Origin of the sequence: Bacillus sp. JNUCC-21 (assembly GCF_041222765.1) — a bacterium.
GTDB classification, from domain to species: domain Bacteria; phylum Bacillota; class Bacilli; order Bacillales; family Bacillaceae; genus Bacillus; species Bacillus velezensis.
Genome location: NZ_CP166019.1, coordinates 2,218,389 through 2,269,490 on the forward strand (window position 1 = coordinate 2,218,389; position 51,102 = coordinate 2,269,490).

88 protein-coding genes and 2 pseudogenes (2 of these 90 running past the window's edge) are annotated in these 51,102 nt (G+C 35.3%); 6 read left to right on the forward strand and 84 right to left on the reverse strand.

All coding sequences use genetic code 11. The features are described 5' to 3' along the window. The 23 genes and pseudogenes from JNUCC21_RS10905 to dcm form a co-directional block, all read right to left on the reverse strand. Positions 1 to 328: pseudogene (locus JNUCC21_RS10905) on the reverse strand (ribonucleotide reductase N-terminal alpha domain-containing protein); its annotated part reaches 392 nt to the left of the window's first position; the annotation flags it as partial. Then, positions 291 to 686, reverse strand: a complete 396-nt coding sequence (nrdI, locus tag JNUCC21_RS10910; RefSeq protein ID WP_145979853.1) for a class Ib ribonucleoside-diphosphate reductase assembly flavoprotein NrdI — start codon at positions 684 to 686, stop codon at positions 291 to 293. The pseudogene JNUCC21_RS10905 and the gene nrdI, both read right to left, overlap by 38 nt. Beyond that, the gene (locus JNUCC21_RS10915; RefSeq protein WP_096034949.1) at positions 683 to 1,033 is read right to left on the reverse strand and encodes a hypothetical protein; all 351 of its coding nucleotides are present in this window, start codon (positions 1,031 to 1,033) and stop codon (positions 683 to 685) included. Before JNUCC21_RS10915 ends, nrdI begins: the two co-directional genes overlap by 4 nt. 18 nt (positions 1,034 to 1,051) lie before the next feature. Continuing rightward, positions 1,052 to 1,201, reverse strand: coding sequence for a hypothetical protein (locus JNUCC21_RS10920; RefSeq protein WP_154066726.1), 150 nt, complete (start codon positions 1,199 to 1,201; stop codon positions 1,052 to 1,054). A 238-nt stretch (positions 1,202 to 1,439) separates the two neighbouring features. Further along, positions 1,440 to 1,568 (reverse strand): annotated as a pseudogene (locus JNUCC21_RS10925) (hypothetical protein); the annotation flags it as partial. A 31-nt stretch (positions 1,569 to 1,599) separates the two neighbouring features. Next, positions 1,600 to 2,067 (reverse strand): hypothetical protein, encoded by a 468-nt coding sequence (locus tag JNUCC21_RS10930; protein WP_160228872.1) that lies wholly within the window; start codon positions 2,065 to 2,067, stop codon positions 1,600 to 1,602. 14 nt (positions 2,068 to 2,081) lie between these two features. Then, complete coding sequence (locus JNUCC21_RS10935; protein WP_160229009.1) at positions 2,082 to 2,294, reverse strand: DUF1653 domain-containing protein; 213 nt, start codon at positions 2,292 to 2,294, stop codon at positions 2,082 to 2,084. Positions 2,295 to 2,308: 14 nt separating this feature from the next. Then, complete coding sequence (locus tag JNUCC21_RS10940) at positions 2,309 to 2,500, reverse strand: hypothetical protein (protein WP_160228874.1); 192 nt, start codon at positions 2,498 to 2,500, stop codon at positions 2,309 to 2,311. 20 nt (positions 2,501 to 2,520) lie between these two features. After that, positions 2,521 to 2,751 (reverse strand): hypothetical protein, encoded by a 231-nt coding sequence (locus JNUCC21_RS10945; RefSeq protein ID WP_160228876.1) that lies wholly within the window; start codon positions 2,749 to 2,751, stop codon positions 2,521 to 2,523. A 301-nt stretch (positions 2,752 to 3,052) separates the two neighbouring features. Continuing rightward, positions 3,053 to 3,406: a hypothetical protein gene (locus JNUCC21_RS10950; protein ID WP_163113688.1), complete on the reverse strand. Its 354-nt coding sequence runs from the start codon at positions 3,404 to 3,406 to the stop codon at positions 3,053 to 3,055. 49 nt (positions 3,407 to 3,455) lie between these two features. Continuing rightward, positions 3,456 to 3,773, reverse strand: coding sequence for a hypothetical protein (locus tag JNUCC21_RS10955; protein WP_241768837.1), 318 nt, complete (start codon positions 3,771 to 3,773; stop codon positions 3,456 to 3,458). Positions 3,774 to 3,790: 17 nt separating this feature from the next. Next, positions 3,791 to 4,138 carry a hypothetical protein gene (locus tag JNUCC21_RS10960; protein ID WP_369878116.1) on the reverse strand — a complete coding sequence of 116 codons (348 nt, stop codon included), beginning with the start codon at positions 4,136 to 4,138 and terminating at the stop codon, positions 3,791 to 3,793. Positions 4,139 to 4,152: 14 nt separating this feature from the next. Further along, the gene (locus JNUCC21_RS10965; RefSeq protein ID WP_369878823.1) at positions 4,153 to 4,500 is read right to left on the reverse strand and encodes a hypothetical protein; all 348 of its coding nucleotides are present in this window, start codon (positions 4,498 to 4,500) and stop codon (positions 4,153 to 4,155) included. A 72-nt stretch (positions 4,501 to 4,572) separates the two neighbouring features. Next, entirely contained in the window at positions 4,573 to 4,893 is a 321-nt protein-coding gene (locus tag JNUCC21_RS10970) for a hypothetical protein (RefSeq protein WP_369878117.1), read from the reverse strand. Next, on the reverse strand, positions 4,890 to 5,015 hold the full coding sequence (locus JNUCC21_RS10975; RefSeq protein WP_265971791.1) for a hypothetical protein: 126 nt from the start codon (positions 5,013 to 5,015) through the stop codon (positions 4,890 to 4,892). Before JNUCC21_RS10975 ends, JNUCC21_RS10970 begins: the two co-directional genes overlap by 4 nt. 16 nt (positions 5,016 to 5,031) lie before the next feature. Next, positions 5,032 to 5,211 carry a hypothetical protein gene (locus JNUCC21_RS10980; protein WP_038458576.1) on the reverse strand — a complete coding sequence of 60 codons (180 nt, stop codon included), beginning with the start codon at positions 5,209 to 5,211 and terminating at the stop codon, positions 5,032 to 5,034. 29 nt (positions 5,212 to 5,240) lie between these two features. Beyond that, on the reverse strand, positions 5,241 to 5,711 hold the full coding sequence (locus tag JNUCC21_RS10985; RefSeq protein WP_369878118.1) for a hypothetical protein: 471 nt from the start codon (positions 5,709 to 5,711) through the stop codon (positions 5,241 to 5,243). Positions 5,712 to 5,743: 32 nt separating this feature from the next. Then, on the reverse strand, positions 5,744 to 5,920 hold the full coding sequence (locus tag JNUCC21_RS10990) for a hypothetical protein (protein WP_160228885.1): 177 nt from the start codon (positions 5,918 to 5,920) through the stop codon (positions 5,744 to 5,746). Positions 5,921 to 5,946: 26 nt separating this feature from the next. Continuing rightward, positions 5,947 to 6,174: a hypothetical protein gene (locus JNUCC21_RS10995; RefSeq protein WP_226565902.1), complete on the reverse strand. Its 228-nt coding sequence runs from the start codon at positions 6,172 to 6,174 to the stop codon at positions 5,947 to 5,949. A gap of 793 nt (positions 6,175 to 6,967) precedes the next feature. Further along, entirely contained in the window at positions 6,968 to 7,726 is a 759-nt protein-coding gene (locus tag JNUCC21_RS11000; RefSeq protein ID WP_163113694.1) for a hypothetical protein, read from the reverse strand. A 187-nt stretch (positions 7,727 to 7,913) separates the two neighbouring features. After that, positions 7,914 to 8,111 (reverse strand): hypothetical protein, encoded by a 198-nt coding sequence (locus JNUCC21_RS11005; protein WP_020954086.1) that lies wholly within the window; start codon positions 8,109 to 8,111, stop codon positions 7,914 to 7,916. Positions 8,112 to 8,390: 279 nt separating this feature from the next. Beyond that, on the reverse strand, positions 8,391 to 8,606 hold the full coding sequence (locus JNUCC21_RS11010) for a hypothetical protein (protein WP_369878119.1): 216 nt from the start codon (positions 8,604 to 8,606) through the stop codon (positions 8,391 to 8,393). A gap of 49 nt (positions 8,607 to 8,655) precedes the next feature. Further along, positions 8,656 to 10,167, reverse strand: coding sequence for a DNA (cytosine-5-)-methyltransferase (gene dcm / locus JNUCC21_RS11015; RefSeq protein ID WP_258565239.1), 1,512 nt, complete (start codon positions 10,165 to 10,167; stop codon positions 8,656 to 8,658). A 140-nt stretch (positions 10,168 to 10,307) separates the two neighbouring features. Between dcm and JNUCC21_RS11020 the strand changes: the two genes are divergently transcribed. Next, entirely contained in the window at positions 10,308 to 10,655 is a 348-nt protein-coding gene (locus tag JNUCC21_RS11020) for a hypothetical protein (protein WP_072589229.1), read from the forward strand. A 62-nt stretch (positions 10,656 to 10,717) separates the two neighbouring features. On the opposite strand, the gene JNUCC21_RS11025 is transcribed toward JNUCC21_RS11020, so the two are convergent. From JNUCC21_RS11025 to JNUCC21_RS11115, 19 genes are all read right to left on the reverse strand, one after another. Further along, complete coding sequence (locus tag JNUCC21_RS11025; protein WP_072589230.1) at positions 10,718 to 11,236, reverse strand: 5'-3'-deoxyribonucleotidase; 519 nt, start codon at positions 11,234 to 11,236, stop codon at positions 10,718 to 10,720. Between the two features lie 8 nt (positions 11,237 to 11,244). Further along, entirely contained in the window at positions 11,245 to 11,742 is a 498-nt protein-coding gene (locus JNUCC21_RS11030) for an AAA family ATPase (RefSeq protein WP_072589231.1), read from the reverse strand. Further along, on the reverse strand, positions 11,739 to 11,897 hold the full coding sequence (locus JNUCC21_RS11035) for a hypothetical protein (RefSeq protein WP_165882056.1): 159 nt from the start codon (positions 11,895 to 11,897) through the stop codon (positions 11,739 to 11,741). The genes JNUCC21_RS11030 and JNUCC21_RS11035 overlap by 4 nt, the downstream gene beginning before the upstream one ends. Before the next feature lie 4 nt (positions 11,898 to 11,901). After that, positions 11,902 to 12,105 carry a YorP family protein gene (locus JNUCC21_RS11040; protein WP_014417936.1) on the reverse strand — a complete coding sequence of 68 codons (204 nt, stop codon included), beginning with the start codon at positions 12,103 to 12,105 and terminating at the stop codon, positions 11,902 to 11,904. A gap of 11 nt (positions 12,106 to 12,116) precedes the next feature. Beyond that, positions 12,117 to 12,824 (reverse strand): 3D domain-containing protein, encoded by a 708-nt coding sequence (locus tag JNUCC21_RS11045; protein WP_369878120.1) that lies wholly within the window; start codon positions 12,822 to 12,824, stop codon positions 12,117 to 12,119. A 26-nt stretch (positions 12,825 to 12,850) separates the two neighbouring features. Further along, on the reverse strand, positions 12,851 to 16,780 hold the full coding sequence (locus JNUCC21_RS11050) for a PHP domain-containing protein (RefSeq protein WP_369878121.1): 3,930 nt from the start codon (positions 16,778 to 16,780) through the stop codon (positions 12,851 to 12,853). A gap of 12 nt (positions 16,781 to 16,792) precedes the next feature. Beyond that, positions 16,793 to 18,523, reverse strand: coding sequence for a single-stranded-DNA-specific exonuclease RecJ (gene recJ, locus JNUCC21_RS11055; protein WP_317461282.1), 1,731 nt, complete (start codon positions 18,521 to 18,523; stop codon positions 16,793 to 16,795). Beyond that, on the reverse strand, positions 18,523 to 19,659 hold the full coding sequence (locus JNUCC21_RS11060) for a hypothetical protein (protein ID WP_369878122.1): 1,137 nt from the start codon (positions 19,657 to 19,659) through the stop codon (positions 18,523 to 18,525). The genes recJ and JNUCC21_RS11060 overlap by 1 nt, the downstream gene beginning before the upstream one ends. Before the next feature lie 15 nt (positions 19,660 to 19,674). Beyond that, on the reverse strand, positions 19,675 to 21,192 hold the full coding sequence (locus JNUCC21_RS11065; RefSeq protein WP_285703418.1) for a replicative DNA helicase: 1,518 nt from the start codon (positions 21,190 to 21,192) through the stop codon (positions 19,675 to 19,677). A 14-nt stretch (positions 21,193 to 21,206) separates the two neighbouring features. Then, the gene (locus JNUCC21_RS11070) at positions 21,207 to 21,677 is read right to left on the reverse strand and encodes a hypothetical protein (protein WP_369878123.1); all 471 of its coding nucleotides are present in this window, start codon (positions 21,675 to 21,677) and stop codon (positions 21,207 to 21,209) included. Positions 21,678 to 21,717: 40 nt separating this feature from the next. After that, a complete protein-coding gene (locus JNUCC21_RS11075) occupies positions 21,718 to 22,689 on the reverse strand; it encodes an ATP-binding protein (protein WP_160228902.1) in 972 nt (323 codons plus the stop codon). A gap of 88 nt (positions 22,690 to 22,777) precedes the next feature. After that, the gene (locus tag JNUCC21_RS11080; protein ID WP_160228904.1) at positions 22,778 to 23,692 is read right to left on the reverse strand and encodes a hypothetical protein; all 915 of its coding nucleotides are present in this window, start codon (positions 23,690 to 23,692) and stop codon (positions 22,778 to 22,780) included. A gap of 28 nt (positions 23,693 to 23,720) precedes the next feature. Then, a complete protein-coding gene (locus tag JNUCC21_RS11085) occupies positions 23,721 to 24,095 on the reverse strand; it encodes a hypothetical protein (RefSeq protein ID WP_160228906.1) in 375 nt (124 codons plus the stop codon). 132 nt (positions 24,096 to 24,227) lie between these two features. After that, positions 24,228 to 24,899 carry a hypothetical protein gene (locus JNUCC21_RS11090; RefSeq protein ID WP_160228908.1) on the reverse strand — a complete coding sequence of 224 codons (672 nt, stop codon included), beginning with the start codon at positions 24,897 to 24,899 and terminating at the stop codon, positions 24,228 to 24,230. Between the two features lie 61 nt (positions 24,900 to 24,960). Beyond that, positions 24,961 to 25,347, reverse strand: a complete 387-nt coding sequence (locus JNUCC21_RS11095; protein ID WP_160228910.1) for a hypothetical protein — start codon at positions 25,345 to 25,347, stop codon at positions 24,961 to 24,963. A 38-nt stretch (positions 25,348 to 25,385) separates the two neighbouring features. Then, positions 25,386 to 27,128, reverse strand: a complete 1,743-nt coding sequence (locus JNUCC21_RS11100; protein WP_163113706.1) for a right-handed parallel beta-helix repeat-containing protein — start codon at positions 27,126 to 27,128, stop codon at positions 25,386 to 25,388. Beyond that, entirely contained in the window at positions 27,125 to 27,949 is an 825-nt protein-coding gene (locus JNUCC21_RS11105) for a poly-gamma-glutamate hydrolase family protein (protein ID WP_163113707.1), read from the reverse strand. Before JNUCC21_RS11105 ends, JNUCC21_RS11100 begins: the two co-directional genes overlap by 4 nt. A 96-nt stretch (positions 27,950 to 28,045) precedes the next feature. Continuing rightward, complete coding sequence (locus JNUCC21_RS11110; protein ID WP_163113779.1) at positions 28,046 to 28,444, reverse strand: hypothetical protein; 399 nt, start codon at positions 28,442 to 28,444, stop codon at positions 28,046 to 28,048. Between the two features lie 66 nt (positions 28,445 to 28,510). Further along, positions 28,511 to 28,732 (reverse strand): hypothetical protein, encoded by a 222-nt coding sequence (locus JNUCC21_RS11115; protein WP_038458636.1) that lies wholly within the window; start codon positions 28,730 to 28,732, stop codon positions 28,511 to 28,513. A gap of 70 nt (positions 28,733 to 28,802) precedes the next feature. Here JNUCC21_RS11115 and JNUCC21_RS11120 point away from each other — a divergent pair, with 70 nt between their 5' ends. Continuing rightward, complete coding sequence (locus JNUCC21_RS11120; RefSeq protein WP_038458639.1) at positions 28,803 to 29,477, forward strand: SOS response-associated peptidase; 675 nt, start codon at positions 28,803 to 28,805, stop codon at positions 29,475 to 29,477. A 69-nt stretch (positions 29,478 to 29,546) separates the two neighbouring features. Continuing rightward, complete coding sequence (locus JNUCC21_RS11125) at positions 29,547 to 30,359, forward strand: RNA ligase family protein (protein WP_038458642.1); 813 nt, start codon at positions 29,547 to 29,549, stop codon at positions 30,357 to 30,359. Positions 30,360 to 30,424: 65 nt separating this feature from the next. Here JNUCC21_RS11125 and JNUCC21_RS11130 read toward each other — a convergent pair whose 3' ends face one another. The 5 genes from JNUCC21_RS11130 to JNUCC21_RS11150 all read right to left on the reverse strand — a co-directional run bounded on the left by JNUCC21_RS11130 (position 30,425) and on the right by JNUCC21_RS11150 (position 33,427). Next, the gene (locus JNUCC21_RS11130; protein ID WP_163113708.1) at positions 30,425 to 30,838 is read right to left on the reverse strand and encodes a hypothetical protein; all 414 of its coding nucleotides are present in this window, start codon (positions 30,836 to 30,838) and stop codon (positions 30,425 to 30,427) included. 162 nt (positions 30,839 to 31,000) lie between these two features. Continuing rightward, complete coding sequence (locus JNUCC21_RS11135; RefSeq protein ID WP_038458645.1) at positions 31,001 to 31,837, reverse strand: hypothetical protein; 837 nt, start codon at positions 31,835 to 31,837, stop codon at positions 31,001 to 31,003. Between the two features lie 333 nt (positions 31,838 to 32,170). Further along, positions 32,171 to 32,533, reverse strand: a complete 363-nt coding sequence (locus JNUCC21_RS11140) for a hypothetical protein (protein WP_038458648.1) — start codon at positions 32,531 to 32,533, stop codon at positions 32,171 to 32,173. 36 nt (positions 32,534 to 32,569) lie between these two features. Continuing rightward, a complete protein-coding gene (locus JNUCC21_RS11145) occupies positions 32,570 to 32,971 on the reverse strand; it encodes a hypothetical protein (protein ID WP_038458650.1) in 402 nt (133 codons plus the stop codon). A 291-nt stretch (positions 32,972 to 33,262) separates the two neighbouring features. Beyond that, positions 33,263 to 33,427, reverse strand: a complete 165-nt coding sequence (locus tag JNUCC21_RS11150) for a hypothetical protein (protein WP_369878124.1) — start codon at positions 33,425 to 33,427, stop codon at positions 33,263 to 33,265. A 115-nt stretch (positions 33,428 to 33,542) separates the two neighbouring features. On the opposite strand from JNUCC21_RS11150, the gene JNUCC21_RS11155 reads away from it, so the two are divergent. Then, the gene (locus JNUCC21_RS11155) at positions 33,543 to 33,917 is read left to right on the forward strand and encodes a YoqO family protein (protein ID WP_369878125.1); all 375 of its coding nucleotides are present in this window, start codon (positions 33,543 to 33,545) and stop codon (positions 33,915 to 33,917) included. A gap of 13 nt (positions 33,918 to 33,930) precedes the next feature. On the opposite strand, the gene JNUCC21_RS11160 is transcribed toward JNUCC21_RS11155, so the two are convergent. The 21 genes from JNUCC21_RS11160 to JNUCC21_RS11260 form a co-directional block, all read right to left on the reverse strand. Then, positions 33,931 to 34,146, reverse strand: a complete 216-nt coding sequence (locus tag JNUCC21_RS11160) for a hypothetical protein (RefSeq protein ID WP_369878126.1) — start codon at positions 34,144 to 34,146, stop codon at positions 33,931 to 33,933. Positions 34,147 to 34,331: 185 nt separating this feature from the next. Then, the gene (locus JNUCC21_RS11165) at positions 34,332 to 34,622 is read right to left on the reverse strand and encodes a hypothetical protein (RefSeq protein WP_326157623.1); all 291 of its coding nucleotides are present in this window, start codon (positions 34,620 to 34,622) and stop codon (positions 34,332 to 34,334) included. 11 nt (positions 34,623 to 34,633) lie between these two features. Then, positions 34,634 to 34,879: a hypothetical protein gene (locus JNUCC21_RS11170; RefSeq protein WP_369878127.1), complete on the reverse strand. Its 246-nt coding sequence runs from the start codon at positions 34,877 to 34,879 to the stop codon at positions 34,634 to 34,636. 15 nt (positions 34,880 to 34,894) lie between these two features. Continuing rightward, a complete protein-coding gene (locus JNUCC21_RS11175; protein WP_369878128.1) occupies positions 34,895 to 35,521 on the reverse strand; it encodes an SLOG family protein in 627 nt (208 codons plus the stop codon). 76 nt (positions 35,522 to 35,597) lie between these two features. Then, a complete protein-coding gene (locus JNUCC21_RS11180; protein ID WP_102422186.1) occupies positions 35,598 to 35,786 on the reverse strand; it encodes a hypothetical protein in 189 nt (62 codons plus the stop codon). Positions 35,787 to 35,816: 30 nt separating this feature from the next. Then, the gene (locus JNUCC21_RS11185) at positions 35,817 to 36,011 is read right to left on the reverse strand and encodes a hypothetical protein (protein WP_369878129.1); all 195 of its coding nucleotides are present in this window, start codon (positions 36,009 to 36,011) and stop codon (positions 35,817 to 35,819) included. Positions 36,012 to 36,053: 42 nt separating this feature from the next. Continuing rightward, positions 36,054 to 36,338 (reverse strand): hypothetical protein, encoded by a 285-nt coding sequence (locus JNUCC21_RS11190; RefSeq protein WP_072589254.1) that lies wholly within the window; start codon positions 36,336 to 36,338, stop codon positions 36,054 to 36,056. A gap of 385 nt (positions 36,339 to 36,723) precedes the next feature. Beyond that, positions 36,724 to 37,458: a hypothetical protein gene (locus tag JNUCC21_RS11195; protein WP_163113713.1), complete on the reverse strand. Its 735-nt coding sequence runs from the start codon at positions 37,456 to 37,458 to the stop codon at positions 36,724 to 36,726. Positions 37,459 to 37,470: 12 nt separating this feature from the next. Beyond that, complete coding sequence (locus JNUCC21_RS11200; protein WP_072589257.1) at positions 37,471 to 37,680, reverse strand: hypothetical protein; 210 nt, start codon at positions 37,678 to 37,680, stop codon at positions 37,471 to 37,473. Between the two features lie 45 nt (positions 37,681 to 37,725). Continuing rightward, complete coding sequence (locus JNUCC21_RS11205; RefSeq protein WP_077722294.1) at positions 37,726 to 37,932, reverse strand: hypothetical protein; 207 nt, start codon at positions 37,930 to 37,932, stop codon at positions 37,726 to 37,728. Continuing rightward, positions 37,929 to 38,138 carry a hypothetical protein gene (locus tag JNUCC21_RS11210; protein WP_369878130.1) on the reverse strand — a complete coding sequence of 70 codons (210 nt, stop codon included), beginning with the start codon at positions 38,136 to 38,138 and terminating at the stop codon, positions 37,929 to 37,931. Before JNUCC21_RS11210 ends, JNUCC21_RS11205 begins: the two co-directional genes overlap by 4 nt. After that, the gene (locus JNUCC21_RS11215; RefSeq protein ID WP_369878131.1) at positions 38,138 to 38,341 is read right to left on the reverse strand and encodes a hypothetical protein; all 204 of its coding nucleotides are present in this window, start codon (positions 38,339 to 38,341) and stop codon (positions 38,138 to 38,140) included. Before JNUCC21_RS11215 ends, JNUCC21_RS11210 begins: the two co-directional genes overlap by 1 nt. Beyond that, positions 38,338 to 38,760, reverse strand: coding sequence for a YopX family protein (locus tag JNUCC21_RS11220; protein ID WP_369878132.1), 423 nt, complete (start codon positions 38,758 to 38,760; stop codon positions 38,338 to 38,340). The genes JNUCC21_RS11215 and JNUCC21_RS11220 overlap by 4 nt, the downstream gene beginning before the upstream one ends. Before the next feature lie 4 nt (positions 38,761 to 38,764). After that, on the reverse strand, positions 38,765 to 38,980 hold the full coding sequence (locus JNUCC21_RS11225) for a hypothetical protein (protein WP_369878133.1): 216 nt from the start codon (positions 38,978 to 38,980) through the stop codon (positions 38,765 to 38,767). Next, complete coding sequence (locus JNUCC21_RS11230) at positions 38,977 to 39,288, reverse strand: hypothetical protein (protein ID WP_369878134.1); 312 nt, start codon at positions 39,286 to 39,288, stop codon at positions 38,977 to 38,979. The genes JNUCC21_RS11225 and JNUCC21_RS11230 overlap by 4 nt, the downstream gene beginning before the upstream one ends. Then, positions 39,285 to 39,467, reverse strand: a complete 183-nt coding sequence (locus JNUCC21_RS11235) for a hypothetical protein (protein ID WP_369878135.1) — start codon at positions 39,465 to 39,467, stop codon at positions 39,285 to 39,287. Before JNUCC21_RS11235 ends, JNUCC21_RS11230 begins: the two co-directional genes overlap by 4 nt. Next, positions 39,455 to 39,667, reverse strand: coding sequence for a hypothetical protein (locus JNUCC21_RS11240; protein WP_369878136.1), 213 nt, complete (start codon positions 39,665 to 39,667; stop codon positions 39,455 to 39,457). Before JNUCC21_RS11240 ends, JNUCC21_RS11235 begins: the two co-directional genes overlap by 13 nt. After that, on the reverse strand, positions 39,664 to 40,140 hold the full coding sequence (locus tag JNUCC21_RS11245) for a hypothetical protein (protein ID WP_369878138.1): 477 nt from the start codon (positions 40,138 to 40,140) through the stop codon (positions 39,664 to 39,666). The genes JNUCC21_RS11240 and JNUCC21_RS11245 overlap by 4 nt, the downstream gene beginning before the upstream one ends. A gap of 33 nt (positions 40,141 to 40,173) precedes the next feature. Continuing rightward, positions 40,174 to 40,398 (reverse strand): hypothetical protein, encoded by a 225-nt coding sequence (locus JNUCC21_RS11250; RefSeq protein WP_259429520.1) that lies wholly within the window; start codon positions 40,396 to 40,398, stop codon positions 40,174 to 40,176. 109 nt (positions 40,399 to 40,507) lie between these two features. Next, a complete protein-coding gene (locus tag JNUCC21_RS11255; protein ID WP_020954128.1) occupies positions 40,508 to 40,753 on the reverse strand; it encodes a hypothetical protein in 246 nt (81 codons plus the stop codon). Between the two features lie 74 nt (positions 40,754 to 40,827). Next, on the reverse strand, positions 40,828 to 41,127 hold the full coding sequence (locus tag JNUCC21_RS11260) for a hypothetical protein (RefSeq protein WP_047474287.1): 300 nt from the start codon (positions 41,125 to 41,127) through the stop codon (positions 40,828 to 40,830). Positions 41,128 to 41,292: 165 nt separating this feature from the next. Here JNUCC21_RS11260 and JNUCC21_RS11265 point away from each other — a divergent pair, with 165 nt between their 5' ends. Beyond that, the gene (locus JNUCC21_RS11265) at positions 41,293 to 41,514 is read left to right on the forward strand and encodes a helix-turn-helix transcriptional regulator (RefSeq protein ID WP_021493552.1); all 222 of its coding nucleotides are present in this window, start codon (positions 41,293 to 41,295) and stop codon (positions 41,512 to 41,514) included. Between the two features lie 220 nt (positions 41,515 to 41,734). Here the strand turns inward: JNUCC21_RS11265 and JNUCC21_RS11270 are convergent, their stop codons facing one another. The 13 genes from JNUCC21_RS11270 to JNUCC21_RS11330 all read right to left on the reverse strand — a co-directional run bounded on the left by JNUCC21_RS11270 (position 41,735) and on the right by JNUCC21_RS11330 (position 50,019). After that, a complete protein-coding gene (locus tag JNUCC21_RS11270; protein WP_369878139.1) occupies positions 41,735 to 42,718 on the reverse strand; it encodes an integrase in 984 nt (327 codons plus the stop codon). Positions 42,719 to 42,738: 20 nt separating this feature from the next. After that, complete coding sequence (locus JNUCC21_RS11275; RefSeq protein ID WP_369878141.1) at positions 42,739 to 44,088, reverse strand: DNA sulfur modification protein DndB; 1,350 nt, start codon at positions 44,086 to 44,088, stop codon at positions 42,739 to 42,741. A 76-nt stretch (positions 44,089 to 44,164) separates the two neighbouring features. Next, positions 44,165 to 45,223 (reverse strand): tyrosine-type recombinase/integrase, encoded by a 1,059-nt coding sequence (locus tag JNUCC21_RS11280; RefSeq protein WP_369878142.1) that lies wholly within the window; start codon positions 45,221 to 45,223, stop codon positions 44,165 to 44,167. A gap of 9 nt (positions 45,224 to 45,232) precedes the next feature. Beyond that, on the reverse strand, positions 45,233 to 45,397 hold the full coding sequence (locus JNUCC21_RS11285; RefSeq protein WP_014721236.1) for a hypothetical protein: 165 nt from the start codon (positions 45,395 to 45,397) through the stop codon (positions 45,233 to 45,235). A gap of 38 nt (positions 45,398 to 45,435) precedes the next feature. Beyond that, entirely contained in the window at positions 45,436 to 45,666 is a 231-nt protein-coding gene (locus JNUCC21_RS11290; RefSeq protein ID WP_014471999.1) for a hypothetical protein, read from the reverse strand. Between the two features lie 14 nt (positions 45,667 to 45,680). Then, positions 45,681 to 45,893 (reverse strand): hypothetical protein, encoded by a 213-nt coding sequence (locus JNUCC21_RS11295; protein WP_014472000.1) that lies wholly within the window; start codon positions 45,891 to 45,893, stop codon positions 45,681 to 45,683. 149 nt (positions 45,894 to 46,042) lie between these two features. Further along, the gene (locus JNUCC21_RS11300) at positions 46,043 to 46,198 is read right to left on the reverse strand and encodes a hypothetical protein (protein WP_172798707.1); all 156 of its coding nucleotides are present in this window, start codon (positions 46,196 to 46,198) and stop codon (positions 46,043 to 46,045) included. A 127-nt stretch (positions 46,199 to 46,325) separates the two neighbouring features. Continuing rightward, on the reverse strand, positions 46,326 to 46,457 hold the full coding sequence (locus JNUCC21_RS11305; protein WP_014472002.1) for a lysogeny pheromone AimP family peptide: 132 nt from the start codon (positions 46,455 to 46,457) through the stop codon (positions 46,326 to 46,328). A 29-nt stretch (positions 46,458 to 46,486) separates the two neighbouring features. After that, the gene (locus JNUCC21_RS11310) at positions 46,487 to 47,626 is read right to left on the reverse strand and encodes an AimR family lysis-lysogeny pheromone receptor (RefSeq protein ID WP_022553110.1); all 1,140 of its coding nucleotides are present in this window, start codon (positions 47,624 to 47,626) and stop codon (positions 46,487 to 46,489) included. A gap of 449 nt (positions 47,627 to 48,075) precedes the next feature. After that, positions 48,076 to 48,621 carry a hypothetical protein gene (locus tag JNUCC21_RS11315; RefSeq protein WP_163113717.1) on the reverse strand — a complete coding sequence of 182 codons (546 nt, stop codon included), beginning with the start codon at positions 48,619 to 48,621 and terminating at the stop codon, positions 48,076 to 48,078. Positions 48,622 to 48,671: 50 nt separating this feature from the next. Continuing rightward, positions 48,672 to 49,328 carry a uracil-DNA glycosylase family protein gene (locus JNUCC21_RS11320; protein WP_163113718.1) on the reverse strand — a complete coding sequence of 219 codons (657 nt, stop codon included), beginning with the start codon at positions 49,326 to 49,328 and terminating at the stop codon, positions 48,672 to 48,674. A 78-nt stretch (positions 49,329 to 49,406) separates the two neighbouring features. After that, positions 49,407 to 49,538 carry a hypothetical protein gene (locus tag JNUCC21_RS11325; protein ID WP_113792286.1) on the reverse strand — a complete coding sequence of 44 codons (132 nt, stop codon included), beginning with the start codon at positions 49,536 to 49,538 and terminating at the stop codon, positions 49,407 to 49,409. A 229-nt stretch (positions 49,539 to 49,767) separates the two neighbouring features. Next, positions 49,768 to 50,019, reverse strand: coding sequence for a hypothetical protein (locus JNUCC21_RS11330; protein ID WP_163113719.1), 252 nt, complete (start codon positions 50,017 to 50,019; stop codon positions 49,768 to 49,770). Between the two features lie 70 nt (positions 50,020 to 50,089). Here JNUCC21_RS11330 and JNUCC21_RS11335 point away from each other — a divergent pair, with 70 nt between their 5' ends. Continuing rightward, positions 50,090 to 50,272, forward strand: coding sequence for a hypothetical protein (locus JNUCC21_RS11335; protein WP_041482308.1), 183 nt, complete (start codon positions 50,090 to 50,092; stop codon positions 50,270 to 50,272). Positions 50,273 to 50,282: 10 nt separating this feature from the next. Here JNUCC21_RS11335 and JNUCC21_RS11340 read toward each other — a convergent pair whose 3' ends face one another. The 3 genes in view from JNUCC21_RS11340 to JNUCC21_RS11350 are tightly spaced (at most 30 nt apart) and all read right to left on the reverse strand, a layout consistent with a single transcriptional unit that may run on beyond the window. Next, positions 50,283 to 50,507: a hypothetical protein gene (locus tag JNUCC21_RS11340; RefSeq protein WP_163113720.1), complete on the reverse strand. Its 225-nt coding sequence runs from the start codon at positions 50,505 to 50,507 to the stop codon at positions 50,283 to 50,285. Positions 50,508 to 50,537: 30 nt separating this feature from the next. Beyond that, entirely contained in the window at positions 50,538 to 50,765 is a 228-nt protein-coding gene (locus tag JNUCC21_RS11345) for a hypothetical protein (protein WP_163113721.1), read from the reverse strand. Positions 50,766 to 50,794: 29 nt separating this feature from the next. Next, positions 50,795 to 51,102: the 3' portion of a hypothetical protein gene (locus JNUCC21_RS11350; RefSeq protein ID WP_163113722.1), read on the reverse strand. It continues 301 nt past the right edge of the window; only the last 308 of its 609 coding nucleotides appear in the window; its start codon lies beyond the right edge, outside the window — the gene reads right to left on this strand; the stop codon is at positions 50,795 to 50,797.

Genomic DNA, 51,102 nt, shown 5'->3' on the forward strand with positions numbered 1-51,102 from the left:
TGTCGTTTGTCTTCAATGCATAGTCATTGTAGAACTTAAAGGCACTCATGAAAGATGGGAATCTGAATTTGTAACTGTAAGCAAGTTTAAAAATCGTTTTAATCTGCTCAAATGTGTACTCGCTTAAGAATTCTTCTTCGTAATATTCATTTTTAATCAGATAATCCAGCTTCTCTTTTAAATCGTGAAAGAAAACTGTGTTTTGATTGATATAGTCTACAAAATAGCTATGTACAGCCTCTTTATCCTTCTCAAATTGAAATTTACCGTCTTTCTGAATCATGATCTCATTATTGAGCTTGATCCACTTTGGTATTGTGTTTGTCAATAAGTTGTACCTCCCGATTAATCTTCTGCAAATCTTGTTTTGTTCCACTTAGTTCAAACTTTAATAACAATGGTACGTGAAACATTGCTGAGAGTTTGTCACCAGCTAAACCATAGTTATCACCCCAAACCTTGTTACCACTCACAGCAACTCCTTTTATTTTATTTTTATTCTTAATAATAAAATTCAAAGTCCTTTCAGGCACTTCCCCAAAGCCTATCGTATATGTAATATGTATAAATTCTTCTTCAATGATTAAGTCATCTGTAATTTCAATGACATCGAAGTTTAACTCCCTTTGTAAAGCTTGAGCAAACCTTTTCACGTTACCTGTCTTGCTTTCATATGTAATAATCAATACTCTTTATATTCCCCGTTAACTAAGCTGTTCGTGGTTGTTTCTGCTTCATTTTCAGCATGATGGAATGCTTCAGACATTTCTAAATTGATCTCGGCCATTTCAGCATAGCCTTTGGCCATTTGAGCTTCATAATCTGATAGCTTTGTCATTGGTACTGGAATGTAGTTATCCTTCTGCTCTTGTGTGATAACCATTTGATCCCCTTCAAGATTGGTCGCAATCAGCTCTCCTTTTAAAGCAGTGTATGAACCACCATTCTTCATATGTACTTGCGTATTTTCTTTTGCTTCATCCATGGTTACAAAGTGACTGCGCTTAACGTATAACTGTTTAGCAGCTCCCATTCCACAACTCCCTTTTCTCTATTTTTTGTTTTTATCTTTTTCGTGTCTTACGTCCAACTCATCCATATCATTGAGAATATGGTTAATAACAACATCACTGAACTTACCGAATGCCTTATATCCAATTAACTTGCTTCTCAAATCTCTCCACTTTCTTGCTGCACTCATTTTGCTTCCCCTTCCTTTGAAACTGTGATTTTATTTAAACTAAAACCAAAACATTGTTTTTGATGTACTTGTCTATATCTGATTTTGTATAAGTAAGAGTACTGTCGGTTGTAGTGTCAGTTATTTCGAATTGTTCAGTATTATGATTCATTCTTGCTGTGTATACAGTATTGCTGACTACAGCAATAGCTTCTTCTGATAGCTTAAATTTAAATTCGTTTAAATCAGCTACTTCATCAATCTCTCTTACCTCATGCGGTACTCCGCTTTCTTCTTGAGCGTACACAGCATCATTATGAGCCTCAATAGCATCATCATAAGTGTTAACAAGTGTTCCCATGCAATAAAGTCCGTGTTTTTTATTCATTGTCATCATCCTTTTAATTTATTTTTATTCTTTAAAGTAAACTTCCGTCCATAATCAAAACTCTTTCTTCATTACTTTGAAGCTCTTCGAGAACATCTGATATCGGAGATAGCTCTTGATCCTCTGTTACTGTTCGACTATGTTTTACTGCTGCGTACAACATACCAACTTCTTTGATCTCTTCTTTTAAGTTTCCATCATCATCCGCAACTTCTTCTGTATATAGCTTTATTGCCTTTTCCTTTGTATTAGCTTTAATTAATGCGTAATATGGGTCACATACTTCAAAATACTTCATAACGGGTTTTTTAACTTCCAACTCCTCAACGTAATCGCCTTTAATTTTCACATCATCAACTCCGTTTTCGAGCAAATGATCTACCATGTCCTTGCCTAGTTGTTCTAACGCAGCCCCTTGAACAGATGGACTTTCGTCATTAAATCCTTCATGAGCGTAACAAGTTGCTTTTATTTCAAAAACTGCTGCTTTAATCCCCATAGGCAATTCTCCTTTTATTTTACTTTAGTGAATCTCTCAATCTCTTTACCATCAACAACCACTTTTCCAAAGAACATATCTTTAGGTCTTGCCCAAAGAGCACCGTCTTGGTCTTCATATGTAACCAGCTTTTCTTCTGTTTCAGTGTGAACTGCCTCTCCAATAACCTTGTAAATGCCACCTTTATAGTGTTTATAATGACATCCGATAAAATCAAATGTGTCTATTGTAGCTTTCCTCCTTAAGCTTCCTCTAAATTCAACACAAGAACATTTTTATATGGATCTAATTGAATTTCATCGCTTGTTTCTTCTCCATCAATTCTGAAACTAACTCTTGTGTCTCCGTTAAAATCAAGTTGATCTTGTAATGCTTTGATTACATCACTTACTTTGGGTTTACTTAGCTTTCCTCTATATTCATCATAGGCCATTTAGAAACTCCCCTATTTGTTTACAATTTCTTATCAAGAATATCTTTAATACTTTTTAAAGTTTCCTTATACTCGCTATCCAAGCCACTTACATCAAGATTTGTTGAGATTCGATAGTTTCCTGAGTTGTCATACATTGTGATGAAAGCCTCAGTGTCATCCTCTTTAGCACTAAACGTGATATCATGAAGCTCAACCTGATCTGCACCGTTTTCTTGCTTTAGTTCTTCAATATAGTCTGGCTGCATCATGTTGAATAACTCTTTAGCTGTAGTGAACTTTACTTGTTCTAATAAGCTATCTTCTTTGTATTCAAATGTCTCAAAATAAAGATTAAATGTTATATAGCCTTCTACTAAATTTCCATGTTTAGTGTATTCCAGTCTTCATCATCCTTTATTCTTTATTGTCTTCTGGAGTCAACGGCGATTTACCGTTGAGATAGTCTAAATAAGACTCTCGGCGCTTCTTACTGCAAAACATAGAATCAGTTGAGTTCCCACATTCTCTACATAGCATTTCTCATTTCCCTTTCTCAATAAAATCATCCTTTTAATGTAATGAATAAATTCCAGGTTCGCCGATGTCGCCCCCTAATGAATTAAGTGCTTTAAATTCTAATTTAACTGCCAAGTTTCCATCTGTGTTGAATTTAATTTTATCTACGTTCACCTTGACCACTTTTGTTTCTCCCTCATAGCTTGTCAATTTCATTTTCAATGGGTCTGTATGTGTTCCGTCTAAACCAAACACTTTAAAAGCTAATGAATCCTTACCAGTGTTTATTATGATTTTGTCCTCATCCTCAACAGCTTCAATGTTCTGGCAGTGAAGGACAATTTTCGTTTCCTTCGGTAAATAATTATTAAATTTTTCTTTATAAACAGAGATTTCCTTTAAAATCATATCTGCCTCTCCTTTTGCAAAATTGGTTTAAAATAAAACTTTTAACCGATTAAACAAGAACTCCGTTCCAGTCATTAAATTCTTCAATATCCTCGTTCTTTTCCTTATGTCGCAATTCATCTGCTTCTACTTTTCCAATAATTTTTTTAACTTGTTCAATTAGACTCCATTTTCTTAAACCTGTGTATATGATTAACCCCGGAACTTGATTGCCTGCAGCTAATGTATTTTTCGTAATAAAATCCTTAACCTCCCATTCTAAAATATGCCATCGTAAAACTTCCCCTTCTTTAACGGATAATTTAATTTCATATGTACCTCTAACCGTTGTAATCTTCTTTGTTAATTCCATAACATCACCCTCCATGTATTTGTTTCTCCTCGTTAAATAAACAATGTGCTGACATACAGAACAATCAATGCAAAAGCTGAATGAAGTAAAGACTTACCGGCTTTCTTGAAAATGTTCTCATCTTTTTCCTGATCTGATCGTTTTATACCTTTGACAAATACGTTGAGTAAAACACCAATAACAAATGCATGAGGTAAAGTGACATGGACATTTTGAATGTTGTATGTATCAATTAGCAAAGGATTTAACACGTGATTCAATCCATAATAGACAACTAGTGACATAGTCAATGCTTCAACAAAAATGAGTAACCCAACTACAATCAGAGAACCTGATCCGATAAAGAAACCGTTCCAAATATCTTTTGTATTCTTATTCAATAACTATCTCTCCTTTAGCCTTTTTTAATTAACCTCTTCCACCAAGAAGCTTTACGTTTTTCTTCTTGCTCTTTAAAGCGTTCATATTCTTGTTTAAGTTGCTGATTAAATTCCTTTATTTTTTCTTGTTTTTGAATTGCTTTTTCAAGACTCTCTTTATCTTCAATTGTTTTAATTACCTTGTCAGTCTGATATGTCCATTCATTTTTTGTATTGCGCTGCCTGTCTGTTACGACTACGTATTCGTTAAACCCTGGGATATACACTTTCCCTTCGACTTCAATTGGATCTAAGTCGATGATCCCTTCAAAAAATGTCTGGTATTCACATTGCTTCTCAATTGGGACAAGGGCATCACACAGGCCTAATGTCCAACTTTTTTTAATTACCTTCCCTTCAAACTTAGCCTTATGTCTACTCACTTATTCACCTCCTTAAATGTAACTGCCTAATGTGTAATCTGAGATAATTCCTTGTTTAATTAAATCGGACATAATTTCTTGGACTTTATCATGCGTGATATGTGGAAATTCAAGCTTTTCTCTTGTATAAGCTTTCATATAGTATTGATAATCATATGGCTGTAAGTATCTTTCATCTAATACGTCAATTTCACCCTTGAGACTCTTTTTATGTATTGTTAAATTAAATGTGATGTTAGGCTGGATTGTTTTTATGAAGTACCACTTTGATTTCACGTGATCTGTAAAACCGATGCTCCTCATTTGTTTCTCTTCAAGTATGTGAAACCTCATTTTTCTCCCTCATTGATGATTTTCTTTAAGGCTTTTAAAAGCATGTTTAGTGATTTCTTGTCACCCATTTCATCCCGATTGACCTCAATAAAGTGAACTGCTGAAGTTAATTTATCCTGCATTTCAGTTGCTCCCTTCTCACATTTCATTAAATGCCGTTATTGCCACCAACAGTTGCTTTGCCTCAACTTCTGCTATTTGATCTCCAATTTGAACCTTTACCCATGTATCTGGATAATCAATACTCTTAGTTGCCAGGAGTTTCAGAGTTTTTCTGTTTACTCCTCTCAATGTGAATTCGGATGTAATGTCTCTCATGTTTTTCTCCTTTCTATATAAATTGAATTTTAATCTAAATGCTCCATTACAATTTTTAGATAATCTTTATAGTCAATAGCAACCACACTTTCTCCTTTAACAAGTTGTTCACTTTTAACTCCAAAGAACCATCTGTCATCTATCCACTGACGACCAGTCATGTTATTTAAACCAAGTTCATCATGAGACCTAAAAGGACTCACCTCTTCAATTTTCTCAATCATAGCTTTAATTTTTTTAAAATGCTTAGATCGTTTTTTGATAGCGTAAAATCCGTCTTTTGGATTTTTAACAATGTCATTTTTAAATACTTCATACGCTTCGGTTCCTTCATAGACTCCGAAATATTCAGAGTGGTAAAACGAGAAGCCTCCCTTGATTCCATACTTTTCTTCGAATTTATCGAAGAAGGCGTTAATGCCGTTTTTTCGTTTCATCTCAGACTTATACCAATCACTATCCTGTTTTACTTCGTAAATCGGTGCATTTAAGGTTTGCATATTCTCATTCTCCCTTTAATTTAATAATTTATTTAGATATTGCTGAGGATCAATAAGATAGCCGCACTCATGAACGCTGAACCAGAAATCGCTAATATCCATGTAGCAATTAGAGGTTTTATTCTCCTTTTCATTCCATATGTATCTATTGATACAAAACCAATCAACAAAAGACCAACAAGTTCAAGAATATTAATGGCTAGTTGCATTATGTTCCTCCATGTTTTTCAATTTTTCAGCCTAGTCCAACTCTATTTAGGTACTGTTCAGCTTTTTCCATCGCTTCTTTTTCAGTAGCCGCTTCAGCTAATTTAAATGGTGCTGATGGGTCTTTGATTGTAAACATTTGTCCATCAGTACTTTCAACAGTTGCATAGTAGGCTGAATGAAGCTCCTTTGTACCTTCCTTCATAAAGTTCATACGTTTTGCTCCAACCTTGCCTGTAAATTTAACTTTTGACATCTTCTATCTCTCCTCATTATTTGTTTTGATTTGTCGTATACTGCGCTTGCCCGGGAAATTATGAATATTTCATTCTGGCTATTTCCCTTCACATTGTTCATATCACTGTAAGAATAACTCCAAGAATGAGTGAACATCCTCCTATTAAGAAAACCGTAATATAAAATGGCTTACCTTCTTTAAAGTTTTTATTCTCAACCAAACATGCCAATCCATTTCCTAAGAATATTGAGCCGAATAAGATTAGACCCAGTATCAAATATGAAATTTCATTCACCTCGATTCTTGATAAAAGGAATATTTTATTTTTACTCTTAAAGCAGTTGCAAGTATTCCAACGTCTTTTCTAATTTCATGTCTTTACAACTCTCAATGCATTCTTTCTTGATTGCTTCTCCGCATTCTTTATGTACCGGGAATTCCCTGTATTCTTTGTTATCAGTTATTCTTATGTAATAAACGATCTCGCCTATGTGATCCTTGCATTTAACACACTCCAATGCATCACCTCGCTCCCTATATTTCTAATATACTCGCATCTCATCAATTAATCAACAACTATTTTATTTTTATTCTTAATATTTTTTAAAAAGTAGGAGAGTTTCCTCCCCTACAGTACAATAAGGCTGCCGCTAATGGTCTTCAGTTCGTTTATGAAATACACGAACAATTATTGCCGCTATGAAGAATAAGGCAAACAATCCAAAAGCCATTGATCCATTCTTTAAAATTATCCCAAAGATCAACAAAGCGCAACCAGACAAAATAAATAGTATTTTACTTAAGATATTGATCATTTACACTTCTCCATACAATCAAAGAATGCATTTACACCAATAATACCAGCAGAATTTACACAAGCATAGCAAGCAGTCCCTGCTGTTGCTGGAACACCAGCTGTGCATGAAACTCCACATAAAATAGCTAAACCGGTAATTGCCCATTGGCTAATATTTTTATCACCTAAGCAATCTGATACGCATCCAGTCCAACTCTTCTGAGCACTCATCATGTTAGATGAGCTTCCTTTGTCCTCTGAAGTTTGTTTTGTTTCAAAGACCCCAGACTTGTCCTCATCCTTAACACCATTAACCCAATAATTCATTTCATTTTGAGTACTGCTGATTTTCTTCATGTCAACTTCATAGTATTCTTCAATATTCATATCGCTATCAAACGAAACATTAAATGAGCTAACTCTGTCTACTTTTTCAGTGTCCACGTATAAATAAGAAACCGAATAAGTTACTGTGCCATCATCATACTTAATAGCTCTAACTGATGCATTATCAAATACCTTTTCGTTGGATTTATGATACTTAATGTCTCCATTTTCAATTGCTTTTTCTGCCTTAGATAGAAGTTTTTCCTTAGTCTTTTTACTCACATCAATAGTGTGATCTGCAATAAATTCTGCCTCTGATTTTACTTTATCCTTGTCGACATTATCTGTTGAGATTGTGCTCTTTGCATCACTGTTCGGAGGAAATGTTGAAAAGGCCAGGACAAATACGGCAACTAGTGCTAAGATCGTTCGATAAAAATTGTTCATTAAAATATCCCCTTTGTAAAAATATAATCCTCATCTGGCACCAATACTTATCAAACAAACAATCTCATAAATCACCTTCTTTCTTTAATAAATGCTACCAATCATATAAATAATTGTTAAGAAATACTGATGATTTTGAATATTAAGTAACACAGATGTCCTTATATCAAGGGGATATTACTCACCTTTATAAACAACTTATGTAATTTTGTAATTCCTTAGATTTAGTAAAAATCTCACCGAATTTTTTGTCTATAGTTTTCCATTGTCTTTCAGATGTTGAAGGCAACTCATTTTCAAGGTAAATGAACAACTCATCAACTCTGCTGCTAAGTTGATCCATATTTTGCACAAGCGTTTCTTTTATTGGATCAGATATGTACACGGATCCGTCCTCCCTTATGAAAAGATAATTACTGCCTTGCTGTTGTTATTTTTTATGTATGGAGAATATTTTCGTTCAAGATAATTCCTTGACGTTCCTTCACCAATGCTCACGTTATAAACGATCTTTACTTTATGTATGTCTAATGCCTTTCGTTTTGCCTGTTCAGGTGATAGTGCCTCAATTATCAAAGACGTATTTTCGTCCTTGTGATCTTTACATCTAACATAGTACCTTTTCAATAAACATCCCTTTATCCTTTCTTTTTATCCTGTTGTATTAATCCTCTTTTAGGTAAGTCTTAAAAAACTCTTCTAGGTTTGCAGCAATTGCACCGACAACTTCTGCATAATGTGTATGGCTCTTCTCTTCGGATCTTAAAAGTTCAACTGCAGAATTAGCAATGGCTTTTATATCCCCCTCGTCTAATTTGCCGCTTCTTACTTCGTCTTTAATTTTTTCGGCTTCCTCTTTTAAGCTTTCTGGATAGTTCACCACAGCATTCACCTCTTATATTTTATTTTTATTCTTTAAAAGACAAATTTTATTCAGATTCTTTATTAACGTATGTATGTATTAATTCCTTGAATATTGACTCAAGTACAGTTACAGTAATTGAATTGCCGGCTTGCTTGTACAACTGCGAATTACTAATTCCCACTGATAAGGCTTTCTCAAAATCTTCTTCATCAAATGCTTGCAGTCTCCAACATTCTAATGGAGTGAGCTTTCTAATTCTGTATTTTGGGTATTCGCCAATTGCTACACCATGACGATCAATTGTATTAACAGTGAAGGCCGGTTCATCGTCTTCTTTAAAGCGTCTGCCATTTTGTCTTTTTTCTTCCCTTTCTGGAGTTAAGACGGGTCTTATTTCAGGGTTTGGCACAGAAATTTTCACCCCTTCACCCTTATTTGTTGTTAAAGTTGAACTTAGCCCATTTGAATTGTAAACCTGACCATTCATTCCTTCTCCTGAAGGATTAATATTACCAACATACTCAACAGCAATTTTAGGTTCTCTATGACCTCCTCCCATAGTTGTTAATGTTGGTGACACCCCATCAGGCGAGTACACTCTTTTAATTGCATCATGTCCTTTTAGATCAATGTGACCAATCATGATCGGGTCTTCCACTTTGTATAGCGAAGTCTGCCCTCCGAGACCACCTACCGATTGGGATGTCAAAGTTGTTGCAATGCCATTTGAATCATAGACTCTATTGCCTTGTTTAAAGTTTCTGGAATATGTTTTTCCGTTATTCAGCCACCTCTTTCCTACGTTAATGCCACCAACAAACACCACATCTTTTTCTTTTGGTTTTTCAATTTGTTCAATCAGTTTAGATGTTTTTTCTTCGCTTAAGTAATACTTCTCATCTACATATTCCTCAAGAATTTCTCGCAATCTCTTTCCAACAATATCTTGTGCAGACCATTTAAAATTGAAACTTTTTATATTTAATTCTTTTAATCTCTTTTTTCCCTTACTTAAAACATCGTTCCTTCCCTTTTCGACAATCCATTCGTCATTTTCAATTAAATCCTCACGAACTCCAATTATGTATATACGCTCACGATTCTGAGGAACATTGAAAAATTTTGAATTAAGTAGCTCTAAGTCAATTCTGTACCCAACTTCACTAAAAGATTCAGCCATAATATTTAATGTATTTCCTTTATCATGATTGATCAACCCTTTAACATTTTCAAAAACAAAATACCGCGGCTTCTTCTCTTTTAAGGTATCTATATATTGAAAAAACAATGTCCCTCTAGTATCTTCGAACCCTTTCCGATAACCGGCTACGCTAAAGCTTTGACAAGGAGATCCTCCAACTAAAAGATCAAATTCAGGCAGTTTTTTCTTATCAATCTTGCTTACATCACCAAAATTTGATTGCTCATCAACGTTGTGAATCGCACAATATGACTTAATAGCATATTTATCAATTTCACTAAAGCCAACCAGTTCATATTCAACCCCAATGTTTCTTAGTGCAGCTTCAAACGCACCGATTCCACTAAAAAGACTCATTACTCGTAGTTTATTCAATAAACAACCTCCATATATTTTATTTTTACTCTAAATAAAATTGATCTTTTAATCGGTTTCACAAACACTTCACACATTTCAAATATTTTACATGTTAGACTAGGGTTGTACTTACAATCAAAACCTAGGAGGTAATCCTTATGAAAAAGTTTTACAAAGGATTGATTGTTTCTGCTCTATCGCTTACAACACTAGCTCTCCCTGCATTCACATCACAAGCTTCAGCCCTAACACCTGTCAAATCAGTTGACCAAGTTAAGCAGCTAGGCGATCCGCTCGGTACAGTTGATTACCACATGCTTAGGAATTCTAACGTATCTCTATTAAAAGGTTACACCCGGTGGGAAATTGTATCTGGAAGCAACCTTATAAGCATTAGTTCCAGTGGTGTCGTATCCTCTCATTCAACTTTAGGCACAGCATTGGTTTACGCGTATGACATTAACGACAATTATGTGATTTATAAAATTACAGTAGAAGCACGTTAGTTTACTAAGGAGTGTTAATTCACTCCTTTTAACTTTATTTTCACTCTAAATATAATGATATTTTAAAGTAATTTCCGTTCAATCTCTTCCCAATTCATAACACGAATAAATCTATTGTCATTCCTGTTATGCGGTGCATCAAATAGTATCTTCATTCCATCAAATGTTTCTAAGTTATGTACTCCGTCATCAACCATGATATCTGCTTTAATTATGTTTTTATTGCCACAAAGCACCACATTGCTATGTGGAATAAATGGAAAATGCTCTGTAAGCCATTCTAACTTTGCTTTAAGGGATTCCGGATGGTTTGTTGCTGTAGTAACAACATATACTTCATATTTCTTCGTCAGCTCCTCAACTATCCTCTGACTTCCTTCTATAACATCCAGATTTCTGAACAATTCGTAATCCAAATGTCTATAAACATTGTTTTGGGTATTTGTATATTTGCTAATATTCCAGCACAGTATATCTTCCTCTTTTAGAAAAGGATCGTCATAGGCGTTAATGTAGGCTACCCAATCACTTAGTAAATCAGCTAAAACTTGATCCATATCAATTGCAATTACTTTCTTCATAAATCCCCCTATCCCATTAAAAAGATTATGTCTTCAGCAATTTCTTTGCTAGGCCACTGCTCTGTATCCCATGAATATGTATGTAATCCTGTATCGCTCATTACTTCTCTGTATAACTCTAAGACCGGTTCAATATCTCGATCATTTATGTATTCATCACCACGTTCACTTAAACGCTGCTTAATAACTTTCGGATCAGCATGTAAGTAGATCACCTTGGCTTTGTCTCTAATCTTCTCCTCAATCAGCCTTTGCTGTTCTTCCGTTAAGATTGAGTAATCCTTGAACTTCCTCGCATAAACCAAATTTGAATATATGTATCGGTCAATAATTACATTGTCCTCATCGGCTAGCTTATTAAAGTGTTCAAACAGCTTCTCATTACCGCTCTTGGCCAATTCAAAGCTGGATCCCTTTATTACCGGATATCCGAGTTCTTTGCTTAGCTTATCTGCTACTGTTGATTTATAGCAGCAGTCAGTGCCTTCTAAAATTATCATCGTCATTTATCTTCCACCCTTCTTACATTGCTGAAGCCAAGCACTCTATATGAGCCGTCTGGATACTCAACTTCTAATTGCTCATGTCCTTTATCAACTTGTGCAACAACACCAATCTCTCCTGTGAAACCAGCAATCACCTTCTCTCCCTTTTTGAACATACAATTAACCTCCTTTAGCTGGATTTAATTCATGCTCCTTGAAGAATGTAATATCACCTGTTTCATCACTGACCGCGTAATCATATGTCGCAGAGTGAAGCAACTCAATAATTTTCCCCTCCCGTCCAACATGATGAGGACAAGCGTTCTTTGCATTCTCATTTATGATGACTTTTAACCCTTCTGGATAAGACCAAAACTTCGGCAATTAACCGCCTCCTAACTAATAATCGAGATTGTCCCATTTTGCTTGCCAAAATTAATTGCGTCACGCTCGGTTGCTACAAGCAAGTCCACTTTATTTCCAACGATTGCGCCTCCAGTATCAATTGCAATTGCTTTGAACGTTTCCCCACCAATGCTTATTTCAACAATTGAATTCAAGGGAATGACACTTGGATCGGTTGCAATAACACGATACCCTTTGTAATAGATTGATTGAGTAACATCAACACCTGTTCTAGTTGTTCCTGTGCATCCTTCTTGGCAGTGGGCAATATAAGCACTCAGCTTAACCTGGATGGTTTTCTTTGCGGCCGGCGGCTTGTTTTCTTTTTCTTTAATTTCAATTTTATTTTTACTCTTAAAAACTCTATGCTTTGCCTTTTCACCTCCTCTCATGTGCCTTTTCTTACTTTGCTTAGGTTTAATGAGTTTTGCTGAGATAATCTTCTCTGTATGCCTTTTTAATTGTTGTTCTTTGTTCGTTTGAGCTTTTTTAAATAACCGCAAGACAATATTCTCACTTGATGGTATCCTAATCTGTCTAGGCTTCTTATAAAATGATTCTTTTATTAAGTCTTCATTTCCCTCTGTTTTATGTAAATGCTGTTCATAACTTATGTAAGAAAAAGTGGTTAAGGAAATTAAAATCATCATACCATAAACGGACTTGAAAATGTTCATTTTTGTTTTATTTTTATTCATAAAATTTTTATTGATAATCCTGCCTCCTATGCCTCAGCTCTTTTGGTTGTTAGGCTGATATTCCCTTTCCTATCAACATGATCAATTCTACAGACCGTGTGGCTATAGATGCTGTTCTTATATACTTTAGGAATAAAGTTGTTGCCTCTTCTGAAACCAGTGAACATGAGCAAAGTTCCTCTGGCATACCAAGACTTCTCAACAACCTCTTTCTTGCCGCCGGCAACAGGTCGAGAAATCTGTTTATTATAATGTCCAAAGCTGCCAGCCCACTGTTTAACTGTAACCACTCCTGTAGGTGTAAGGAGTGTGATGGTGTGCTTGTTTTTATCCCTGTCTAATACGGTTCCTATAATTCGAGTCGTTTCATATTCATACAGAGTTTTTCCTCGCCATTGATATGGTTTCCCTTTGATCGGCTCTTCTGGCAACTCATAGAAATCAGCAATATCATACTTAGCAAAGTTAACACCAGCAAGTTCATGATCGTTATAATAATAACTCAATGAATCCATCTCCCATTTACCAAGAGATCCATCGGCATACTTAGACCACTCTTTCTTAAGCAAGCAATTGTTAAGTCCACTTAAGGCTTCTTCAGTCGATATCCAGTTTTTGATTTTGGACATTTTACTTTCATATTCTTTTTTAAACAATCTTTCTGATACAACAAGTTGACCATTAATCATATCAACGATTCCGCTTTCACTGAAATGTTGATTGTAAAAGTCGGAAGACATATCATCTAATAAGAAAAGCCTGTCTTTTGGAGATTTCATTGTCTTGTAAACCTTTTTGCTGATGTATTCTTTGAAACGGAAGAATCTAATTTCTAAAGCATATTCCTGGGGAACAATATTGTTTTCGATTAGCATTTTTAAATTCGATAAAGTCAGTTTGGTTTTAGGCTCAGATATCAAACTAATAAAGGATTTCATTATTTTTTGTCTATCACCAAAAGAATCAAAACAACCACCTTTTATTAGTTGGATCATCTGTCCTTTTTTAAGGATGCTACTTTTGAACATTCTTTCGATGAAGTCGTCAAAGTCACTGTATGGCCTATTTACAATTATTTGATGAACAACATCGTCACCAATTCCATTCATTCCTTTTAATCCAAATATAATAGAGTTACTTTCCGTATCTGCTTTAAAACCAAAATTTGCGCTATTGATATCAGGTAAATCAACTTTAATTCCTCTTTTTCTGATATTCCCTATAGCTGCAGCCACTTTCCCATAGTTTGTGGCGGCTGATTTTTTGGTGGCCTGATCTTCTTCGCTCTCAATTCCACCACTGTTGACCGTTAAACAAGCTGTGCTCCAATACAATGGGTTGTACTTATAGTTAAGGTTCAATTCTTGAAGAGCAATAATAGAATATGCAAGAGTATGCAGGCTGCTGAACGAGTATCCGAATTGTCTTTTAAATTGTACTTCCCAGACATATTTTAAAAGGTTTTCAGATGTTCCCAAGCTTCGCCCTTTCTCAAAAAACATTGTCTTTATTGCATCAATCATTTTTTTGATTTTTTTGGCTATCCCTTTTCTTAGCTTATTAGATTCTTCAATGCTAAACCCAGCAATTTCATTGTCCATGGATAGCATCATGACTGATTCCTGTGTATCTGCGATCCCGTATAGACCTTCTTCAGGTTTATACAGATGTTTTTTAAGTACATCCATTTCTTCTGAACTTAAATTGTGATTTCTCATTTCTTGATACCAGTGGTCGATGTCTTTTTTAAATCTTACATATGTATCTACAGGCTGTTCTTCCCCTTCTGACATCAGTCTCATTAAAGAATTTGTTACGGCTGTTTCCAATAAGTTTTTCGGCTTAACTTTAACAACGGATTGGTTGCCCACTTCTGTGTCAAACTGAAACAAATCCATTATTTCTCCTTCGCCAGCCATTTCCCATATTCTTTTAGAGTTATACTCCAATGTATCTGGATGCAAATACTTATTATAAGTTCCTTTTAGGGTTCCTTGGGACTCTATTTGATTGTCTTCGATAAGCTGGTCTAAAGCTACTCGAATTTTATCTAATCCCTCAATAGTCAATAGATCATACTTAACTGAACCCATTGCTTCACTGTCGCCCATATTGAACTGTGTGATATATGCTCCTTTTGGTGTCCTCATCATGGCGTTTGATTTGGTGTATTCATCATTGAATATTAGGACGCCGGCTGCATGAGAAGATCGTTTGTTAGTTAAACCTTCAATTTTCAGACAGGTTTCTTTCAGATTGGGATATCCCTCGACCTCTCTAATAAATTCCTTAATAGGCTTTCTTCCTAATTCTTCATTGCCAAAGAAGCAATCGGAGAGAGACCAGTTTGCTCCCCTTTCAAATGGAATCATTCCACTTAAATATTGAGAGATATCGTTATCAATTCCTAAGCCTCTGCAAGCAGTTTGAAGTGCGGATTTAGATTTCTCAGTTCCAAAAGTGCAAATCTGCAGTACTCTTCTTTCTCCAAACTTGTTCCTTAATGCATTTAAGATTCTTGGACGCTTAGATCCTTCAGTATCAATATCGATATCCGGCAAATCTGGTCTCGATTTATGTATGTGACGCCAATGAGGAAGGTTGTACTGCATTGGGTTAATTTGCGTAATATCTAACAAGTAATTTACTAAGAAACCTGCTGCGCTCCCCCTTGCTGCTCCAACTAAGCTGTCTCCTCCACATTCATCATCCCAAATTGTATTGATGATTTCCCGGACAGTAACATAATAAGATGACATGGCCTGTTTTAGCTTCTCACTAATTTCCCAAAGCTCACCCAATTCTAGATCAATCCGTTTTAAAATTGAGTGCAATTCTTTTTTAGACATATCCTTTTTCATTAGCTTTGCCTTAAAACCATCTTCAATTAGCTTTAACAAATACCTGTCCTGTTCTTCATCAGATTCCGCCATTAATTTTATATATTTATATTTCTCATATGCCGGCTTGAACAAATGGGATAATTCAAACTCAGGCAAAGCCATTTTTGGAATAATTGGTTCATGCTCAATAGTATAGTCTTCAATCATCTCTCCAATTAGCAATGTGTTTTCAATGGCCTCATTGATGAGCTCTTCGTCCATGTAGTCCATTCTCTCATGAATTTCATCAACATTCTGAACAAAACATGCTTCATAAAAAGAGTCGACTTCTCTCTCTCCATCCTTGGCGTTTAAAAAGGCTTGATGAATTGCCCTGTCTTCCGGTCTAAGAAAGTGTGCATCGGTTGTGACAATCACTTTCAATCCATAGCCGTTAGCTATATCAACAAGTTTCTTATTACAATAAATTTGCTCTTCACTTAAAGCTGGCTGAAGCTCAATAAAGAACTTATCTTTCCCAAAGACTTTAATACACCATGTTAAAAACTCATGAATTTTTAATTTGTGCTGCTTGATTGACTGAATGTCTCCGCTTTCTTCGCATTCTTTGATTCTGAGTAAATTGATATTCACCTCAGAGCCAAGACAAGCTGTTGTAGCGATAATATGACCTGGATCTTTGCTAAGCAGTCCTTCTACATTCTTTTTAACTGTTGGCACTCTTTCCATTGTTCCTGTGTAAAATGAATTTTCCCAGGCTTGTGAAGACAGTATTCTTAGCTGCTCATGTCCTATGGGGTCAATTGCTAACATTAAAAAGTGCGGAAACTTTGTCTGTCCTGACTTATAGTTATCACGAACTTCTTCCAGTGAATCGACTAAATATGCTTCATTCCCAAGTATGAGTTTAAAATCTGCAGGCATATCCCCTTCCTTCTTCATTTCTCTGACAGTCTTAATCGCTTCCAAATGTGCTGAAAGAACCTCATGGTCAGTAATGGCTAATCCTTTATAATTCATCTGAACCGCTGTTTTAAGCAATTCTCCTACTGAATTTGTTGAATCGAGAAGCCTTATGTTACTTTTATCAGTGTGACAGTGGCATCCAATCAATTTTCATCCCCCTTAAAACACAAGCTCTTTTTTCTTTGTGCGAACCACCTCCAAGTCATAAATTTCAATTTGAGGTGTTTGTCTGCCCTTATATTCATTTACCCTTGCCTTACCAACAACATTAAGTATTAAAGTTCCATTTGATTGAGTAAGTTTCTCAAAGTATTCTGTATCGCTTTTAAAGCGTATGTATTCAATATCTCCATACTTAAATTTAACCGTTGTCTTATTCTTTTTCCCTAAATGCTCAATTTGTTCGATGTCAATTTCAAGTTCTGTTATAGCTATTAATGGTTCTTCGACTTTGTAGCCCCAAAAGTCTTTGTAGCCATCAAGCTGAAGGATAAATTCCTTTCTTAATTGTTTTGCTGGTATCTCAAAATCAACATTCTGAATATCTTCTTCAATATCTATGTCTTTAAATTTTTCATTCAGTACTTTGTTCACTAGAATTAGGTTCTGTCGTTTAATTGCAAAACCAGCTGCATTTGGGTGACCTTCAACAAACTCAAACAATCCAGTATCCATAAGCACTTTCTTAAAATCCTTTATAAACCCTTTGTCATACCCTCGTATAGAGCCACTCAAGATATCTTTACCTTTTTCGGGATCGTTTCTGGCTAACAAGACCGGCTTTTTATATTCTTCTGCAAGCTGATTGGCCACCAGTCCAGTTAGACTTTTATCTAGAATTCCTTCAATGTAAACAATGAGTACTTTATTCGCTGTTAAACTTTTCTCCTCTATTCTATTTTTAATTTCCGCTCCAGCTGCATCTGCAATCCGTTTCTGCTTTGCTTTTAGATTTCCTAGAATTCTAACTGTGTCATCATGTATTGACACAAGCTCTGTTTCACTTTGCCCACGTTTTTTGTAGGGAACCTTTTCTTTAGAATGAAGGAATGCTCTCATCATTTGATCTTTTTCTTCACTGCTTCCAACCCTAATGGCAGCGTTAATTAAAGGGTTAATAAAGAACTGTGTATTCTGTATGTTCTTGTCACCTTTGGTTGAAAAATCTTGCTTCTTAAACAGCTTCTTTAATAATGGATGATTAATTTTCTTCAAGCCTTCATTCATAAAATACCTGGTTTCAAGGTTTCTTGAATCAGCCGAATCAGCAATGTTACCAATAGATACAAGGTCTAAGAATTGTTCGGCTTCATTTTTATTTAGCTTTTCATCAATTGCCCGGCAAAATTTATAGGCCATTCCTGCGCCTGTTAGAGTTTTATTCGAATAATTAGGCGAAAGTTGATTATTTACTACGATCGCATGCTCAGACTCTCGTTCACATTCATGGTGATCAATAACAATTATTTCTGTGCCTCTCTTATTAAGAGCCTCATGTTCCTCAAATTGACTTGAACCTGCGTCTGGGATTATGACTAAGTCAACATCATCAGGAATTGTATTAATAAAAATCCCATGTTCCTTCCCATCTTGAATTCTGTAATGTATATTTGCTTTCGGACAAATCTTCTTTATATAATTGATAATGATTGAACTGGATGTGTACCCATCTACATCGCTATCCACCTGAACAAATATTTTATTTTTATTCTCTAAATGCTTTATTAAACAATCAGTTGCTTTATCAATGTTGTTGAGTTTTGAAAAATGAATGACTGAGCTCTGGTTCACATCAATAAAGCTCTTCGGATTTTCAATCCCTCTGTTTTTTAAAATTGTCGATAATGGATTGAAATTATAATCATTGTTGCCAATGAGCTTATAAGCCACTAAATCCCTCCTTCATTCGTATTGATTTCAATTTTTCTTCTCATCAACTCCTCTAAAACGTCTTTTCCCTTATCAGCTGGACTGTCTTTATAATCCAATATGTTTTCAAAATCCCATAAAACATACACACGAACATACGGCGTAAATTTTCCTGCAAGCTTCAAGATTTTTTTCTGATACTCTAGCAGTTTACGTTGATACATCTCCTCTGTCTCATGCTCTTTCGGTGGTCTATATTTATCTAAAGCAATAAACACTTCTTCCACTCCAAGAGAAAGTAAGATATCACGGTGAAAATTTGAAATGTTGTTTGAACAGACTGCACATGTGAAATTTGCTTCACCATAAAAGTCCTGGCATTTTAAAACAGACTTTTCTGATTCAAAAATTAAGGCTTTTTTAAACCTTTCAATTGAATCTTTTGTTTTATGTAATCCATATAAATTCATCATGGTCTGATGATTATACAGGGTGTTCCCAACTTTTAAAGGCATATATTTATAGCCGGCATCAACTTCCTCTTTAATAAGAGATCGTCTACGTATGCCAATCAATCTATTATTTAAGTCCCGATGTGGAATAGATATCCCTTCTGTGTTGGTTCTAAAATAGTAACCAATTTCAAAGTCATTTAATGTTTGCATGCTGATTCCTTCGTCCAGCCACATTTGATGAGGATAAGGCAAAAACACATCTAAAACAGTTTCATTGAAGCTGGGAAGTTCAATGTCTATCTTTTTCTTCTTATTGAACTTCCCCATCCATTCCCAGTCATCAATTAAATTATTGTTCGTGAATGTCTCTCTATTACCGAAACCAAATGTTCTCCCAGCTAGCCTTGCAACATACTCAATAGCTTGATTGAAAGGTATATTGATCCCTTTTTGTCTTTTTGCTCGTATTACAAGCTCAAAGACATCGAATGTGTCTCCACATTCTGTATAGCAATGAAATTGCTTTGCTTCGTGGTAATAATACAGCTTGTAGCTTCCACCAGAAGCATTATGGCAAACGGTTCTGTATATTGGGTTTCCTTGTTGATCCCATTGATTATTTTCGCTACCCAATTCTTTTAATATTTTATGTATATCCTCAAGCGTAAGACTTTCTTTTATTCTGTCCTTATCATATTTCAAAGGGTGCTACACCCCTTATCCTGCTTTAATATTCAATTTTTCAACTGTAATTAATTCATTATCGAGATTTGTTGTGAAACAATCTTCCGTTCTCATGATATCCATGTTTATGTATGTGAAAATCTTCAGCTTATCATGCTTATTCCCACGATTCTTAAATACATGGACAACAAAGTTAGGCATCTTGTATCCAAAGCCATTCTTCATTATGTCTGCAGCAGCTTCCTTCTCTTTTTTGCTTAATGGAAGAATAATCATCGCTACGTCAGTTTTATCTGCAATCGCCTTACTTCCTCTTAAATAATTAGCATCAATTTGTAGACCTTTTAGCCAAGCGTCCTTCCAATCACCGTTCAGCTGCGTTGCACTCATCATAAAAACATCATATTTATTACATAGGGCTTTTAACTTATCAGCCATGAGCAATAAAATTTGGTCTTCTCTTAAGCTTATTCCACTGTTTCTACTCATTTCTGAAAAAATGGTTACAGAGGAATGGATATAATCAAAATAAATATACCCGACATTGTATTTTCTAACGTTTTTCTCGATAGTCTCTTCTATTTCTTTGATATTGAAATCCGGCAAATGTTCAAACCAAATAGGTGATTCCTCTAATATATCTGCTGCCTTTCTAATTCTTTCTTCTTCAGACTTTGTAGCGGAATTTTGAAGTATTTTCTCTTCTGGTACACCTGAGATATACGCTATTGCTATACTTTGCAGTTCCTCAGGTACCATTTCCGTTGAAATTACAGATGCGTTCTCTCTAAAAAGATTATCTTCCCATTGCTTTTCTTTGATATTGTAAATTTGGGTTGCACCTAAGAAGCAGGCATCTGCAACCATGTTTCTTGTCTTACCTCCTCCAGTGGTACCCGATCTCAAATAGAACTTTTTCCTTCGAGATCCCCTAAAAATTGAAGTTTGAATTTCACTGTTCAAAGGTACTCCAATATCTGGTGAGAGCTTTAACCTATCTAAAAACTGATGGACACCCTCTCCAGCTTGAATACCCTTGCTTTGACTGTTTGTTTTGAATTTGTCTTTCACTTCAATAATCTTCATTTCATAATGTGAAAGGATTTCTTCTATTGACTTCTTATCAAAGCGTTCCTGCATAGCCTCTTGCTCTCTAGGATCAATTATTGTATGATCGTATATCTCTCTAACGTCAAACCCTAGTCCATGCATTTCCCTGATTAAACTAAACTTTTTTAAACGGTTATAATAAAAATCAAAGTTTTCGACTTCCGCCAAATTCTGTATTGTATGAATATAATTTATACCGTCATTGTCATTGAAAACCTTATACTGGATTCCATAGTTTTTTAGATATCCATCAATCTCTACTTCATTTATAACTTCTGTGCCTTGATTAAATAAGTTATACATTGCAGCAAAGAGAATTGAATGAAATCTTTCGGGAAAGTCGGCCTTTGATAGGTTGTATCCGTTACTTTCAGATAAGAGCGAGGGTTCCTTTAATATGCTCCCCAACACTTGTATAATTGCTTTTTTATCTTGTAGCAAGGACAATCTCCTCTCTATAAGCTGCTAATATCAAATGTTTTTTTATCAGGTATTCTATTCATTTTTATTGTTACTTCTCTAACAGGTCTCTGATGGAGAAGTGTATCCTCAGCTATTTTTTTTGCTTTTTGTCTAGCAATATAGTGCCGTTTAGCTTCCTCATAAATATAAGGTACTATATCTAAGTCTCCATCTTGCCTCACAGGATGCCCTAACGTTTCATGAAAGTATTCTAAAGACAAGCGCATTCCTTCGACTTTTAAATTGTATTCTTTTTCATACTGTTTGATTTGTTTTAGCATTTTTCCTGTTGGAGCTTTGATTCCATAAAGTCTGCACAGATAACTAATAAGCTCCTTTCTTGGATTCACTTTTGATCTCCATTCTTTGTAGCAGCCCTCATGATAGTATCCTTTCCCGTGTTTAACACCAATGTCTTTATCAAAGCGTATATCACAGTATTGGCATTTAACTTGTCTTCCCAAATAATCACCCCTATTAAGAAGGAGGGAATAGTCCCCCAGTCTATTTAGATAGAAGATCTTTTAGGTCATCCAAAATTACAGACATAACGTTTACTTGTTTGCGGCTGCATTCAGTCACTTTTACTCCCTTGCCTAAATGCTTCTCTGTAATCTCATTAACCTCTTCCAATCGTCCTTCTCCATTGAGCTTAATTCCAACTTCTTTGATTTGCTCCATCAATGAGTCGTAATCAAGCTCTTCTGAAGCGTTGTTTTGTTTTTGCTCTTCATATGTAACAGCAACAATACCTTCTGCTTCTTCCTGTCTTTCAACTGCTTCTATGATGGCTTTTTCCAGACTCTCTGCAGTGAACTCAGGGAGATATGTGTCAATGTAATCGAATCGGCTGCGTGCAAAATGCTCATCTGTTTCAGCCAACCAGGCGCTTGATTTGATAACCTTTCTATCTTCATCAACACCATTAGAGCTTAGATAAAGTACAATATCACTGTTATCAATAACAGGGGCCAATACACGTTTATCACCCTTAGGATAAACCTTTCCTTTTTTGTCCTCTGCAGCATGAGCAATAAAGATTACGGTAAACCCTACACCAATTAATTTATTAATTTCTTCCCAAACTTCTGTTTCATACTCTTTCCAAAGACCAAACCCATCGTTTCCATCTTTAATCCGTTCTACATCATATTGCTCACAAACATATCTGGTTGCATATTTAGCAAATGCATCTACTTCATCAACAATAATTGTCTGGTACGTTTCTTTTGCCTTTTCTGCATTTTTGGTTAACTGTTTATTAACCTTCTTAAAATCCGCCCAGCTATTAATAGCCATAAATTTAACGCCTGCGATGGCATTCAAACCTTTTTCAAATGGCAAGTATAATGGCTTCTTCATTCGTGTGCTTTGTTTTGTCTTACCCAAGTTGTTAGAACCATAGATAGTAATAACTTTTCCTTCTAAACCTTTTGCGACTACTGAAACTTGAGGATTAAAAATATCGATTGCCATTTAAACTCTCCTTTAATTATAATTTGATGGGTGAGTCAAAGCCCACCCCAGTTATGTATTTTCAGTTAAATTATTTTATTTTTATCCATTAAAAAGGAAGGTCATCATCTGAAATTTCAACCGGCTTTGAAGGCTTGTTATTAGGAGCGCTTCCGCCAAACCCAGACTTTTTATTATTCTCATTGCCACTTTCATTCTTAAGCTCATCTAGGTAAATCTCTCTTTCAGTCAACGCTTTTTTAATTGCATCTGCATTAAAAGCATTTTTGCTATCCTCGTCATATGGATCATCGCCACCTGTAATTAGGTACTCTCTTTTCGAATTAATAGTGATTTCTTTCTTGTCTTCGCCAAATGCTGCTGTCTTGGTCGTTACTTTTTGCTCTTTAAAGTTAATAATCTTCCCAAAAACGTTAACCGTAGACCCTTTTTCATAATTATTTTCAACGTAATGAGACCCTTCTTTTGTGACTACAAATTCAAACGGAATTACTTTCCCACCATATAAAGGAATATAACCATTTAAATTAACTCTGCCCGTTTCTTCACCTTTTACTTTTTCTTCGGTTACATTCTTTACAAACAGCTCAACATCAAATTCTGCTCTTGGATTGAATTCTTCATTGGCGTCCAGTCTATTTACAAAGTTAGTCGTTAACTGTGGATACGCCTTTAAAATTCCTTGTGAGCAATATTCGTTCAATCCAATCTTTCCTTGGGTAATTCTCACTTTATCAGCTTGATCTCTCCCGTGTTCTGCAATGGACTTATATTCACTGATAATGGTTTGATAACCTTTGGCAATAGCATTATCTGTGCCATCAGCTTTCTTATATTTTGAAAAGCCCTTCACTGTATGTACTTCATTTGGTGCTACCTCAATATCTAATTCAATATTTAAACCCTTGCCGCTTTTCCACTCAGTGTGTCTTACCTCTGCAAGTATCCCCTCAATAGTTACAACATTTGATGCTTCACGTAATACTGTTTTATTTTCTGCCATTTAAATAATCAACCTCTTTCTTTTTCGTTTATATTTTATTTTTACTCTTAAAATGCCTATAATGAGACTTACTACTAAACTTACAATCCTTGATACCCAGTAGCTTGTTTAATTCTATGTATCTCTTTTTTGGAAAGTTCCAAGGTTCAGGATCACCTTTTACATTTTCTATCCTTATTACTGTTCCATGCCGAATTGTGATCTTTAAGTTTCCATATGAGTATGTTTTAGAAAAAAGACCCCTTTTAATTCCTTGTGGTTTAAATTCATTTACCAGCATCACATTCCTGGTTAATTTTCTTCTTGCTTGGTCTTCGTCAATGTCGTAATTCCTTTTGACGTCATTTTTGTAGGTATGTAAGGCTTCGTCAGATACATTCAGTATCTTTAATTCCTTTTTCATCTCTTTCCTCCTTTCTCTCTATGGGATAATTTAATCTTACATCATCCAAACAAAATGGTCAATAACTATTTTATTTTTATTCTTAAAAATAAAAAATTATATATCAGCCAGCACTAACTGGCTGATATGATCCTACTTACGTGTTTCATTTCCAACAACTTTCATAAATGTTTCCCAACTCTCATAGAACTCTTTTAGCTTTGTTTGATAATCCTTTTCGTCTTTTTCTGTTTTTGACTTAAATCTAACGATTGTTGGAGCAGCAGTGCTTATGGTATGTGTAGAATAAAAATCAAGAAAAGAGTTCAGTCTATCCAAAAGGATTCTTTTAGCGCTCTCAAGTCGTTCGTTTTGAAACTTTTTATGAGGATATCCAAAAAGAAGGGCATCATTTTCTAAGTTCTGCATTTGGTTAAATGATAATTGCCGAGTCTCAACTAACATCTCAATAAAATTATATAATTTGTCATTAAACGTTTGTAAAAATTCTTCTAGCAAACTTTTATCAGCCTTGCTCAATCTTTCTGCCTCAAGTTCTAAAACTTTGTTTTCAAGTTCTAAAACTTTGTTTTCAAGTTCTTTTGCTTTTCTTTTTAGTTTGTTGTTTTGCCTATAAATAGTTTTTACCCAATAAATTAAACCAATAATAATAAAAAACAATACTATGATCACTACCGATTCAGGAATTTGATTCTGAAACCAATAGATGAAATTATAACCTGTTACAGTTATTACATCTGATAAAAATGAAAAACAAGCTAATAATAGTACAATGAAGCCCCATAGAACATATGATTTTGACACAATACCCCTCCAAACATTACCATGTGACTTCATTATAACTAAAATTGCTAGCATTATCAGTTTAAATTTTATTTATAATCTCACTCCACGACCACATGTTCATTGTTTGTAGCGTAAAACCGTCAGGAAGCTTTTTCATTTTTATATTCACGTTATATCTCTTCCCAGTAGTCTTATGGATCACAGCAAGTTCTTCACCATCATAGAACCGCACAATTGCTTCATTAAATTCAATTGGCTGATCAACCACATAACCTTCTTTAAGGGCTCTGATATACAGATAAGGGTCTGTCTTATAAAGCTCATATAGTCTATTACCAAAGTCTTCGTGTTTATCTCTAAGCAGATTAAAATTAATCAGGGATATGTACAGTTTTTCAGATATGTTCAGCTTGTTCTTGAAATACCGGATTGCTTCATCTTGTTCTTTGGTTAAAATATTGGCCATATATCCATCTCCTAAACTTGTTAAAACTACAGTTTTATTTAGACTACAATATCTCCTTCTGCAGTCTTCAGTGTTCCACTATTATATGTGTTCTGAACTAAGGTTGTATTCTTTGCTTTTTCTGTGTAAAAAGGATGGGATAGCAGCCTTCCTCCAATTACATAAACATCGTTCCTTACGAGACGTACCTTGTTTGTATTCTCCAAATAAACGCCATATCCTTGATCTGCTGAACGATTAAACATAATCTCATTATCCTTTAACATGTGTTCTGAACCCCCAGTTAGTTGGATAGCGATCAATGATTTACAGAAATAAATCTGATTCTCACTAATCTGGCAACTGTATTTCTCAGGAGTGCCTTTAATTGCAACATTCCTAGGCTCATGAATTTCATTTCGATGTAGTGAGACAGAAGAGTCTTTATCCCAAAAGATGCCGTATCCACTCCCACTTAACAACAAGTCATTTCCCTTTAAACGAACTGACTGAGACCTTTCGCAATAAATTCCACCATATACATTAGCAAACTCATTATTAACAAGACTGATTCGGGTAGAATCCATTATCTTTGCAGCATATGATGAGCTCGTTCCTTTTCCTTTGGTGTTCACAACCTTAATATCATTTGAGTTTCTAACCTGGACTTGAACACAATCACTGTTTTCTATCCTGTTGTCCGTAATTAAAAAGTCCTCTGCTTGATGTGTTGCAATAGGGCATGCTTTTATTTTTTCAAAAGTGTTATTTGATACTGTGCCACCCTTTCCTCTTACACAAATACCCACTTCAAAGCCACTGATCGTATTGCCATCAATTTGAACTCTGTTTCCAGACTCAGTACTTGAAACACCTACCGAGTCAATCCCATATGTCTTAATTTCCTTTTCATTGATGATCTTGTTATTTTTGATACTGACATCCGTGCTATATCCATAGGAAATAACATGGTCGCTGTAGTTTCCTTCAATAATTACCTTGCCGCTTGTGTGAGCTGTAACGGATCCACGTCCATTATTTTTAAACCTGCAGTTTCGCACAGTTAATTTATAGGGGTGATCGTATTTAATTCCGTTTTCTCCAAAGCCCTCTAAATCAATTCCTAATTGTGGCCCAATTGTATCTCCGCCAGCCTCCTCTATATCACAGTCATCGACAAGAAGACCTTCACAACCATTGGTAGCCAGATTATTTCTTCTCCCTCTTAAAAGCGTACACTTTCGAACGGTTACATTCTTTGAAGGTGTATATGTTCCTGAAGTGTTCATCATTCCTTCTGCTGCTATCCAAATGTTATCTCCAATACAATTAGAGACACTCACGCCGTCAATTAACACATTGCTACTACCGTGAACATGTATACCGTATCCCCATTCATGTGTTCTTTGAATTGCATTGATTTTCGAGTAATCATGTTCATATCGATCGCCAATAATTTGACCGCCACGAATCGTAACATTACTTGCTTGGCCGATATAAAAACAGGAGTAGCCTTGAGAATCATTTGGTTGCACTTTAAATAAAGCCTCTGGATGAAGTATTAACTCAATATTAGACGGTACATTAATACCTCCGCCAAATTCAGGCAACCGCCTTGACGTATTAACTGCATCAATTAGGTAGATACCTTTTGGAACATATACTTTATAAAATGATTTTGAGCTTGCGTATTCTAAAGCACGGTTTAACCCTTCTGTTGTTTCAATTGCATTTGACCCTTTATCATCAATTCCCCAATCCAGAGCATCAACAAAATAGTATAAGGGCTGCTGAATGTTCATGTTGTCAAACCCTTCCCTTCTACATTTTCATTGAGAAACCCTGATAGAGTGTGAATGAAGTTATAAAAGGTCTCATTTCTTGTACCAGAGCGTCCTTTCAGAGAAAAGGTGTTAAACATTGATTTGCGCAGTCCAGTGCTCAACTCCAGCTGAATGCTCTTTCCTGTTTTATTTTTATTGGCCACGTTATTTGGACTGCTGCCAGATAACCTTGTCCCCTCATCAAGAAGCTCTGCAGAGTAGCCGGCATTATTTAATGTGATTGTTATCGCTTCAGCTTTGTTCCGATCTGTGCCGCCAACTAAAACATGTTGATCATTGCTTGCGTAGCCGTGAAGTGACAGTGTGAACTCATGCTCCTTCAACATTTCAAGTGCTTGAGGTTCATCGAAATTTGTACTGGTTAAATGTAAATCAAATGCTCCTGGTGTCTTTAAAGCTTCAAAAAGATATGTAGAGTATGTTTCGCTTAATTCCTCTGCAAGCTCACTTGTTCCCCCTTCTATGCCACCTCCATGGGGAGCAAGAATTAATACATCAGTGCCCTGCTCTTTTGAGAATACACTAAAATTGAACGGTGATTCATTCGCTTTAAGCTCTTCAAAGTTGCGATACTTGTCCGCTGCTAAAATACTCAATGGATTCAGGAATGAAACCAGAGCAGTCACCAGGACTGGAAAAGTCTTCTTAACTGTGATACACTTTAATAGCTTCGTAGTGATACGATGCATGCAGAGTTGGGAGCGCCCGTCATAGCAAACCCTCTCTGCCTCTTCAATCTTTTTTAACATTTCCTCTATTCTGTTTTTAATCCTCAACAATTAATAACCACTCCTTTTTATTTTTGTTTTATTCTTAAAACTCAAATCACATAGGTAACTCACATTGTTATCACCCCCTTAAATAAAAAATTACTTTTATTTAGACTCAATACTGATTCCTGAATCCTTTAGCAATTCCATTTGTTCCCCTGATATATTTGCTTTCACTACGTCCCACCCGACTAATGTTTGACCGTAATACAAATCAGTTAACTCTACATCACCATCATTCAAATCACCTTTTAATCGAATTATTCTTTCTCTATACGTTTCGTGCCCTACAATTTCATAGTCGTCATTATAAATTTCAAACGTTTTGTTGTCGGTTTCATAGTCTTCGAAAGATGTACATAAATATCTGCCGTCAGAAAGGGACGGGTTAGTTTTCAGCCATTCATATACTTCTTCATTAGATCTAGCAAGCAAGTATGTAAAGATACCCCGTTCACTTCCTCTAGGAGCAAAGTGTTTTAACATAATTTCATATAAATTCATCCGTTTCTCCTTTTTAAATGTATTTAAAATCTCTGTTTCACCTTCATTAAAGCTATCTGTCTTCAATCACCTCGATACACTTATTTTATTTTTATTAAATAAATCAATTATGTAAGCCTCGTACATCTCATCCCAATAGGGATCTGTTTTAGCTATGTACTTCGTTACCTTCCCATTTTCCTCAATCTTAAAAGTTTGCCCCTTTTTAATATCAGTGAACTTCTTCTTTGTCCATATCCCTCTAATTAACACATCCACTTCTTTAACCTCAACTGTTTGCTGCTTCATCACATTCCTCCTTTTTGATTTTCGTGTATCAAGCCTGTACAATATTCAAAAACCCTAAAGGATGATGAACATGTGTGGCAGGTTCACTTTATTCTCTGAGTTTGACGACATCATCGAACAGTTCAATATAGATCAATTTTTGTCTGAGAACGAATACCATCCAAGCTATAATGTAGCTCCTTCACAGAACATCCTGACAATCATTAATGATGGATCAAACAACCGTCTGGGTAAGCTGAAATGGGGTCTTATTCCTCCCTGGGCTAAGGATGAAAAGATCGGCTATAAAATGATTAATGCTCGTGCTGAAACATTGGCCGAGAAAGCAAGCTTTAGAAAGCCGCTTGTCAGCAAACGCTGCATTATCCCTGCGGACAGTTTTTATGAATGGAAGCGTCTTGATCCAAAGACTAAGATTCCTATGCGGATTAAGCTTAAATCCTCTAATCTCTTTGCATTTGCCGGCTTATATGAAAAGTGGAATACACCTGAAGGCAATTCGTTATTCACCTGCACAATCATTACTACAAAGCCCAATGAGCTTATGGAGGACATACATGATCGTATGCCGGTTATCCTTACTGATGAGAACGAAAAGGAATGGCTAAACCCCAAAAACACGGATCCTGATTATCTTCAAAGCTTACTGATGCCCTATGACGCTGATGACATGGAGGCTTATCAAGTTTCATCTTTAGTGAATTCACCTAAAAACAATTCACCTGAGCTCATTGAATCCCATTAAGTACCACAGTCATTTTGCTTTATATATCACCTTCGCTTAGCTATTATGTTCTAAGTAGGAGGTGATATTTTGTTTGTATCGCCAATGTTATTGCATTCAATAAAAGAGCCATTTGACGACGAGAACTATATCACTGAGCTCAAATTTGATGGAATCAGACTCATCCTTTCTAAATTTGATAATCAGATTAAGCTATACACTCGTCACAACAACGAAGTAACAAGCAAGTTTCCAGAACTCTTGGACTTAGATATTCCAGATGGAACAGTACTCGATGGTGAAGTTATTGTAGCTGCCTCAGGTGGTGCTCCTGACTTTGAAGCTGTAATGGAACGTTTCATGTCCAAAAAGTCAGCTCATAAGATTGTTTACTGTGTTTTTGATGTTATCTATAAAGACGGTCAGTCAATAGCAGCTAAGCCAATCACTGAGCGTAAGATAGTCCTGAACTCACTTGAGTTAAATCATCCTAATGTCTTTGTAATCGAAGGAATTCAAGGTAACGGACTCGCTTACTTCAACCTGGCCAAAGAAAAGAATTTAGAGGGAATCGTACTCAAAAAAGCTGACTCCCCTTATGAGATCAATAAACGTTCACATAATTGGCTCAAAGTGATCAATTACGATTACACCGAAGTTCTTATTACCGGCTACACCAAAAAGGATATAAAATTCCTTCTGTCTTATCCTGATGGAACAGCAGCTGGATTTATGGAATTCATGCCCCATGCAGAACGCGGCAAATTTCATTCTATGAAACAAGTACAGTCTGAATCTGAAGAATATGTATTTATTGAGCCTATATTATGTAAGGTTAAGCACAGATTTAAGACTAAGCACGGTAAACTCCGTATTCCTTCCTTCGAATCCTGGAGAGTGTAATCTCTCCGTTACATAGCTCCTTAGAGCCTAGCTTTTAAAATCCGAGTGAAAATTTAGTACATTGATCAATAAGTTATCATCCAATCATCGAAGCTATAAGCATAATCAACACTCTCTATAAACCCTATTTCTTTTGCCTTCTGACGGATTTTCATGCATCCTTCATAGCTGTAAGCCCATATTTCTTTATAATCCCTCAGTTCGCCGCATTTCCCTGTTATAATGAACTTTCTAAAACTGTTGACCAGTTGCCACATGTTTCCTCCATGCGAAAAGCCGTTTGGACTACCGTACCCCATTTCATATGGATAAACATCAGCCCCCGTATAATCATCAACGAAGAATAGTTTCTTCTTAAACCTGAAATACGCTTTGCGATTCATTTGCTTACAGAAGAAAGTGCGTCTATCAATATCAGCAATTAGCTTTATCAAGTCATTAATATCATTCATGCGTTTTATTTGCTCTTGATTTGGCAATTTGGTTGCCTCCTTTCATTAAAATAAATATTTTATTTTGATCCAAATTTGATCACCAATCAAGTTCTAAATCGTCCATAATATTTGTCATTGCATCGTCCTCTTCTTCTGTTAACCCGTAATCAGCAAGCCTGTTTAAATAGTCTTCTCGCTCGTGTTTGGTCAATTTCTTTCCTCCTTTAATTCCACATTAATGTTCAATACATTTGCAATACGCTTACCTACCTCATTGGAAACTGTTTGTGACACCCTTTCTTTAAATCCATGCAGCAGCCGACTTCCATTTCCAAAACCTTCTGCAATAAGTGATTCAATCTTTTCTCCCGCAACTCTATCCAGTTTTCCTGACTCAGACATCTTCTGAACTTCATTAGAAACCGCAATACTAATCATTTCTTGTACGTCTTGTCTTGAAATACCTAATTCATTATGTATGAGATTTTTCAATTCTTTGTATGCACTATTTTTATTTTCAATGGTATCTTTATGTTCATCTAATGGAACGAGTACGCGATATTCATCACCAAACACCAGCCCAATACTTTTTACGCCTACATCTCCGTCAGAATAACGCGATCTAACCGTACCCACGATACCGACCTCCTTATCGTTCCCTATACATTGATCAGGTATGTCAACGATAATCTTCTCGCCCACTTCCGCTTTGCGATCGACCATTTCGTAGCGCTGCCCGCCAATGTGAACGATGTCTGTCGGTTCGAGTACGTGGTATTCGCGATCATATAAGGCAATCGATTGCCCATTTGCGAGAATAGATTCCGCATAATGACCGAATTTTGAGTCGTCTTTTACAAATCGACTGACAAACGCCCTATCACCGTTTCTATATTCTGATTGACAGTCTGCCTCAACAATAATTATCCTTTCGCCAACCTCCGCCTTCCTATCGACCTCGATGTATTCCCGCTTGATGCCACCTAGTTTTTCATCAGCCAATACGTGAATCTTTGTATTTGTGTTCGCCTTAGTTTCCATTATTTATCCCACCTCAATATTTTTTAAAAGTTTTTTTGATTTTCATATTGCTTTTCACTCTTTTATTAATAGAGGCATGTCTTACGCATGCCATCTAAGAGAGATAGGGCATTCTTGGGAGGTGAAAGGCAATGAAAATTCTAATGGATCTTTTCACAAATTGGACTTTTGATAAAGTCATGGATTACATGCTAGCTGCTGTAATTTGGCTTGTATTCAAGTCCAAGCCAAAGCAGAATGAGTATCCCAATGACTTTGAGAAAAGGCGCCGCTGGAGAGATTGATATTCTCTCTATGATCGTTATCTATATGGTTACTGCTTTAGATAGCGATCTTCTAGTGGTTTAATTTAAATTCAACACCCAAAAAGTCACATAACTCTTCCTTAAAATCCGGTTCTCCAAATGTTCCATTCAACAACCTGTGTTCTAAAACATTGAGAGTAACCTCTTCAGGTTCCCACTGATCTTCTAAACCGTGGCATGAACAGTGGGAACCATTAACCTCGAACAATTTCCCTCTCTCTTCAAATAGAACCCAAGCGTGCCCTTCACAAATGTCGCCATCATAAGAGGCAAACAGAATGTTTACATCAGTTTCTTTTTCTTCAAAGTCTGACAAAACGTCAACCTTTTCTTTTCCTTCCCATTCGTTCAGAAGTACTGATTTTTGCTTAATGATTTCTTCAAATTTTTTCATTGTTACTTCCCCCATTTTCACTTTGAAAACTATCTTTTATCTGAACTCTAATGGCTCATTCAACTCAAATGCCAATCTACACCCATTGATAAACTGTTTTAAAGTTTCTATGTATCTATTAGGCAACATATAATCATGAGGCATTTCCACATTTGCCAACTCTTCTGCATAGGGTAAGATGGCTTCTAATTCCTCTGCAACAACTTTACACATTTCAGGTGTAATTACACCATCACAATCTGAATGACCGAAAAACTCTGTTAGCCCCTTATGGGTTATTGTTGAATAGCCTTTGCCAAAGTACCAATAACCATCCTTAAATTTTTGGTTATCATGTGGTGGCCAACTCCCTCCAATTGATTTTAATAAAAATCTTCTAAGATTATTGAATGACGAGTACGCCCCATCGAATGCTCCGTGTGTTACATATAAACCCATGTATCAAGGCCTCCAATTCTGTTTAAAATCACGATTTCATCATCACTGTCTGATGACCTTAAATCTCTTCTCTATAGATAAGCAGCGCTGTACTATGAGTTCGACCAGCATTAAAGGAATTGTATTTTATATCAACAACTTCAATTGACTCTGATCTTATGAAACCGTTTATCAACCTATCAATTTCAACCCATTCTCCATTACAATACTCATCTTCGAATAGCCTTGTTTTAATCATTGTTTAAACCCTTCCTTTAATGAACTGCTTTCGTTTAACTTTCGGAAAACATATTAATCTGCTAACATTAATAGCTCATCGACTTTTTCATTGTATTCACCATATTCACCAGAGTCCCATTCAACACCTACAGAACCTCGATTTGTCGTCCACAATATAATTCCCATTTCTCCATCTTCATGCCACCTTACTTGCTTCCCTTTCTGATAACCAAGCATGTTTTCACCCCTTTCTTGAGAAAGCATTTTAATTTAACTTTAATGTTTATTGCCTTGAGAAAATCCCCTTTAATTGGTAAACTCATACCTAACTTACATACAAGTGGGTGATTCCTTGAATAAAACAATCGGTATTACTGGATTAATCATCAGTATATTAGTGCAATCATTTTCGGCCGATGATTCGCTATCCCACAAGATTGCTACGGGTTTGTTATTTGTATCAATCATGATTTATAATTTTGAACACGCTAAAGATTATTCTAAAAAGTCACTTGTGATTTTAGGTGTTTCCTTTATCGTTTTTATGCTAGGGATTTATAAACTCCTCTCTTTTGCCAGCGATTACTTTGAAGAGCTTAATGTAAATTTTGGATACATTCTTTTATTTGAAATAGCATTGATTATTGCCTTAGTGTCGATTGCAGTAAACGTAATGAAGTACATTGCGAACCGGCTAAGGAAAACACCTAATGGTAAAGAGCTTTGACTCTTTGCCTTTTTTAAGCTAAATACTTCTTCTTATGTGGTCTTCTATGTACAAAATCAAAGGCAATATCAACCTTTACCTGTTCCTTCTCCTCAGCTACTCGTTCCGTAACAACAATCAGTTGTCCATTTTCCTGGTGTTCAATGCTATGGACTGAATATCCTTTAGCAGCGTAATATTCACCAATAATCTCATCAACGTGGTTGCTAAGCAGATTCCTCTTTATCACCCTTGTAACCTCCACTTATTTTATTTTTATTCTTTAAATATCTATATGTATTCCATCCGCAGCCGTCAAATACGCTTATGTCCGCTCCAAGATGCCATCTAAACCAAACTAAATTAAACCAGGCTGTATCAATTATGTGCTTTAAATAACCTATGTGCCTTCCTCCTTACAATGAAATAATCCTTTTATTTTGATTCCAATCGTTTAATTAGTTCGGGAGCCATACACGCTGCTAATGACTCTTCATATGTAACCGGCTTTCTCTTTAAAAAGATATTCTTCAGATGGTACTTAGCTGCGTATATAAGCGCCTCATCATTTAGTTTGGGATAAAGTGCTTCGAACCCATCGGAATTCGCCCTAGTATTCTTATATTGTTCTAGAGTTACACTACCTTCTTCAAGATAATTTACACCAACTCTTTCCCCATTGATTTCAACATGAACCTCATCGCAGCCCTTAATTTTAAACTTCACATGCTTTCCCCCTATTCCCAACTGCCAATTTCGACTTCCACAATTCCTTTAAATACGTCTTTTGCCTTAACAGCTTTATTGGTTTTTGAACGTCCATCGTAAGTTGTAAAACTAAAAGATTCTCCTTTATTATTGTGAACAAAACCTAGTTCTGGTTCTGACCAATTCCCATTTGGAAACCGCTGTCTTACTTTAACAGGTGTTGAACGTTTTACGATGTCTGGATCAAAAACCAATGTCTTAACTTCTTTTAACATTTTATACCCCTCCTATTACCCTGCTGTATACGTAATTTCTAGTTCAAAATCACATTTTGGATGCAGCCTCCAAATTTGATGTCCTAAGTATGTTTTCCTAGCGTAACTCAGACAGTTCCTTGTCCCACTTTTACTTCCATCGTAGACAGCTACTATCGCTTCACTGTGATCAATCATGTATTCATTTCGTTTTTGCATTTTAGCCGGTGAAAACTCACCTGGTACAGCTCCACTAACTTTATATTTCTCCAATTCTTCAACATTGATAATCTCATCCGCAACTTCGAGCATACGTTTGTACCACATTTTTTGTTCTTCAGACCACACTTTATCTTGTTCTTTGAAAGGTGTAGCAATTATGTTTTTAATATGTGGGTATTTCTTCTTTAGAATATGTACACACCAACAAGCAGCCTGATCAGTTCCTAATGCTCCACCAGTTATGAACCTGGACTTGTTTTCCTTAGAGATTAATTCTTCAATTACTTCAAGCAGCTTTTCTTTGAGTTTTAGCATTGTTGGATTTTTCATATCGTATCCACCCAATTTGTTCGGCCTATGACCAGTGAAGCACACCGTTTTCTTTCTTATAGTCTCCTTTTCTTGATATACCCGCTCACGTTCATTTCTCTCAATTTCCATCTGCTTAATATATTCAGGATCACTAAGTTTTTTGAAGTTGACTATTGTTTCTCACCCTTTCCCTTAAAACAGCTTTTTACTGAGTAATCTTTTCGAAGTCGTCAAATTGCAACTGCCTTTCATGTGGATATCCTTTTGGTTTAATAAAAGGGAGTCCGTATCTCTCTCCCACCCCTTTTACCTCTACAACGTTGCCTGTTTTCAAGACAATACCGTCTCTAAATAAAATATCTTTTTTCAGCAAGATTTTATCTCCTACTCTCATTGTCTCTCCCCTTTCTTTAAAACAGTCTTTTTATTGAAAATATTTATCTGATGTGCGCGCCATTTCTTCCCCGCCTAAATAGTTTTTTACTTCATTTAAGCTATAAATGACCTTATCGAATTTACTCCTAATGTGGAGTGCATATTCAACTGATGAATCGGACATCCCTAATTCCTTTAGATTTGTGTCTAATTCTTTAAAGTAACCTTGTAACCTTGCGTTCACTGAAAACTCTCCTTTTTATTGAATTCTTATTAAACTTCAATTTTATTTAAACTCACGTTCATGTATTGTATATAAAACATAAGGATGGTTGTTAAAAACAGAATCATCAGGATCTTGAACTTTAATTTTAGGATACAGACTTTTAAACTCATCAATCTCCTTATCATTCCACAGTTCAAGTTCATGTAAGGGAATCCCAGCAACACTTGTTCGAGTATTTCTCGACCATCCATCCTTTTCTAGCTGCTTGATGTTTCCCCACATCTCATCAAGGGAATTATGAAACACTTCTAATACCATCTTTTTTGTTTGACTTTTAATAAACACTTTAATCCCCCTCTTTTAAATTAATTTAAATTTTACTTTTATCCAAACTGCTTTCTCCAAGGGACGTTGCCTACAACTCTGTGATCAAGCATTCCTTCGCAACTTTTACACAGAGTTGATTTAGTTATCGTCATATGGAATGAGTCCCACTTACCACAACAATGACACGTCTTTTCAAAGGCTGCTGTCTCCTTTTGTTTTTCTCTTTCAAAGCCGTTGCCAGTTAACAATAAGCCGTTACTATAAAGGTCGCTCTGTCTTACTACTGCTTCTATGCTCCATGGGTATATTCGCTTCTTTAAGTACCTTTGCAATAATGACTTGCTCTGGTTACTTCCGATCTTCATGAACTCTCTATTTTCAGTAAGGTCAACTGTTCTTTTCATCACTTCGTCTTTTTGAACAGTTTTTTAAACCACTTTTTCTTTTCGTTAACCTCTGCAAATCCGAGATTATTCATCCTAAACCCATTTGGTATCTTGTCCATGCTATTTAACTGCTTCTTCAATTGCTCAATATCTTGGGGTGTATTGATGGTCATTGCAATATTTGATTCTTTTACTTCCTGCACTTCGGAAATCATCTTATCTAAAGTGAGATCACAATACTCATCTTCCCAGTCGCCTATGAAATAAAAACGTTCAATCAAAGTACCGCTCGACTCATCTTGAAAAGTGCCGAATAAAATTGGATCCTTATCTCTCCGTTCTTTTTCGATCTGCCTTTCAACCTTCCCCGTATAATCTGTAAACACCACATAAAACCGATCCAATTTGTCTTTCACTTTGTTGTATTTAATGATTACATCATCAGGGATTTCACGTTCGTAATTTTCAAGCTCAATAATTTTGACAGTATCTTTTGCAATATTATCTATGTATTCTTCAATGTCATCTCGATAAACAAACGTATCAATGCCAAGCTTTACAATCTCGCGTTCTTTTTCTATTGATTCTAAGTGGAATATCAGTTTCTTTGCAGCTTTAATTTGATTAGTTTGCTTATACTTATTGAGTAATACCAAGCAATTGTCGTAATATCTTTGAAGTTCTTTGTCTGTAACCTTATTTTTCTTTGATTTAATCATTTCAAAATACTGATTTGGTTGTAACAATTCCATCTTTCCACTCCTTTACTTAACTGATTCCCTCATATCCTCATATTTTTTATACTTTTCCCATTGCTGAAGCATATGTATCGCAATATCGTGAATAGTGTTTATGATGTCCTTCTTTTCAATACTGTCAATGTGGACATTCCAATCATTAGTCAGCTGCAGTAGTTGTTGTCCTGCATTCTTCGTATTGTATTCAAGTGCTTTTTTCAACTCATTCGTATTCATTTCACCACTCCCCTTGAAACACTTTAAAATGCATCTTTTATTGGCTTAAATTTTATACTGAAGGATGTCTTGAATAACTTCAGCTAAATCTTCATCTGTTTTAATTTTGACGCCTTGGTCACTCCCGTAGAATGGAGCAAAAATCTCTAAATGGTCTTTCTGTGGGAGGATTTTAAATCCTTTTGATTCTGCTAGTTTGTACAAATTCGCATAATAGATAAAGCTTGTAAGTATCTTGTTATTTTGGTTCATTCCGCGCCCTCCTTCTGACAGTCAGGACATAAAGTTTCAAAACCGTTCCCCTTCTCCGTGAATGTGTAATCATGGCGCAAAGCACCATTCATATGCCCCTCCCACGTTAACGGGTAACCTATGTTTAAAACCTTCTCTTTGTCGCATTTATCGCAAATAACAACCGTTTTGTATATAGTTTCAACCACTTCTTTATGAAATGCCATCACTCCGCGCCCTCCTCAGTCCAAAACAATGTCTCATTCGTTATTTTTTCCACTTTATAATTTTTGAGGTAGTTATTATTTACGTATTCCTCTGCGTATTCCAATGCGGTTTTATCATCATTGGCGCCGAAACTGAAATGCTTCCAACCGAACTTAACTTCGTGCCAAAGCTTATATTCAATACGTTTTACATCAGCATTCATTCCGCGCCCTCCAACAACTCAGGATTATGGTAAACGTCGCCGATGACTTCGTATTTTTTTACGCTAGGATCTGATTCACTTTTTAACCAGCTTATAGCATTCATATCTAAATCAATCCAAGGTCTTAAATCAAATGCTGGGTAATCTTCTTTTTCTAAATAATCCACTACCCCGACATAGAATGGCTCTTTGGAAAAAGCAGAATCGTATGTAATTTTTATATAATCTCCGGCATATATGTCTTTGCCATTACTGTCTTTAAGACAAGTCCATAGATCCCGACTTATCAACTCGTAATCTTCTTTATCTGTGTAGATCGTCTCCCCGAAATATTCAATTTCACTCAAGGTGTAATAAAGCAAGACAATTTCATTAGTATTCTTATGTCGGAAAACGTATCTGATTTTGATTTCATTCATTATCTTATTCCTCCCAATGTCCATGCTTTTTCATGATGTCCGTTACCTCGTCGATATAAGGTTCATCCCGGTTGATAACAACATAGTCATTAACGTCTTTGCCCTCGGCTTCTCTTCTACAAAAGTTGATTCTTCCAATGAACGCCCCTAGACAAAGTCTCTCTTGATAAGTTAAATACTTTTCGGCGTCCTCAATTTTTATAACAGTGAATTTACTCACTCCGCGCCCTCCTTCACTATATAACCTTTTAAAATTGCCTTATTAAGATCATAAGCATGCATGCTGTTCAACGGTTCAAACAATCCAGTCCACGGATAAGTAACACCCATGTTCATACCAAATTGTTTCCCTACAAATTGAAGACGCGCAAATTCTTTTTTATCCCCATTTGTTAAGTCGTTCACTCTTTCGGGTTCATCATCAGCCATTTTTAAATAAAACTTCATGCCTTCCTTAATTGCCCGTGCCTGTTCCCATGTGACCTCAATCTTATCGCTTGTTTTGATTGTGATTTTTGACTTTGTCATTCTGCGCCCTCCTTCATCGCCTCTTCCAGTAAACTTAAATCATCAGAATCTATCGCAAGAATTTGCTCTCCACAAAAAGGGCAATAAATTTCGGACGTGCTGGCAGGCCTTTCTAAGAATGTCCATTCCTCGCAGTCATCGCAATAGTATCGGATTAATGTTCCATTCACTTTTGGCATTCCGCGTCCACCTTCTGTCGCCGCATCGAATTCACAAGTATTTGAATTTCTCTTGTGATCCGCTCGGCCTCTTTTGCACCTTGATCTATCACATCGAGTCTGTTTCGTTTTTTGGAGATCACTGCGTCATGCATGACGTTGTTCACCTGTTCGCTCAAATCATCCATCAGATTGAAAAGTTGAATTTGTTTGGCATTCATTCCGCGTCATTCTCCAATCCCCAGATTTCATCTTCCAAATCGCTATTTGCAGATTCTAAATCTCTTATTTTTTCTTTCTGTTCCTCGGCCTTTAATTTTAGTTCTTTGTTCTCTTTTGTAAGCCGCTGAGTCTTTTCCTGGGCCTGCCGGAGTTCCTTTGTATTTGCTTCCTGTATGGCTTTGGCTTCACCTTCATGACCCCAAGTTTCATATGAAATTAACTGTCCTTCATTAATCTTTAAATCAGGTCTATTTCTTTTTATATATTTAGCGAAACCTCCACACAAAACCGTCTCATCGCTATGACAAGCCCAATTGTGTCCACTCTTTTCCTTCATCTCTACAATTTGCTGGGGTGTGGGCAAACATCCGTAATTTTGAACCATTTCAGCTTCATCACTGTGCGAGAAGGGACAACTCATACAGCCTCCACTTCCACAATAAGAACGTTCAATCATATTTATTTCTTTCAACATATATCCCCCTTATCTGAATCTCAATAAAACTTAAATTTTATTTTTATTCTTAATATATTCATGCTGATTCACAACATCACGAAGTATGTATTGTATTTCCTCTAAATTGTCTTTAACAAAATCTAGGTCTCCAATTGCCATTCTTATTTCGTTATTCTCTATGCTGCGCAATGACCTTTCACATGACGCTAAGAGCTTTGCATATTTCTTTAAAACCATGGTTCTTATTTGATTATTAGTTGGTTCATTAATCAATAATTAAAGCTATCTCCTTTCCTAATTCTAATTCGATTATATAACCTCAACCATATGTTGTAAATACTTATTTTATTTTTATTCTAAATAATTTTAAAAAAAATCAGCTTTACTCATACTGTAAAGCTGCTGTCTTCATAAACGTCTTCATGCCGTCCAGTTTCCAAAGAGTTTCATTTATTTTGTCTCTAAATTCTAAAACTGAAGCATGATCCATTCTAATCCTCAAACAATCCCCATTGTTTTTAAAGATAATGTCTATGTAGTACTCTCCACTTTGTATGTTCTTAGAACCAACACTCATGGAAACTGATCTCATAATGTCTTTCAAGTCAATTTCAAGATTAAAATCCATTGTATGCTCCAGTCTGACTAAAAAGTCACCAATTTTTTATGTCTCATGATGACTGACAAGATGTGTATGTGCTTTTATTTTAATGATAACAGTTGAGAAGATTTATAGCCTTCATTTTCAAACGAATCGTCTATTTCTTCGGCATAAGAAGTTGTTATTTCAGCATCCTCTGTACACATGATGTCTACATCAAATAGTGCCTCATATTTTTCTTGATCTTTTTGAAGAAACCCCATTTTTCCTGTTTTATTTCTTAATTTCTTTTTAATTGATTGATATGCGAACAAAAGTGCTTCCTCTTCATTCTTGGCTTTTATTCTGCCGAAAAAAGGTATGCACAGCTCCCCTTGAATGAAATAATCCTTTTCTGACATACGTTTCCCTCTCTCTGGTAGTAATTAACCGAACTTACGTTCCCTTTTTTGTTGACTTAATTATAACCTTTTACCTAGTTAGTGGCAAATCTTTTTTCTTTCATTTAAAAACTTGGAAAGAATTGATATAGTATGATAAGCAATACTATATCAGGAGGTTGTCCGATGCTTGAGGTTGAAATCGGACAATGTTTGATATCCATTCTCCTTGAACGTAGAGGAATGTCCCTAGGGCAACTTTCGAACCTAACAGGCATCAGTAAGCAAAGGTTAAGTGACTACGCTAATGGCGTTAGACCTTCTATGAATATAAAAACAGCGAGAATCATTGCAATTGCCCTAAACTGTTCGATTGAAGACCTCTATGAATGGAAAATCAAACATTGACTTAATCGCTAGGGAGTTTGACCTAGCGAACCTCCTTGTACCCTTTTTAGTGTATAGAACTATTTTACTGCATATGTACAAATTTGTCTCTGTCTAACTTTGTCGAATTCTGAAAAATATGAACAAAATCCTGATATTTTTTTAAAAATATCACGAGTTAATTCATATTGTTTTTATTTTTACTCTAAAAGTTATGTAAAGTTAATCCCTGTAACAGGGATTAAGAATTAGTCTCAATTACTTCAGACTTGATACAATATTTTTCTAAGTTCTCCATATTCACTACTTTCCTCAGTGTTTGTGAATTAAACTCCGCGTCTTCATTCAAGAACCCATATTGTCGAGTTATTTGTTTATAATCAGGTACTTTTAATTCACCCTTCTCTTTATATATCTCATACGCCATGTTGAGCTTTCCTGAGTTGATAAGATTCTTGGGTGAAAAGAAGGGTTCTTCTAAAAATTTTTGAAACTGACTAAAAGAACGATGAACTAAAAATTTGTCAGCTTTCATACTCTGATTAGAGCTCTTGTATTTTAGCCTAAAAATATTTTCGCTTTTAACTAATGTTGCATATTTGTTTTTAAGTCCACTATCTGGCGAACCATTGCTTAGACGATATGTTCTTTGATCATAAGCACGCTTAAGCAACTCATAACATTTATCACTTACAGTAATTATTCTTATACCATGTTTATCATCTACTAGCTTTACCTTGTTATCATCAAGTAAGTCGTCACCTGTTAAATTTAGTAACTCCGAATGCTGATAACCGTCTATGCCTTCATAAATAGCCTGTATCATCGCTTTATCCTGATCATTAACCATAAAATCAACATATTCTTCTACTTCTTTATTGGTGAATAGTGTTTTTTTGTTTTTGTCTATAAACTGCTTTAGGTCGCCATCCTGTATCTGATACACTTTGTTTATGTTACTGATTGCCAAGCCATTTTCCATTGCCCAGGTTGTGTATTGTCCAATTACAGCTCTTGCTCCTCTTAGTGAATCTATTGATTTGCTATCTAAATCTAAAAATAACGTACGCAGCTCTTCCAAAGAAAAATTAAATATGTCTTTTTGAAGTATTTTTTCTGTAGCTGAGAAATCCCTTAGCCTTAGCCAATAATGGTTTCTTGTTGCTTCACTTTCATATTTCTCTAAAAACTTTTCCTTCAATTCAGCATTATACATTTCACTCATATTAAATTCTCCTTTAGGCTTTAAACAACAGCAATTTCATCATAAAATATTCGCTTAAGTTTCTTCTTCATAGCAATCTTCAGCTGATTTTCATTATTTCGTCTTCCTAATTCTTCAAACACTCTTCCGCTCTTACTAAAGTCAATTGTATTAAGGATACTTTCAAGCTTGTTTAGTTCTACATTGTTTTCCTTCATCTTCTTGGCCAAATAAACATAACCGTAAAACATTACGTTATGATTAATGTATGATTGCTTTCTAATGGACGATAAATCATCTTCAAGAAATTCATCTGGGAAGGCATAAAAAAGGTTATCAAAAAAGTCGACCAGGTATTTCGCAATTTTCAACGCATCTTTTCGAGATTTCAACTCAAATGCATCGTCTATAGCTTCGGATAAAGTATAATATGTCACAAGAAAATTGCTATCAATACTAATTTCACTTTGTGGGCTTATTTTATTTTTAAGTTCACTTTTAAACTTCAGCTGCTCAACAATGGTTGAAGAATGCCGTTTTTGTCCCAACTCTTCAATTCTGGATTTTTCAACTGGGTTAATTGTATTCATTTGAGCAAAGTGAACCTTGGCCTTTTCTTCATCGTAATTCAGCACATTTAAAATGAATGGTTGATCTAATTCAGGGACTTCAGCAATGGCCTTAACAATACCTGAAATTCGATGGTACCCATCTAGAGCATCTAATAAGGTTCCTCGCATTACAGTGAGTGTTTGGTCGCTTGGATCATATTCAACTTCTTCATCACTGTCAGATGTTCCAAGACGAGCGTTAAAAGTTAACATGGATACAATCAAATCACCTTTGATAAACAGTTCTTTGATCTCATCAACTGATTTAGGGTTTGTTTTAGGTACAGGGATAAGACTGCCCTTAATGTACTTTCCTTCACGCTGAGTATTGTAATTGTACTGCAGGATGGAGCTATTATATAACTCACTAAGTTCCTTGGCAGTAATGGAAGTGACATAGTTATCCTCTTTAATTTTAATCACATTTTTAAACTTGTATGGGAGCTTAACTACTTCCTCACCGGCGAATACTCTCCCACCTTCAAGCTCTTTTGCCAATCTGGTTGGAAAATAATTTGAGGGATCTAAAGCTGACGCCCCAAGAATTGAATACATCTCTTTTGAAACAATGTACACTTCTTTTTCGTTTAACCGCTGCACGTTGTTATCATTATTATTTAAAATTTCTTGGATATAACCAGGGAGTGCCTTGTATTTGTCCGCCATTGTGGCTTTTAATTCTCTCACCATATTGGAATCATTTTTAATATCAATAAGCTTTTCTTCTATTTCAGATTTTAACTTATAAAGTTTATCCGTTGTCAACAAAACATCAGACACATTATCACCTCACATAATCATATTAAATTTATCATTATTTTCATAAGCAAGTAAAGCTTTTATGTGATTATTTATATCACTTGTTCAAAAACACTTTAAGTTTATTCTGTATATACATGTCTGATTTTAAAAAGAATTCTTTATATTGCTCTAAGGTAACTTCATCTAAAAAGGACATGTCTTCTTTTTGATCAACCAAAACCCCTGGATCTTGAGAATAATCCCTTTCATTGTTTAAATAATGATCATTCAAAACATTGATATTGCTGTGACCAGAGAACGCTGCCACTTTTTTAATATCACCATTAACGCTGTAAGAAAAGTTTGTTGCAGTATTGCGTAAACTATGCGGGGTTATCTTTCTTTCTTTGGGAATACCCATAACTCTACATACGCGATTCCACATATCCTGTATTGAATCAACTGTTAACTTATGAAATAATAGTTCATGTTCCCCATACTCTTGCTTTAACAGCAACAACTCTTCATAAAAAGCAGTGGAAATCCCAACTGGCCTAGCCTTTTTTTGCTTAGTTTTTTTAAAGTTGACGAGATAGCATTGGTGCTTTTCTGAATAAGTAATATCATCCCACCCCACTCTAAGCACCTCTGATTTACGCCCTCCAGTACGTGCACTAAACAAAATAAACATCTTTTTCATTAATCTGTTTTGACGCTCAGTAACATAAGCTGCCTCAGCAAATTCATCAGCTTCCGATATTCCTTCAAAAGAGCCTGCGGGGTTCTTTTCTGTTGGAAGAGGTCTAAAATTAAATACAGATGAATCACACTCATGTTCAGATTCAAGATACTTAATCATGCTTTTCAGTGCGGCAATCTTATTGTTAATTGTTGAATTGGAGTTACTTTTATTTTTAGCCAAATGAGTTCGATAATCATACAGGTCACTCTTCTTGATCGCCAGGTCACTCTCAGTTAAATATTCAATATCCTTGGCAGCATAGTGGTTGAAAAACTCTCTTATATGCCTTTCATACGTGGCTCTAGTATTAGACTTTTCAATTTCTCCAGTTTCTCGATCCCTGTTTCTTAAATCTAATTCATCAAACCACCTATTTATGTTATTGTATATTGAATAATCTCTTAGTGTTGACGCTTTCTTTTGAGCTTCCATAATGACACCTCATATCATTTTTTTCATTAAGTATTGATCAAATTCTTTCCATGCAACAATCCATTCATTTTCCCCTTCAATATTACTCAGCAGCATTAAATTAGCGTTACAGATTTCAATTTGCTTTAGCATGTCGTATTCTTTAAGAGCGTTAATTAAAATGTCTGTATTCATTTTATCACACCTAATTTATTTTTATCCTATAATAAAATTCAGTTTAGGACATTTACCCTTTCGTCCTTACAGACGTTTATAATTGGCATCCCCGTCAATTCCTCATAAAGCTCCTCTTCGAACCCAACCCATTCATCACTTGTCGCTTCTCTTCGTAAGAACTCATTATAAGCAACTGCTATCTCAGGCTGCTCTAGAAACTTCAAAACGATCATATGCTTTTTCCAAACTTTAGCCTTGTTTTCTTCTGTATAATATTTATTATTCATTTTATTTTTACTCCTTAAATACATTTTATTGAATTCTTTTGTTCTTTAATAAGGTTATATTCTTTATGATTTTTTCTCATTGTAGTTACATTATTAGGTGTAAACACATCTGGATCCTCTAGGTGGAGATTGACTCGTGTGAAGTTCTTTAGTTGTTTTATGTATTGATATTGTCTTAATGATGTAATCTTCAACTCTTCCTTTTGAGTGGCACTGGTTGTTTCCATAGTTTCATCTCCCAACAACGTTCATCTTGTAACTTCATTATATATGTTGCTACAATAATATGCAATAATATATTTTATTTTTATTCACGACAAATAACACATCCCCTATGTATGTGTTAAAATGTCTGCTGATTTGTCTTTAATCCTCATTAGGATACCTTTGCTTTATATTTTGATCTAATCATTTCTGCTTCATTTTCAAGATGATTATCTTCCTGAGAAATTTCTAAATTAATATCTCCCATTTCCATGTAGCCTTTGGCCATTTCCTCATAAGAAAGTGCTTGTGCAAAATTCTTTTTCATTTTAATTCCCCCATGTTCTTGTTTTTTATTTTATGAATTTCTGGAACATTCTCTTAAAATTAGAAAAGACGCCTGATCCACTGGATCAAACGTCTAACCATTGATTATGTAGTATCCTGTTGTATTATTAAGCTCCCCGAATTGCACTTGCTACAGAGATCTCATCAGAAGCTGATGCCGTATTAACTGAATGTTGACCTGCAATGAATGAAATTGCTAATGCTGCTAAAATGGCTGTACCGAAAATAATTTTTTTCATTAAATTCACCTCCTTTCAAGTACTAAATTCTAAATTAAATTTAGCAGCTCCGGGTCACAGCCTAATTTTTCGAGTTCTATTATTGCCAATTGGATAAAATATTTATCATCTGATTCTTTAAAATATGTTATTGATTTAAAAAAATCAGATTTTTGCCTCGATATTAAACCTTTATAATAAAAATAAAATCCTAATTCATTTTCATCTTGATCTCTTTTTGATAAGCTTTCTAATAATTCGTTAGCCTTGTCGAGATTATTACTTTTTATGTAATAAAAAGCCCTTAGCTGTTGATATTTGATTTCATTTGATTCATAGTTAACCCATAGATTTTCCTTGTTCCATACATTAGCTAAGAAGCAAAGAGCGCCATTTAGCATTTCTTCATGAGTATCATTAAGAACATACTTCTTTGCCTCAACATACGCCAGCATAGCTTCTTCATAATTTTCGAAAATTAGGGTATTACCTATTGTCAGATGTGCAAAGAAACATATTCGGTTCACATTGGACTGCATTATTGCAATATTTGAATGTTTCCTTGCTTCGATTAAATTGTTTTCGTTTAAGCTTATATTCGCTTTTAACATTGACACTCTACTTTTGTACGAATCTTTTATAAATCCTTCTGGTAAGCTTTTAAAATCTAAAAGTGTTAAGGTGCTTTTCATCAATCCGAACTCACCAATATTCAAGTATTTATACATCAGCATTGCATCTGAAAAAAATGACATTTCTGGAGCTTTACATCTCCCACATTCTCTTATTGCTTCTGGTATTGAGATTTCGTTTTTATATAGCTTTCTATGTATGTTGTAGATGTTACCCCATTCTTGACTTGTTGTGTTTTTTGAGTGGCATAAATTTAAAATAATCTTGTCTGTTAATGAATCCCATTGATTGATATCGGAGTATTCAACAGATTGTCTAGCACATTTTTTGTTGGGATCCAGTGATAAGAAGTAATCACTTAGAAGCTGCTCCTCATTATCAGGAAACAAGCTTTTAACAATATTAATTAAACCGCCTAAGTTGTCCATTTCTTTCTCTGGGGTGTTGATGAATTTGTAAAAACCATTAACCTTTTCGTACCCTGCTATTTTTGAGAGTTTCGCTGCGAGCTGGTTGTCTTTTTCACATTCATTCTTAATCATCTGCTTAAGATTCATTGGTTACTCCACCCCTTCCCAACTAATGTTCCCTTGTTTATAATATACATTAGAGTTGTCAGAATTACAAGTATTTATTTTATTTTTATTCTAATTATTTTTTAAGGACTCCTTATCTGTTTAAAATTCGTATTTTATGAAGACACAATGAGGATTAACCCTCATTGTGCATATTTGGCCAAATACAACTTACCACCTTTATCTTAGTTCCTCTTGTGCTTTATCATCTAGCTTGTTAAAAGCTCTCTTATAGGCTTTCTTTGGTGTTGAATATGTTCAATTAAATAGTCTTTTTTGTAATTCTTTTTTTTAGCTCTGGTTTAGTCAGTAGCCATTCGTCTTCATACCCAAAGTCTATATTGCAGCTAAACTAATAATTTTACAGGATGCAATCTATTGGTGGAGCAATTGTTTATTTTCAAAAAATGCTCTCTACATTTGTACAGTTATTACATCCACAACTTCCAACCACGATAGTGTTTTTGATAATAAAAATCCTTTTTTTCTGACATCAGAGAATTCAGCTTGTCTCCTTTATCACTTATAATGTCCAATCCTAATAATTGTCCATCAACGAATGCTTTAATTCTTTCAACTGGTTCATCAGATTCAATTTTAAATACATTAAATTCTTTCTGGATTTTTTGTAATTCTTCAAAACTTCCAGTTAAGAAATCCATTGTTTGATTATATGTTTCTGAATCTATAAAAAGAGCATAGTAAGGCAAGTCTCTCCCTTTTTTAAATATTCCTTTTGAAACTAAATTAGCAACTTCTCTTAAAACACTTAGTAGTTCTTCTCTTTGTGCATTTTTCAATTTAAATCTTAAATCTGTTGTTTCAGATAAGAATATCTCTAAATCTGTCATAAGGTTATAGATACAATCTAGTCTCTTTTCCTTCTTTTTCTTATGCTCAGATAGCAAATAGATAATAAATGGAACAATGCCACCTATGATTGCTCCAATTATACCTGCAAGTATTGTGTCAGTCATATATCTCCACCCACTTATTTTAATAAAAGGATTCTTTTACATAAATTCATTCAAAGGAAATTCTTTATACGGCCCCAATCTTCTCTTTGTTTTTCTAAGGGCCTTAAATTTTGAGCCAACTTACCAATATGATAAACAGGGAACCACTTTGCTTCATTTATGATTATTGGTTTCTCGAACTTAATCACATCTCCTAAATTATTCGAGCATCTTATGTTATACACTCTTTTAATAGTCCTAAAGGGTTTTACTCCTAAAGTAATAATAATTTTAGGATTAACAATTTCAATTTCATATTTCAAAAAGTTTTCGCCACAATTCCTATACCAAGCAGATTTTGTTCTCCCGGACAAGTTTTCTGTCTCTTTCATGCATAGTATTGCATTCGTCAAGTATGTATCTTCTGGTCTGATACCAATAAGGGCTAGCATTTCAATCAGTTTATTGTTTGTTGGATTTAATGGGTTCACTTGGCCTTTATTTCTAATAAATGCATCTACATGACCCCAATCTTGTCCTATGATTAACACTTTAGCATTTAAATTGCCGTGCCATTTTGTCCAAGGATTTATGTGATTGGAATCATATCTCCCATTTAGTATTACTGCCGGGTTCTTGACTCCTTGACATATAGTGCATTGTTTCCTGCGGAGAACTAATTCTCTATACTTCCTATTTTTTGTGACTAGCTCTAGTGTATCAGACAAAAGATAGCAGCTCCTTTGTTCACCTGAGTTAACCCTTCACTTTTAAAAAATGATTATTACATGGACTCACTTCCTTATTTAAAGCCGTTTCCATTCAACATATTCAAATCGCTGCTGATAAAGGTCTTCAAGGATTGAAGCCCATTCAACCCAGCCGTCCGCAACAATACTTTTCTTCTCCCCATCTTCAATCCATTCAATCCAGTACACTTGCTCACCCCATCACCTAGTAATAACTTCGATTTGTCTTATGGCAGAAGTGACTTTATACTCTGTATGTAGCTCGTTTGCGATCACTAAAGCTTCTGACATTGTAGTGAACTTAGAAGCGCCATGAAGCCCTTAGATGTCTTATAACCACTTCCATCTAGATTAAATGACTTGAAGTAATCATCATTTTCAAATTGAATAACAAAAAAGGTATTGATAACTGTCATGTCTAACTCCTCTTCAGCAGACCAGCAATTTTTATGGTCAGTGGCAGCAATCCAATTAATATGTAAAACACCATGATATTTATTTTATTCTTAAAGAACAGTTCAATCATATTCTGTTCCATACCTGGTGAAAATGAATCAATCAGTTCCTGCTTAAACTCTTCATCATAAACCTGATCAACAAATAAGGCCTTAAATCCCGTTAGAAAGCCAACACCAAGCCAGAGTATTAAGAAATATGCTATTCCAATCAAATTAAAGCCCTCCTTACTTACATCGTCTGGTATTATAGTAGTGTTAAATACTTTGTGTAGGTGAAATTTAATGGAAGAGAAAGATTTTGAGACTAATGGCTACGATGTAACAATTGTATATGATTATAAGGAGTATCCCGATGTTAAATATGGACGCTGTGACAACTGTGATTACGCTTTATTCAAGAGTTCAGTGAAAAGTGGTGTATTTTTACGTGAGTGTCGTAGATGTGGTATGAAGAAGAGCATTTAAATGCTCTTTTTTATTTCACTGGAATCATGTAGCTTACATATACTCCAATTCCATCTTCAGTTTTATATTCCGCAATCCTGTCTGGATCAGATTCAATCTTGTCAATAAGCCTCTTTGCACTTTTATTTCCCTTTTCATTATTAGCAGCAACAATCCAAGACCAATAATTCCATTCAGTGATGCAGGACTTAACCTTTTCTGGTATCGCATGACCTATTGTGTAAACCTTGATCATTTACGTACTCCCCTCCCAAGTTTAAGCTCATTATTTAATCCAATAAGCTGGCGGAACACTCAATACTCGATACTGTTCATCTAAGTAAGCATGTTTCCTTTCCCAATCACTTTTCTTCCACGCTTCTTGATTTGGGAATGACGGATCTATTGGCTTTGGATATTCTCCGTTCACCCATCCATCTTCAATATGATTTAGTTTGGCTTCGTTACCTTTATCATCGTATTTGTACCAGACAGTTATCATTTTGACCGTCATTTGTTCGCTCCTTTCTCTTTAACAACAAATTAAGGCATCATTTCCTCCATATACTCGATGTAAGAATCATGCGCCATTGCTTCGACATCAGGATCGATAATTTCAAGGGAAACTTCAAATCGCGCTTCAGATAACAAGAAAATTAATTCCTTTTCATATTCAGAAAAGAATGAAATGGTCATCTCATACGTAGCTTCTAAATTGTCAATAAACAACCTAAACTCATCTTGATCCATATCAATTTCATAATGAGTGATTTCATTTCTTTTTTTGTTTATGTACAACAAAGCACTTTTGAAATTGTCAGGCACAGTCTTTTCACACAATAACTCCAACC

What these genes read in the sequence shown, in the direction of transcription:
- JNUCC21_RS10915 (WP_096034949.1), bottom strand. Translation starts at nt 1,033, where the DNA reads ATGGGAGCTGCTAAACAGTTATACGTTAAGCGCAGTCACTTTGTAACC.
- JNUCC21_RS10920 (WP_154066726.1), bottom strand. Translation starts at nt 1,201, where the DNA reads ATGAGTGCAGCAAGAAAGTGGAGAGATTTGAGAAGCAAGTTAATTGGA.
- JNUCC21_RS10930 (WP_160228872.1), bottom strand. Translation starts at nt 2,067, where the DNA reads ATGGGGATTAAAGCAGCAGTTTTTGAAATAAAAGCAACTTGTTACGCT.
- JNUCC21_RS10940 (WP_160228874.1), bottom strand. Translation starts at nt 2,500, where the DNA reads ATGGCCTATGATGAATATAGAGGAAAGCTAAGTAAACCCAAAGTAAGT.
- JNUCC21_RS10945 (WP_160228876.1), bottom strand. Translation starts at nt 2,751, where the DNA reads ATGATGCAGCCAGACTATATTGAAGAACTAAAGCAAGAAAACGGTGCA.
- JNUCC21_RS10950 (WP_163113688.1), bottom strand. Translation starts at nt 3,406, where the DNA reads ATGATTTTAAAGGAAATCTCTGTTTATAAAGAAAAATTTAATAATTAT.
- JNUCC21_RS10955 (WP_241768837.1), bottom strand. Translation starts at nt 3,773, where the DNA reads ATGGAGGGTGATGTTATGGAATTAACAAAGAAGATTACAACGGTTAGA.
- JNUCC21_RS10970 (WP_369878117.1), bottom strand. Translation starts at nt 4,893, where the DNA reads ATGAGGTTTCACATACTTGAAGAGAAACAAATGAGGAGCATCGGTTTT.
- JNUCC21_RS10975 (WP_265971791.1), bottom strand. Translation starts at nt 5,015, where the DNA reads ATGCAGGATAAATTAACTTCAGCAGTTCACTTTATTGAGGTCAATCGG.
- JNUCC21_RS10980 (WP_038458576.1), bottom strand. Translation starts at nt 5,211, where the DNA reads ATGAGAGACATTACATCCGAATTCACATTGAGAGGAGTAAACAGAAAA.
- JNUCC21_RS10985 (WP_369878118.1), bottom strand. Translation starts at nt 5,711, where the DNA reads ATGCAAACCTTAAATGCACCGATTTACGAAGTAAAACAGGATAGTGAT.
- JNUCC21_RS10990 (WP_160228885.1), bottom strand. Translation starts at nt 5,920, where the DNA reads ATGCAACTAGCCATTAATATTCTTGAACTTGTTGGTCTTTTGTTGATT.
- JNUCC21_RS10995 (WP_226565902.1), bottom strand. Translation starts at nt 6,174, where the DNA reads ATGTCAAAAGTTAAATTTACAGGCAAGGTTGGAGCAAAACGTATGAAC.
- JNUCC21_RS11000 (WP_163113694.1), bottom strand. Translation starts at nt 7,726, where the DNA reads ATGAACAATTTTTATCGAACGATCTTAGCACTAGTTGCCGTATTTGTC.
- JNUCC21_RS11020 (WP_072589229.1), top strand. Translation starts at nt 10,308, where the DNA reads ATGAAAAAGTTTTACAAAGGATTGATTGTTTCTGCTCTATCGCTTACA.
- JNUCC21_RS11025 (WP_072589230.1), bottom strand. Translation starts at nt 11,236, where the DNA reads ATGAAGAAAGTAATTGCAATTGATATGGATCAAGTTTTAGCTGATTTA.
- JNUCC21_RS11030 (WP_072589231.1), bottom strand. Translation starts at nt 11,742, where the DNA reads ATGACGATGATAATTTTAGAAGGCACTGACTGCTGCTATAAATCAACA.
- JNUCC21_RS11035 (WP_165882056.1), bottom strand. Translation starts at nt 11,897, where the DNA reads ATGTTCAAAAAGGGAGAGAAGGTGATTGCTGGTTTCACAGGAGAGATT.
- JNUCC21_RS11045 (WP_369878120.1), bottom strand. Translation starts at nt 12,824, where the DNA reads ATGAATAAAAATAAAACAAAAATGAACATTTTCAAGTCCGTTTATGGT.
- JNUCC21_RS11075 (WP_160228902.1), bottom strand. Translation starts at nt 22,689, where the DNA reads ATGGCAATCGATATTTTTAATCCTCAAGTTTCAGTAGTCGCAAAAGGT.
- JNUCC21_RS11080 (WP_160228904.1), bottom strand. Translation starts at nt 23,692, where the DNA reads ATGGCAGAAAATAAAACAGTATTACGTGAAGCATCAAATGTTGTAACT.
- JNUCC21_RS11085 (WP_160228906.1), bottom strand. Translation starts at nt 24,095, where the DNA reads ATGAAAAAGGAATTAAAGATACTGAATGTATCTGACGAAGCCTTACAT.
- JNUCC21_RS11095 (WP_160228910.1), bottom strand. Translation starts at nt 25,347, where the DNA reads ATGGCCAATATTTTAACCAAAGAACAAGATGAAGCAATCCGGTATTTC.
- JNUCC21_RS11100 (WP_163113706.1), bottom strand. Translation starts at nt 27,128, where the DNA reads ATGAACATTCAGCAGCCCTTATACTATTTTGTTGATGCTCTGGATTGG.
- JNUCC21_RS11110 (WP_163113779.1), bottom strand. Translation starts at nt 28,444, where the DNA reads ATGAATTTATATGAAATTATGTTAAAACACTTTGCTCCTAGAGGAAGT.
- JNUCC21_RS11115 (WP_038458636.1), bottom strand. Translation starts at nt 28,732, where the DNA reads ATGAAGCAGCAAACAGTTGAGGTTAAAGAAGTGGATGTGTTAATTAGA.
- JNUCC21_RS11120 (WP_038458639.1), top strand. Translation starts at nt 28,803, where the DNA reads ATGTGTGGCAGGTTCACTTTATTCTCTGAGTTTGACGACATCATCGAA.
- JNUCC21_RS11140 (WP_038458648.1), bottom strand. Translation starts at nt 32,533, where the DNA reads ATGAAAAAATTTGAAGAAATCATTAAGCAAAAATCAGTACTTCTGAAC.
- JNUCC21_RS11145 (WP_038458650.1), bottom strand. Translation starts at nt 32,971, where the DNA reads ATGGGTTTATATGTAACACACGGAGCATTCGATGGGGCGTACTCGTCA.
- JNUCC21_RS11150 (WP_369878124.1), bottom strand. Translation starts at nt 33,427, where the DNA reads ATGCTTGGTTATCAGAAAGGGAAGCAAGTAAGGTGGCATGAAGATGGA.
- JNUCC21_RS11170 (WP_369878127.1), bottom strand. Translation starts at nt 34,879, where the DNA reads ATGTTAAAAGAAGTTAAGACATTGGTTTTTGATCCAGACATCGTAAAA.
- JNUCC21_RS11175 (WP_369878128.1), bottom strand. Translation starts at nt 35,521, where the DNA reads ATGGAAATTGAGAGAAATGAACGTGAGCGGGTATATCAAGAAAAGGAG.
- JNUCC21_RS11180 (WP_102422186.1), bottom strand. Translation starts at nt 35,786, where the DNA reads ATGAGAGTAGGAGATAAAATCTTGCTGAAAAAAGATATTTTATTTAGA.
- JNUCC21_RS11195 (WP_163113713.1), bottom strand. Translation starts at nt 37,458, where the DNA reads ATGGAATTGTTACAACCAAATCAGTATTTTGAAATGATTAAATCAAAG.
- JNUCC21_RS11200 (WP_072589257.1), bottom strand. Translation starts at nt 37,680, where the DNA reads ATGAATACGAATGAGTTGAAAAAAGCACTTGAATACAATACGAAGAAT.
- JNUCC21_RS11205 (WP_077722294.1), bottom strand. Translation starts at nt 37,932, where the DNA reads ATGAACCAAAATAACAAGATACTTACAAGCTTTATCTATTATGCGAAT.
- JNUCC21_RS11210 (WP_369878130.1), bottom strand. Translation starts at nt 38,138, where the DNA reads ATGGCATTTCATAAAGAAGTGGTTGAAACTATATACAAAACGGTTGTT.
- JNUCC21_RS11215 (WP_369878131.1), bottom strand. Translation starts at nt 38,341, where the DNA reads ATGAATGCTGATGTAAAACGTATTGAATATAAGCTTTGGCACGAAGTT.
- JNUCC21_RS11220 (WP_369878132.1), bottom strand. Translation starts at nt 38,760, where the DNA reads ATGAATGAAATCAAAATCAGATACGTTTTCCGACATAAGAATACTAAT.
- JNUCC21_RS11230 (WP_369878134.1), bottom strand. Translation starts at nt 39,288, where the DNA reads ATGACAAAGTCAAAAATCACAATCAAAACAAGCGATAAGATTGAGGTC.
- JNUCC21_RS11235 (WP_369878135.1), bottom strand. Translation starts at nt 39,467, where the DNA reads ATGCCAAAAGTGAATGGAACATTAATCCGATACTATTGCGATGACTGC.
- JNUCC21_RS11240 (WP_369878136.1), bottom strand. Translation starts at nt 39,667, where the DNA reads ATGAATGCCAAACAAATTCAACTTTTCAATCTGATGGATGATTTGAGC.
- JNUCC21_RS11255 (WP_020954128.1), bottom strand. Translation starts at nt 40,753, where the DNA reads ATGGATTTTAATCTTGAAATTGACTTGAAAGACATTATGAGATCAGTT.
- JNUCC21_RS11260 (WP_047474287.1), bottom strand. Translation starts at nt 41,127, where the DNA reads ATGTCAGAAAAGGATTATTTCATTCAAGGGGAGCTGTGCATACCTTTT.
- JNUCC21_RS11265 (WP_021493552.1), top strand. Translation starts at nt 41,293, where the DNA reads ATGCTTGAGGTTGAAATCGGACAATGTTTGATATCCATTCTCCTTGAA.
- JNUCC21_RS11270 (WP_369878139.1), bottom strand. Translation starts at nt 42,718, where the DNA reads ATGAGTGAAATGTATAATGCTGAATTGAAGGAAAAGTTTTTAGAGAAA.
- JNUCC21_RS11280 (WP_369878142.1), bottom strand. Translation starts at nt 45,223, where the DNA reads ATGGAAGCTCAAAAGAAAGCGTCAACACTAAGAGATTATTCAATATAC.
- JNUCC21_RS11285 (WP_014721236.1), bottom strand. Translation starts at nt 45,397, where the DNA reads ATGAATACAGACATTTTAATTAACGCTCTTAAAGAATACGACATGCTA.
- JNUCC21_RS11290 (WP_014471999.1), bottom strand. Translation starts at nt 45,666, where the DNA reads ATGAATAATAAATATTATACAGAAGAAAACAAGGCTAAAGTTTGGAAA.
- JNUCC21_RS11295 (WP_014472000.1), bottom strand. Translation starts at nt 45,893, where the DNA reads ATGGAAACAACCAGTGCCACTCAAAAGGAAGAGTTGAAGATTACATCA.
- JNUCC21_RS11300 (WP_172798707.1), bottom strand. Translation starts at nt 46,198, where the DNA reads ATGAAAAAGAATTTTGCACAAGCACTTTCTTATGAGGAAATGGCCAAA.
- JNUCC21_RS11305 (WP_014472002.1), bottom strand. Translation starts at nt 46,457, where the DNA reads ATGAAAAAAATTATTTTCGGTACAGCCATTTTAGCAGCATTAGCAATT.
- JNUCC21_RS11310 (WP_022553110.1), bottom strand. Translation starts at nt 47,626, where the DNA reads ATGAATCTTAAGCAGATGATTAAGAATGAATGTGAAAAAGACAACCAG.
- JNUCC21_RS11315 (WP_163113717.1), bottom strand. Translation starts at nt 48,621, where the DNA reads ATGACTGACACAATACTTGCAGGTATAATTGGAGCAATCATAGGTGGC.
- JNUCC21_RS11335 (WP_041482308.1), top strand. Translation starts at nt 50,090, where the DNA reads ATGGAAGAGAAAGATTTTGAGACTAATGGCTACGATGTAACAATTGTA.
- JNUCC21_RS11340 (WP_163113720.1), bottom strand. Translation starts at nt 50,507, where the DNA reads ATGATCAAGGTTTACACAATAGGTCATGCGATACCAGAAAAGGTTAAG.
- JNUCC21_RS11345 (WP_163113721.1), bottom strand. Translation starts at nt 50,765, where the DNA reads ATGACGGTCAAAATGATAACTGTCTGGTACAAATACGATGATAAAGGT.